General features: G+C 70.8%; 60 protein-coding genes and 1 pseudogene (2 of these 61 running past the window's edge). 45 read left to right on the forward strand and 16 right to left on the reverse strand.

Features of this window, described 5'->3' with window-relative positions:
* The 9 genes from ACWEOE_RS09400 to ACWEOE_RS09440 all read left to right on the forward strand — a co-directional run.
* Window positions 1-875 carry the 3' portion of a Ppx/GppA phosphatase family protein gene (locus ACWEOE_RS09400; protein ID WP_452006239.1) on the forward strand. It extends 109 nt beyond the left edge of the window, so the window shows 875 of its 984 coding nt (coding positions 110-984); its start codon lies beyond the left edge, outside the window; its stop codon occupies window positions 873-875.
* A 151-nt stretch (window positions 876-1026) separates the two neighbouring features.
* A complete protein-coding gene (locus tag ACWEOE_RS09405; RefSeq protein ID WP_452006241.1) occupies window positions 1027-2733 on the forward strand; it encodes a hypothetical protein in 1707 nt (568 codons plus the stop codon).
* A 647-nt stretch (window positions 2734-3380) separates the two neighbouring features.
* On the forward strand, window positions 3381-4196 hold the full coding sequence (locus ACWEOE_RS09410) for a sugar phosphate isomerase/epimerase family protein (protein ID WP_452006243.1): 816 nt from the start codon (window positions 3381-3383) through the stop codon (window positions 4194-4196).
* Window positions 4197-4353: 157 nt separating this feature from the next.
* Complete coding sequence (locus tag ACWEOE_RS09415) at window positions 4354-5184, forward strand: thioesterase family protein (RefSeq protein WP_452006246.1); 831 nt, start codon at window positions 4354-4356, stop codon at window positions 5182-5184.
* A 24-nt stretch (window positions 5185-5208) separates the two neighbouring features.
* The gene (gene proC / locus ACWEOE_RS09420; protein WP_452006248.1) at window positions 5209-6021 is read left to right on the forward strand and encodes a pyrroline-5-carboxylate reductase; all 813 of its coding nucleotides are present in this window, start codon (window positions 5209-5211) and stop codon (window positions 6019-6021) included.
* Between the two features lie 186 nt (window positions 6022-6207).
* A complete protein-coding gene (locus ACWEOE_RS09425; RefSeq protein WP_101436173.1) occupies window positions 6208-6423 on the forward strand; it encodes a helix-turn-helix domain-containing protein in 216 nt (71 codons plus the stop codon).
* Between the two features lie 144 nt (window positions 6424-6567).
* The gene (locus ACWEOE_RS09430) at window positions 6568-6669 is read left to right on the forward strand and encodes a 30S ribosomal protein bS22 (RefSeq protein WP_007030867.1); all 102 of its coding nucleotides are present in this window, start codon (window positions 6568-6570) and stop codon (window positions 6667-6669) included.
* 262 nt (window positions 6670-6931) lie between these two features.
* Entirely contained in the window at window positions 6932-7978 is a 1047-nt protein-coding gene (locus tag ACWEOE_RS09435) for an NAD-dependent epimerase/dehydratase family protein (protein ID WP_452006250.1), read from the forward strand.
* Window positions 7975-8979, forward strand: coding sequence for a lysophospholipid acyltransferase family protein (locus tag ACWEOE_RS09440; protein WP_452006253.1), 1005 nt, complete (start codon window positions 7975-7977; stop codon window positions 8977-8979). Before ACWEOE_RS09435 ends, ACWEOE_RS09440 begins: the two co-directional genes overlap by 4 nt.
* A gap of 6 nt (window positions 8980-8985) precedes the next feature.
* Here the strand turns inward: ACWEOE_RS09440 and ACWEOE_RS09445 are convergent, their stop codons facing one another.
* The 3 genes from ACWEOE_RS09445 to ACWEOE_RS09455 all read right to left on the reverse strand — a co-directional run bounded on the left by ACWEOE_RS09445 (window position 8986) and on the right by ACWEOE_RS09455 (window position 11902).
* Window positions 8986-9894, reverse strand: coding sequence for an HAD family hydrolase (locus ACWEOE_RS09445; RefSeq protein ID WP_452006508.1), 909 nt, complete (start codon window positions 9892-9894; stop codon window positions 8986-8988).
* Window positions 9895-10005: 111 nt separating this feature from the next.
* Window positions 10006-11085 (reverse strand): DUF5667 domain-containing protein, encoded by a 1080-nt coding sequence (locus ACWEOE_RS09450; protein WP_452006256.1) that lies wholly within the window; start codon window positions 11083-11085, stop codon window positions 10006-10008.
* Between the two features lie 112 nt (window positions 11086-11197).
* A complete protein-coding gene (locus ACWEOE_RS09455) occupies window positions 11198-11902 on the reverse strand; it encodes a sigma-70 family RNA polymerase sigma factor (RefSeq protein ID WP_452006258.1) in 705 nt (234 codons plus the stop codon).
* Window positions 11903-12394: 492 nt separating this feature from the next.
* On the opposite strand from ACWEOE_RS09455, the gene ACWEOE_RS09460 reads away from it, so the two are divergent.
* From ACWEOE_RS09460 to ACWEOE_RS09545, 18 genes are all read left to right on the forward strand, one after another.
* Window positions 12395-13114, forward strand: coding sequence for a DUF4241 domain-containing protein (locus ACWEOE_RS09460; protein ID WP_452006261.1), 720 nt, complete (start codon window positions 12395-12397; stop codon window positions 13112-13114).
* Between the two features lie 41 nt (window positions 13115-13155).
* Window positions 13156-14655 (forward strand): AMP-binding protein, encoded by a 1500-nt coding sequence (locus ACWEOE_RS09465; RefSeq protein ID WP_452006264.1) that lies wholly within the window; start codon window positions 13156-13158, stop codon window positions 14653-14655.
* Between the two features lie 32 nt (window positions 14656-14687).
* The gene (locus ACWEOE_RS09470) at window positions 14688-14927 is read left to right on the forward strand and encodes a glutaredoxin family protein (protein ID WP_452006267.1); all 240 of its coding nucleotides are present in this window, start codon (window positions 14688-14690) and stop codon (window positions 14925-14927) included.
* Window positions 14928-15038: 111 nt separating this feature from the next.
* Window positions 15039-16601, forward strand: a complete 1563-nt coding sequence (locus ACWEOE_RS09475; RefSeq protein WP_452006269.1) for a molybdopterin-dependent oxidoreductase — start codon at window positions 15039-15041, stop codon at window positions 16599-16601.
* A gap of 228 nt (window positions 16602-16829) precedes the next feature.
* Complete coding sequence (locus ACWEOE_RS09480; protein ID WP_452006272.1) at window positions 16830-17741, forward strand: redox-sensing transcriptional repressor Rex; 912 nt, start codon at window positions 16830-16832, stop codon at window positions 17739-17741.
* Window positions 17738-19054, forward strand: coding sequence for a glutamyl-tRNA reductase (locus ACWEOE_RS09485; RefSeq protein WP_452006274.1), 1317 nt, complete (start codon window positions 17738-17740; stop codon window positions 19052-19054). Before ACWEOE_RS09480 ends, ACWEOE_RS09485 begins: the two co-directional genes overlap by 4 nt.
* A gap of 3 nt (window positions 19055-19057) precedes the next feature.
* Window positions 19058-20008 (forward strand): hydroxymethylbilane synthase, encoded by a 951-nt coding sequence (gene hemC, locus ACWEOE_RS09490; RefSeq protein ID WP_452006276.1) that lies wholly within the window; start codon window positions 19058-19060, stop codon window positions 20006-20008.
* A 112-nt stretch (window positions 20009-20120) separates the two neighbouring features.
* Window positions 20121-21653, forward strand: coding sequence for a uroporphyrinogen-III synthase (locus ACWEOE_RS09495; protein ID WP_452006279.1), 1533 nt, complete (start codon window positions 20121-20123; stop codon window positions 21651-21653).
* A gap of 67 nt (window positions 21654-21720) precedes the next feature.
* The gene (locus tag ACWEOE_RS09500) at window positions 21721-21951 is read left to right on the forward strand and encodes a type II toxin-antitoxin system CcdA family antitoxin (RefSeq protein ID WP_452006281.1); all 231 of its coding nucleotides are present in this window, start codon (window positions 21721-21723) and stop codon (window positions 21949-21951) included.
* On the forward strand, window positions 21944-22345 hold the full coding sequence (locus ACWEOE_RS09505; protein ID WP_452006283.1) for a type II toxin-antitoxin system VapC family toxin: 402 nt from the start codon (window positions 21944-21946) through the stop codon (window positions 22343-22345). Before ACWEOE_RS09500 ends, ACWEOE_RS09505 begins: the two co-directional genes overlap by 8 nt.
* 115 nt (window positions 22346-22460) lie before the next feature.
* Complete coding sequence (gene hemB, locus ACWEOE_RS09510; protein WP_452006285.1) at window positions 22461-23432, forward strand: porphobilinogen synthase; 972 nt, start codon at window positions 22461-22463, stop codon at window positions 23430-23432.
* Between the two features lie 26 nt (window positions 23433-23458).
* On the forward strand, window positions 23459-24205 hold the full coding sequence (locus ACWEOE_RS09515; RefSeq protein WP_452006288.1) for a hypothetical protein: 747 nt from the start codon (window positions 23459-23461) through the stop codon (window positions 24203-24205).
* Window positions 24205-24648, forward strand: coding sequence for a hypothetical protein (locus ACWEOE_RS09520; RefSeq protein ID WP_452006290.1), 444 nt, complete (start codon window positions 24205-24207; stop codon window positions 24646-24648). Before ACWEOE_RS09515 ends, ACWEOE_RS09520 begins: the two co-directional genes overlap by 1 nt.
* A gap of 32 nt (window positions 24649-24680) precedes the next feature.
* Complete coding sequence (locus ACWEOE_RS09525; RefSeq protein ID WP_452006293.1) at window positions 24681-25016, forward strand: hypothetical protein; 336 nt, start codon at window positions 24681-24683, stop codon at window positions 25014-25016.
* Window positions 25017-25101: 85 nt separating this feature from the next.
* Window positions 25102-26397 carry an efflux RND transporter periplasmic adaptor subunit gene (locus tag ACWEOE_RS09530; RefSeq protein ID WP_452006295.1) on the forward strand — a complete coding sequence of 432 codons (1296 nt, stop codon included), beginning with the start codon at window positions 25102-25104 and terminating at the stop codon, window positions 26395-26397.
* Window positions 26394-27098, forward strand: a complete 705-nt coding sequence (locus tag ACWEOE_RS09535) for an ABC transporter ATP-binding protein (protein WP_452006298.1) — start codon at window positions 26394-26396, stop codon at window positions 27096-27098. The genes ACWEOE_RS09530 and ACWEOE_RS09535 overlap by 4 nt, the downstream gene beginning before the upstream one ends.
* The gene (locus ACWEOE_RS09540; RefSeq protein ID WP_452006301.1) at window positions 27095-28297 is read left to right on the forward strand and encodes an ABC transporter permease; all 1203 of its coding nucleotides are present in this window, start codon (window positions 27095-27097) and stop codon (window positions 28295-28297) included. The genes ACWEOE_RS09535 and ACWEOE_RS09540 overlap by 4 nt, the downstream gene beginning before the upstream one ends.
* 12 nt (window positions 28298-28309) lie before the next feature.
* Complete coding sequence (locus ACWEOE_RS09545; protein ID WP_452006303.1) at window positions 28310-28972, forward strand: DUF5666 domain-containing protein; 663 nt, start codon at window positions 28310-28312, stop codon at window positions 28970-28972.
* Between the two features lie 57 nt (window positions 28973-29029).
* Here ACWEOE_RS09545 and ACWEOE_RS09550 read toward each other — a convergent pair whose 3' ends face one another.
* Window positions 29030-29620: a TetR/AcrR family transcriptional regulator gene (locus ACWEOE_RS09550; RefSeq protein ID WP_452006305.1), complete on the reverse strand. Its 591-nt coding sequence runs from the start codon at window positions 29618-29620 to the stop codon at window positions 29030-29032.
* A gap of 75 nt (window positions 29621-29695) precedes the next feature.
* Between ACWEOE_RS09550 and ACWEOE_RS09555 the strand changes: the two genes are divergently transcribed.
* Window positions 29696-30724 (forward strand): hypothetical protein, encoded by a 1029-nt coding sequence (locus tag ACWEOE_RS09555; RefSeq protein ID WP_452006308.1) that lies wholly within the window; start codon window positions 29696-29698, stop codon window positions 30722-30724.
* A 268-nt stretch (window positions 30725-30992) separates the two neighbouring features.
* Here ACWEOE_RS09555 and ACWEOE_RS09560 read toward each other — a convergent pair whose 3' ends face one another.
* A complete protein-coding gene (locus ACWEOE_RS09560; protein WP_452006310.1) occupies window positions 30993-32273 on the reverse strand; it encodes a nucleotide disphospho-sugar-binding domain-containing protein in 1281 nt (426 codons plus the stop codon).
* A gap of 668 nt (window positions 32274-32941) precedes the next feature.
* Between ACWEOE_RS09560 and ACWEOE_RS09565 the strand changes: the two genes are divergently transcribed.
* A complete protein-coding gene (locus ACWEOE_RS09565) occupies window positions 32942-33469 on the forward strand; it encodes a hypothetical protein (protein WP_452006312.1) in 528 nt (175 codons plus the stop codon).
* Between the two features lie 152 nt (window positions 33470-33621).
* Here the strand turns inward: ACWEOE_RS09565 and ACWEOE_RS09570 are convergent, their stop codons facing one another.
* On the reverse strand, window positions 33622-33783 hold the full coding sequence (locus ACWEOE_RS09570; protein WP_452006521.1) for a hypothetical protein: 162 nt from the start codon (window positions 33781-33783) through the stop codon (window positions 33622-33624).
* A gap of 101 nt (window positions 33784-33884) precedes the next feature.
* Window positions 33885-34049: pseudogene (locus ACWEOE_RS09575) on the reverse strand (recombinase family protein); the annotation flags it as partial.
* Window positions 34050-34139: 90 nt separating this feature from the next.
* Between ACWEOE_RS09575 and ACWEOE_RS09580 the strand changes: the two are divergent.
* The gene (locus ACWEOE_RS09580; RefSeq protein WP_452006314.1) at window positions 34140-34721 is read left to right on the forward strand and encodes an ABC-2 family transporter protein; all 582 of its coding nucleotides are present in this window, start codon (window positions 34140-34142) and stop codon (window positions 34719-34721) included.
* 327 nt (window positions 34722-35048) lie between these two features.
* Entirely contained in the window at window positions 35049-35237 is a 189-nt protein-coding gene (locus ACWEOE_RS09585) for a hypothetical protein (protein ID WP_452006316.1), read from the forward strand.
* Here ACWEOE_RS09585 and ACWEOE_RS09590 read toward each other — a convergent pair.
* Window positions 35234-35713 carry a TspO/MBR family protein gene (locus ACWEOE_RS09590; protein WP_452006318.1) on the reverse strand — a complete coding sequence of 160 codons (480 nt, stop codon included), beginning with the start codon at window positions 35711-35713 and terminating at the stop codon, window positions 35234-35236. The two genes, ACWEOE_RS09585 and ACWEOE_RS09590, sit on opposite strands and share 4 nt — an antisense overlap.
* 130 nt (window positions 35714-35843) lie before the next feature.
* On the opposite strand from ACWEOE_RS09590, the gene hemL reads away from it, so the two are divergent.
* From hemL to ACWEOE_RS09625, 7 genes are all read left to right on the forward strand, one after another.
* Window positions 35844-37148 (forward strand): glutamate-1-semialdehyde 2,1-aminomutase, encoded by a 1305-nt coding sequence (hemL, locus tag ACWEOE_RS09595; protein WP_452006321.1) that lies wholly within the window; start codon window positions 35844-35846, stop codon window positions 37146-37148.
* Entirely contained in the window at window positions 37145-37771 is a 627-nt protein-coding gene (locus ACWEOE_RS09600; protein WP_452006324.1) for a histidine phosphatase family protein, read from the forward strand. Before hemL ends, ACWEOE_RS09600 begins: the two co-directional genes overlap by 4 nt.
* Window positions 37768-38346 (forward strand): TlpA family protein disulfide reductase, encoded by a 579-nt coding sequence (locus tag ACWEOE_RS09605; RefSeq protein ID WP_452006327.1) that lies wholly within the window; start codon window positions 37768-37770, stop codon window positions 38344-38346. The genes ACWEOE_RS09600 and ACWEOE_RS09605 overlap by 4 nt, the downstream gene beginning before the upstream one ends.
* A 126-nt stretch (window positions 38347-38472) precedes the next feature.
* Entirely contained in the window at window positions 38473-39246 is a 774-nt protein-coding gene (locus tag ACWEOE_RS09610) for a cytochrome c biogenesis CcdA family protein (protein WP_452006329.1), read from the forward strand.
* A gap of 5 nt (window positions 39247-39251) precedes the next feature.
* Window positions 39252-40856, forward strand: a complete 1605-nt coding sequence (gene resB / locus ACWEOE_RS09615; RefSeq protein WP_452006511.1) for a cytochrome c biogenesis protein ResB — start codon at window positions 39252-39254, stop codon at window positions 40854-40856.
* A 3-nt stretch (window positions 40857-40859) separates the two neighbouring features.
* The gene (gene ccsB / locus ACWEOE_RS09620) at window positions 40860-41837 is read left to right on the forward strand and encodes a c-type cytochrome biogenesis protein CcsB (RefSeq protein WP_452006332.1); all 978 of its coding nucleotides are present in this window, start codon (window positions 40860-40862) and stop codon (window positions 41835-41837) included.
* 92 nt (window positions 41838-41929) lie between these two features.
* On the forward strand, window positions 41930-43276 hold the full coding sequence (locus ACWEOE_RS09625; protein ID WP_452006334.1) for an AAA family ATPase: 1347 nt from the start codon (window positions 41930-41932) through the stop codon (window positions 43274-43276).
* Between the two features lie 55 nt (window positions 43277-43331).
* Here ACWEOE_RS09625 and ACWEOE_RS09630 read toward each other — a convergent pair whose 3' ends face one another.
* Together ACWEOE_RS09630 and ACWEOE_RS09635 are read right to left on the reverse strand one after the other, a co-directional pair.
* A complete protein-coding gene (locus ACWEOE_RS09630; RefSeq protein WP_452006337.1) occupies window positions 43332-43517 on the reverse strand; it encodes a hypothetical protein in 186 nt (61 codons plus the stop codon).
* A gap of 253 nt (window positions 43518-43770) precedes the next feature.
* Window positions 43771-43983: a BldC family transcriptional regulator gene (locus tag ACWEOE_RS09635; RefSeq protein WP_072474890.1), complete on the reverse strand. Its 213-nt coding sequence runs from the start codon at window positions 43981-43983 to the stop codon at window positions 43771-43773.
* A 362-nt stretch (window positions 43984-44345) separates the two neighbouring features.
* Here ACWEOE_RS09635 and ACWEOE_RS09640 point away from each other — a divergent pair, with 362 nt between their 5' ends.
* From ACWEOE_RS09640 to ACWEOE_RS09650, 3 genes are read left to right on the forward strand one after another with little or no spacing between them, the layout of a single operon-like run.
* On the forward strand, window positions 44346-44819 hold the full coding sequence (locus ACWEOE_RS09640; RefSeq protein WP_452006339.1) for an Lrp/AsnC family transcriptional regulator: 474 nt from the start codon (window positions 44346-44348) through the stop codon (window positions 44817-44819).
* An 11-nt stretch (window positions 44820-44830) separates the two neighbouring features.
* Entirely contained in the window at window positions 44831-45130 is a 300-nt protein-coding gene (locus ACWEOE_RS09645) for a DUF4229 domain-containing protein (RefSeq protein WP_452006342.1), read from the forward strand.
* Window positions 45127-46203, forward strand: coding sequence for a PLP-dependent cysteine synthase family protein (locus ACWEOE_RS09650; protein ID WP_452006344.1), 1077 nt, complete (start codon window positions 45127-45129; stop codon window positions 46201-46203). Before ACWEOE_RS09645 ends, ACWEOE_RS09650 begins: the two co-directional genes overlap by 4 nt.
* 223 nt (window positions 46204-46426) lie before the next feature.
* On the opposite strand, the gene ACWEOE_RS09655 is transcribed toward ACWEOE_RS09650, so the two are convergent.
* The 4 genes from ACWEOE_RS09655 to ACWEOE_RS09670 are packed head-to-tail and all read right to left on the reverse strand — an operon-like array spanning window position 46427 to window position 49604.
* Window positions 46427-47296 carry a 1,4-dihydroxy-2-naphthoate polyprenyltransferase gene (locus ACWEOE_RS09655; RefSeq protein ID WP_452006346.1) on the reverse strand — a complete coding sequence of 290 codons (870 nt, stop codon included), beginning with the start codon at window positions 47294-47296 and terminating at the stop codon, window positions 46427-46429.
* 34 nt (window positions 47297-47330) lie between these two features.
* Window positions 47331-47462, reverse strand: coding sequence for a hypothetical protein (locus tag ACWEOE_RS09660; protein WP_452006349.1), 132 nt, complete (start codon window positions 47460-47462; stop codon window positions 47331-47333).
* Between the two features lie 51 nt (window positions 47463-47513).
* Entirely contained in the window at window positions 47514-48665 is a 1152-nt protein-coding gene (menE, locus tag ACWEOE_RS09665) for an o-succinylbenzoate--CoA ligase (protein WP_452006351.1), read from the reverse strand.
* A 15-nt stretch (window positions 48666-48680) separates the two neighbouring features.
* Window positions 48681-49604, reverse strand: a complete 924-nt coding sequence (locus ACWEOE_RS09670; RefSeq protein ID WP_452006353.1) for a 1,4-dihydroxy-2-naphthoyl-CoA synthase — start codon at window positions 49602-49604, stop codon at window positions 48681-48683.
* Between the two features lie 90 nt (window positions 49605-49694).
* On the opposite strand from ACWEOE_RS09670, the gene menD reads away from it, so the two are divergent.
* Window positions 49695-51371 carry a 2-succinyl-5-enolpyruvyl-6-hydroxy-3-cyclohexene-1-carboxylic-acid synthase gene (menD, locus tag ACWEOE_RS09675; protein WP_452006356.1) on the forward strand — a complete coding sequence of 559 codons (1677 nt, stop codon included), beginning with the start codon at window positions 49695-49697 and terminating at the stop codon, window positions 51369-51371.
* Between the two features lie 31 nt (window positions 51372-51402).
* Here the strand turns inward: menD and ACWEOE_RS09680 are convergent, their stop codons facing one another.
* On the reverse strand, window positions 51403-52152 hold the full coding sequence (locus ACWEOE_RS09680) for a phosphotransferase enzyme family protein (RefSeq protein ID WP_452006359.1): 750 nt from the start codon (window positions 52150-52152) through the stop codon (window positions 51403-51405).
* A 133-nt stretch (window positions 52153-52285) separates the two neighbouring features.
* Between ACWEOE_RS09680 and ACWEOE_RS09685 the strand changes: the two genes are divergently transcribed.
* A complete protein-coding gene (locus tag ACWEOE_RS09685; protein WP_452006362.1) occupies window positions 52286-53797 on the forward strand; it encodes a M1 family metallopeptidase in 1512 nt (503 codons plus the stop codon).
* A gap of 17 nt (window positions 53798-53814) precedes the next feature.
* Window positions 53815-54288, forward strand: coding sequence for a DUF3592 domain-containing protein (locus ACWEOE_RS09690; protein ID WP_452006364.1), 474 nt, complete (start codon window positions 53815-53817; stop codon window positions 54286-54288).
* A 73-nt stretch (window positions 54289-54361) separates the two neighbouring features.
* Here ACWEOE_RS09690 and ACWEOE_RS09695 read toward each other — a convergent pair whose 3' ends face one another.
* Window positions 54362-55201, reverse strand: coding sequence for an inositol monophosphatase family protein (locus tag ACWEOE_RS09695; RefSeq protein ID WP_452006367.1), 840 nt, complete (start codon window positions 55199-55201; stop codon window positions 54362-54364).
* Between the two features lie 177 nt (window positions 55202-55378).
* Here ACWEOE_RS09695 and ACWEOE_RS09700 point away from each other — a divergent pair, with 177 nt between their 5' ends.
* Window positions 55379-56080, forward strand: partial view of a glycosyltransferase family 4 protein gene (locus tag ACWEOE_RS09700; RefSeq protein ID WP_452006369.1) — the 5' portion only. 417 nt of this gene lie beyond the right edge of the window; only the first 702 of its 1119 coding nucleotides appear in the window; its start codon is at window positions 55379-55381; its stop codon lies beyond the right edge, outside the window.

The following is a 56080-nucleotide window of genomic DNA, read 5'->3' on the forward strand; positions in this document are numbered from 1 at the left end:
GCCTCGCCGAGCAGATCACGCGCACCGGTGAGCTGAGCCGCGCGGGCGCCGACCAGCTGGTTCGGGCCGTGGAAGCGGCGCGGGCCTCGGCCGTGCGGCTCGGGTGCGAAGACGTGCTGGCGTTCGCGACGTCGGCCGTGCGCGAAGCCAAGAACTCGGCGAAGGTGCTGGCCAGGGTCGAGGAGGAGACCGGCGTCGAGCTGCGGGTGCTCTCCGGCGTCGACGAGGCCCGGCTCACGTTCCTGGCGGTGCGGCGGTGGTTCGGCTGGTCGGCCGGCCAGCTGCTGGTGCTCGACATCGGCGGCGGCTCGCTCGAGGTCGCGATGGGCCGTGACGAGGAACCCGTGCTCGCGGAGTCGCTGCCGCTGGGAGCCGGGCGCACCACGCGCACCCGCTTCCGCCACGACCCGCCCACGCGTTCGGAGGTCGTGGCGACCTCCGCGTGGCTTGAGGACCAGCTCCGCGGCCTGGCGAAGAAGGTCGCCGGATGGGGTGAACCCGATCGGGTGGTGGCGACGTCGAAGACGTTCCGTTCCCTGGCCAGGCTCGCCGGCGCGGCCCCCTCGGCGGCCGGCCCGCGCGTGCGCCGTACGCTCACCGACACCGCGTTGCGCCAGCTCATCGCCTTCATCTCGCGGATGCCCGCAGCGGACCTCGCTCAGCTCGAAGGGGTCAGTTCGAGCCGGTCGCACCAGCTCGTGGCCGGTGCGCTGGTGGCGCAAGCCGCCATGCGGGCGCTTTCTCTCTCGGAACTCGAGATTTGCCCGTGGGCGCTGCGAGAGGGTGTCATCCTGCGACGGCTGGACCATTCCAACGGTGCGGACGAAACTGGGGCCGCCCTCACCGGCGTTTCGGCGAACGGGGAGGACCGGTGACAGCAGCGGACTGGACTTCCGTGAAGGAAAACAGGCACGGTGAAGAGGTGACGGACATGCACAGCACGGTGTTCAGCGCGCGCGGTGCCTTCTGCGTCCGGCCGCCGGCACGTGCCGTGGCCAACCCCGAGCGCGCTTTGGACAGCACGGTATGACCGACGAGAACGGCGCCCCGCCCCAGAAGACCGTGGCCGAACTGCTCGCCCAGCACGGGCAGCAGGTCGAGGGTTCACGGCGGCGCAGGCGTCGCGCAACCGAAGACGACGAAACCCCGGAGCAGCCGCCGGAGACCGGCCGCCGCGCCGCGCCGGGCGTGAGCGACACCGCTCCGCAGGCGATCATCGACCGCGTGACCGGCGACGGGGGTACTCCGCCGCCGCCTTCGCGTTCGGCGGGTGGGCGTCGTCGTTCGGACGGGCCTGCCACCCCCGCACCGCGGGCGGTGCCGCAGGAATCGGGGCCGTTGCCGCGTCCTCCGGCTCCCCCCGCTGCCGGTCCTGGTGGTCCGGTCGGCCCGCCGACGCGCGCCGTGCGGCCGGTGAACGGCCAGCAGGATTCCGGGTTCGTGCGTCCTCCGGCGCCGCCGCAGGAATCGGGTCAGTTCGTGCGTCCGCCCGCGCCCCCGCAGGAATCCGGCCAGTTCGCGCGACCGCAGGAGACGGGCTACACGCGTCCGCCGGAGAACTTCGGCCGCCCGCCGCAGGAAAGCGGCCAGATGCCGGTGCCGCCTTCGCCCGAGGCCGGCCAGTTCGTCCGCCCGCCCGCGCCGCCGCAGGAGAGCGGCCAGATGCCGGTGCCGCCGCGCGGCCGGCCCACACGCCAGCAGCCCGTGCCCCCGGCCGGCGACGAGACCCGCGGCCAGGTGCCGCCCGTCCGCCGTCGCCCCGGCCCTCCGCCGGGCGGCACGCTCGCGTCACGCCTCGACGGCCTCGACGGCACCCCCGACGCCGACGTGCCCGACCCGCCCATGGCGAGCGGCGCGTTCCCGACGGGGGCGCCGCAGCGTCCGCGCCGGGCTCCGGCCCGCCGTCCCGCGCCGCAGCAGGACCCGCACACCGAACAGTTCGACGCCGTGGCCGGCGTCGAGCCCGAAGCGCCTGGGGCTCCCGCCGCTCCTCCCGGTGCGCCGGGCGCCCCTCCCGCTCAGCCCCCGGGCCTCGCGGGGTGGCGCAAACGCCGCCAGCAGGAACAACTCGAGGACACCGAGATCGGCGTGATGCCGGTCGTGCCGGGCGCCCCCGCCGACGGCTACGCCGACGAGGATTACGCGGCCGACGACGGCTACGCCGAGCCCTACGCCCCCGAAGACGACTACGACGGCGGCCCGCCCACCATGGCCGCCCCCGCCGACTTCGACGCCGGCCCGCCCACCGCGGGCTACCCCGCGCCCATGCCCTTCGCCCCCTCCGGCGGCGGCACCCCGGTCGACGACCTGTCCGAATACGAGCGCGAGTTCGACCAACCGGGCTCCCCGGACTTCGACGACCGCGACTACGGCTACGACCAGCACGCCGACTACGAGGACGACTACGACGACGAGCCCACCCCCGAACCCGCCGCTGCAGCCCCCGCCGCCGAACCGGCCCCCGAAGCCTCCCCGGGCAAACAATGGCTCACCCTCGCGGGCCAACTGGCCCTAGGCGTCGTCGGCGGCGCCGCAGTGTGGCTCGGCTTCAACTGGCTCTGGGTCAACCTCGCCCCGGCCGCCCTGATCGGCGCCCTCTTGGTGATCGTGGCGCTGGTGTGGATCGTCCGCAAGATCCGCCGCGCGGAAGATCTCCAGACCACCCTGCTGGCCATCCTGGTCGGCCTGGTGGTCACCGTTTCCCCCGCAGCACTACTGCTGGTCGGACGCTAGCGGCTCACTCGGGAACTCCCGGTCTCGCCTCGGAGACCGGGAGTTCTTGCATTTCCGGGCCATTACCGGACTCTGGTCCGTTTCCCGCCGGAGACACACCACGCACACAAGTCGAGGAACACCCCTCCCCAAGGCGAGGGACCACCCCGTCCCAACGCGAGACGCCACCCCGTCCCGAGGCGAGACGCCACCCCGTCCCGAGGCGAGACACCACCCCGTCCCGAGGCGAGACACCACCCCGTCCCGAGGCGAGACACCACCCCGTCCCAAGGTGGGGGACTACCAACTGACCAACGCTACGGGCCGTACCAACGTAGGTCCGTATGAACCCAGGCCTTCTCCGGCACCCCGATCCGAAGCCTTCTTGCGGCCGCCGAGCCGTTGTCAAGGCATGCTTTCCCGCCTTGACAACGGCTCAGCGGCCGTCGACACGATCCAGCTTCGGGGTGCACGCCCAACGCAAGTCGCCCCGCGAGGTCAACAACACCGAAACAAACCGCAAGTCGCCCCGCGAGGCCAACACCACCGACCCACCCGAAGCCGCCCTGCGAGGACCGCCTCACTCAACCCCCCGCCGCCCTGCGAGGACCGCCCCACTCAACCCACCCCGCCCTGCAACCACACCCCCCTGACCACCACAAGGCAGGATGTCCCCCGTGACATCGCCTCAAAACCCCATCCCCGTGGGCTTGAGCACCGCATCCGTCTGGCCCCTCCGCGCCGGAGCCGCCTTCGAACTGGCCGCCGAACTCGGTTACGACGGCGTGGAAGTCATGGTCTGGGCCGACCCCATCTCCCAAGACGTCGCCGCGATCGAACGCTGGTCCAAGCGAACGAACATCCCCATCCTCTCCATCCACTCCCCCTCCCTCCTGATCACCCAGCGCATCTGGTCCCCGGACCCCGAAATCCGACTCCGCAAGTCCGTCCAAGCAGCCCAGGACTTGAACGCCAGGACCGTCGTCGTCCACCCCCCGTTCCGCTGGCAACGCCGTTACGGTGACGCCTTCGCCGACCTGGTCGAAGAACTCGAAGGCACCTCCGGCGTCGAAATCGCTGTCGAAAACATGTTCAAGGTCCGCCCCCCGGGCGGCTCGAAGAACTCGCGAGTCTCCGCCTTCCGCCCCTCGATCGACCCCACCGACGTCGGCTTCCGCCACTACACGCTCGACCTCTCCCACAGCGCCGCCGCCCGCATGGACGCGTTGCAGCTGGCCGACCGCATGGGCGAGGGCCTCAGCCACGTCCACCTCGCCGACGGCACCGGCATCCCGAAGGACGAGCACCTCATCCCCGGCCACGGCAACCAGCCGTGCGCGGAGCTGCTCGAAAAGCTCGTCGCCGACGACTTCGAAGGCCAGGTCGTGCTGGAGGTGAACACGCGCCACGCCATCACCACCGCCGAGCGGGCGAGGGCGCTGGCGGAGGCGCTGCTGTTCGCCCGGTTGCACCTGGGACAGTGACCCGGACAGTGACCTGCCCGTTAGCATGATCGGCTGTCCGGGCGGTCCCGGGCCCGCCGACACCCTCTTCCGGCTCATCGGCCCGTAAAGTGCCGACCGTGAACTCGTTGCGATCGTTGACTTTCTTCGCCACACGCACCACCGTGGCCGGCCGTTCGTGAGCCGGGCCGAACACACGGAGACGGCGTTCGACGCGGCCACCGCGGTCCGTTCCCTCGGGGACGGGACCTTCACGGCCACGCTGAGAACGGAATGGGCGATCGCGAACCACCCCCACGGCGGGTTCCTCCTGGCCCTGCTCGCGAAGGCCGCCACGGCCGTGCTCGCCGAACGGGGCGAACCCACCGCCGAGCCCCTCGTGGTCAGCGCGGAGTTCCTGCACGCCCCGGCGCTGGGGCCGGTGCTGCTGCGCACCGACGTGCGCAAGGTCGGCCGCCGCGCGTCGGTGGTGGCGGTGCGGCTGGAGCAGCGGGGACGAAGCTGCGTGGAGGCGCGCGTGACGACCGGGCGGCTGCCGATGCGCCGGCCGGAGTGGAGCGACGTGCCGCAGCTGCCGGCCGAACCACCTTCGGGGGCGGTGCCACTGGGCGCCGAGACGTCCGAAGGTGTGTTCAACCTCTCGATGAGCTGCGAAGTGCGGGTGGACCCGGCCACGGCGGGCTACCTCGCCGGGCGCACCGGCGATCCGCCGCGGCTGAAGTTGTGGGCGCGGCCGAGAGACGGCGTGGGCGACGTCTACTTCGCACTCCTCGCGGGTGACCTCAACCCGCCGGTGGTGGCCAACCTCGGCCGCGTCGGGTGGGCGCCCACGGTGCAGCTCACGGCGTTCCTGCGCACCCGCCCGGCCCCCGGCTGGCTGCGCATCATGGTCGAATCGCGTTCGGTGCACGAGGCCTGGTTCGACTCGGACGCGACCGTGATCGACTCCCAGGGCCGCCTCGTCGCGCAGGCGCGGCAGCTGGCGCTCGCCCCGGCACCGGGAGCCTGACGGCCGTTTGGCACGCTGGTCGGCATGAGTGTGATTGCGGTGCTGGGCGCGGGGAAGATCGGCGAAGCCCTCCTTTCGGGGCTCCTGCACGGGGGCCACGCGCCGGGCGACCTGCTCTTCACCGAGCGCTACGAGGGCCGCGTCCGCGAGCTCGAGGAGCGCTACCCGGGCCTGCGCGCGGCCACGGTCGCCGACGCCGCCAAGCGAGCCGACGTGCTCGTGGTCGCCGTGAAGCCGCAGGACATCGACCCGGTGCTGGTCGAGCTGGCGCCGCTGCTCGGGCCGGCTTCGCTGGTCGTGTCGCTGTGCGCGGGGCTGCCGACGGCGCTGTACGAGCGCCGCCTGGCCGAGGGCGTGCCCGTGGTCCGCGTGATGCCGAACACGCCGATGCTGGTCGGCGAGGCCATGAGCGCGATGTCGGCCGGTCGCCACGCCACCGCCGAACACCTCGCCACGGTCCACGAGTTGCTCTCGCACGTCGGCCAGGTGGTGGAAGTGCCCGAATCGCAGCAGGACGCCGTCACGGCCCTCTCAGGGTCGGGACCGGCCTACTTCTTCTACCTGGTCGAGGCCATGATCGACGCCGGCATCCTGCTCGGCCTGCCGCGGGCGCTCGCGGGGCAGCTGATCATCCAGTCGGCCGTGGGCGCCGCGAAGATGCTCGCCGAGGGCACCGACCACCCCGTGCTGCTGCGCGAGGCCGTCACGTCACCCGCCGGCACCACGATCAACGCCATCCGCGAGCTCGAGAAGCACGGCGTCCGGGCGGCTCTGCTCGACGCGATCGAGGCCGCGCGCGACCGTTCGCTGGAGCTCGGCCGCGCCCACGAGGACTGACAAAACCGGCAAACCAGACCAGAGCGGGTCATCCGCGCGGCGAAAACCCGCTGGTAGGGGCCCATCCGCGTGACAGGCGTCGCACGAGTCCCACCAGTCCCGCTACCCTCTGGTAGAGCACGTGCGTGTCGATACCACAGGTGGGGAAGCCTCGTGGCGCGACACGTGTCGAAGGACGCGGTAATCATGTCGCCGAACAAGAAGGAGGATTTGCCCTCGGTGGGGCAGGTCCAGTTTCTCACGGTCGCCGAGGTGGCGACGCTGATGCGGGTCTCGAAGATGACCGTGTACCGGTTGGTGCACTCGGGTGAGCTCCCCGCTGTGAGAGTGGGGAAGTCGTTCCGGGTTCCCGAAAAGGCCGTGCACGAGTACCTGCAGGGTGCCTACTTCGACGTGGGCTGATAGGTCGCCGGGCATGTGCTCACCCATGCCCGCCGACCGGCCCGCGTCGGCACGCGGGTAACCTGGTACTTCGCTCGTGCCTGTGCGCTCCACCCGTTGGACGCTGCGCCGGGCAGCGTGACCGACGACAACTGAGGAGCGCCCATGGGTTCCGTGATCAAGAAGCGCCGCAAGCGCATGTCCAAGAAGAAGCACCGCAAGCTGCTTCGCCGCACGCGAGTGCAGCGTCGCAAGGCCGGTAAGTGATCCGGCTCGAAGCCTGAACCGACCGTGGCCCGTCCAGTCTCTGGACGGGCCACGTCCATGTCGTGGGTTATCTCCCCCGATCGAGTGAGGCGTGCGCCGCAATTCCCTGGCCAGTCTGTTAATTGGACGTAAGACCTGGTCAGAAGGCCGCCCGACGCCGGTAGCATCGGTGGGGCGCCGGCGCGGTGCGCTCGACGAATGCCGGCTCTTGCACTCCGGGTGACCGCTCACCCCCTCACGCCAAGACTGCCCAGGGAGTCCCATGCCGTCGAACATCGTGCTCGTCACCGGGGTCGCCGGGGACCTGGGCGGGAAGCTGCTCGCCCGCCTCGGCACCAGCGCGGCCGTGGAGCGCGTGATCGGCGTCGACACCGCGCCGCCCGCGAAGGACGTGCTGCACAACATGGGCCGCGCGGAGTTCGTGCGCGCCGACATCCGCAACCCGCTGATCGCCAAGGTCATCAGCAGCGCCGACGTCGACACGGTGGTGCACGCGGCGTGCCTGACCCACCCGGCCGGCCCGGGCCGGCGCGCGGCCGTCAAGGAACTGAACGTGATCGGCACCATGCGGCTGCTGGCGGCGTGCCAGCGGTCGCCGAAGGTGCGCAAGCTCGTGGTCAAGTCCACCGCGGCCGTGTACGGCGCGGGGGCGCGCTCGCAGGCCGTGTTCACGGAGGACTCGGAGCTGATCCCGGCGTCGTCGAGCGGGTACGCGAAGGACGCGGTGGAGGTGGAGGGTTACGTGCGTGGCCTGGCCCGCCGCCGACCCGACATCACCGTCACGCTCGCGCGCTTCGCCGACATCATCGGCCCCGACGTCGACACGGTGCTCTCGCGCTACTTCGCGCTGCCGGTCGTGCCCACCGTCTTCGGCTACGACGCGCGCCTGCAGCTGCTGCACGTGGCCGACGCCCTGGGCGTGCTGGAGCAGGCCGTGGCGCAGGAGAGACCGGGGGTGTTCAACGTCGCGTCGGAGGGGGTGCTCGGGCTTTCGCAGGCGATCCGCCGCGCGGGGCGCGTGGGGCTGCCGATGCCGGGCGCCGTGGTGCCGTCGGTGGGCAGGGTGCTGCGGGGCGCGCGCGTGGTCGACTTCTCGGCCGAGCGGGTCCGGCTGCTGAACTTCGGCCGGGTCGTGGACATCACGAAGCTCAAGAACGAGTTCGGCTACCAGCCTCGCTTCACCACCCGAGAGGCGTTCGACGACTACATCGCGGGCCGCGGCCTGCGCCCGGTCTTCGACGGCGCCCGGCTGGCCTCGCTGGCCGGCAAGGTGCTCGTCGCCGCCGCGACCGGGCAGGCCGGCCGATGAGCCCCACGATCGGAAGCGAGGCGAAGACCGTGAACACAGCCGAGGCGCAGGTCATCCCGCTGCACGGGCGGGTTTCGCCGGCCGCGGCACCGGCCGCTCCGGTCGCGCCCGAAGCACCGGTGGTGGCCTTCCCGGCCGCCCCGGCCGTGCCTTCGGAGGCGGAGCCGTTGCCGAAGGATGTGCTCTCGGCGCTGACGTTCCTGCGCCACCGCCTCACGGGCGACTACACCGTCGACGAGTTCGGCTTCGACGCCGAGCTCACCGAGACCCTCGTGCTCCCGCCCCTGCGCGCGCTGTACGAGAAGTGGTTCCGCGTCGACACCTTCGGCGTCGAGAACCTCCCGGCGACCGGCGGCGCGCTGCTCGTGTCCAACCACTCGGGCACCTTGCCGCTCGACGCGCTGATGACCGCCGTCGCCGTCCACGACGAGACGGGCGGGCGCCACCTGCGCGGCCTCGGCGCGGACCTGGTGTTCAAGCTGCCGCTGGTGGGCTCGTTCGCCCGCAAGTCGGGCCAGACCCTGGCCTGCAACGCCGACGCCGAACGCCTGCTGACCGGCGGCGAGCTCGTGGGCGTGTGGCCCGAGGGCTTCAAGGGCATCGGCAAACCGTTCTCCGCCCGCTACAAGCTCCAGCGCTTCGGCCGCGGCGGCTTCGTCTCCGCCGCGATGCGCGCGGGCGTGCCGATCATCCCCGTCTCGGTCGTCGGCGCGGAGGAGACCTACCCGAAGCTCGGCGACATCCGCGTGCTCGCGCGCGTGCTGGGCCTGCCGTACTTCCCGGTCACCCCGTTCTTCCCGCTGCTGGGTGCGCTGGGTGCCGTGCCGCTGCCCACGAAGTGGACCATCGAGTTCGGCGCTCCCATCCGCACCGACGAGTACACCGCGGACGCCGTCGACGACCCGATGCTGGTGTTCACCCTCACCGACCAGGTGCGCGAGTCGATTCAGCAGTCGTTGTACCGGCGGCTGGCTCAGCGGAAGAGCATTTTCCGGGGTTAGGTCCCGTCAGCGGCGGCGGTAGGCCAGCCCCGCCGCCACCGCACCCGCCAACGCTCCGGCGCCCAGCACTGAGGGCACGCCGATCTTCGCCGCTTTGCGGCCCGTGCGGAAGTCGCGGATCTCCCAGCCGCGGGCGCGGGCCACGTCGCGCAGGGCGGAGTCCGGGTTGACGGCCACGGCGGTGCCGACGGCGGACAGCATGGGAACGTCGTTCTGCGAATCCGAGTACGCGGTGCAGCGCTTGAGGTTCAGACCTTCGCGTGAGGCCAGCGCGCGCACGGCGTGGGCCTTCGCGCGGCCGTGCAGCAGGTCGCCCATCAAGCGCCCGGTGTAGACGCCGTCCTTGGTTTCGGCGACGGTGCCCAGGGCGCCGGTGAGGCCGAGCCGCCGGGAGATGATGGCGGCGAGCTCGATGGGTGTGGCGGTGACGAGCCACACGCGCTGGCCCGCGTCGAGGTGCATCTGGGCCAGGGCGCGGGTGCCGGACCAGATCTTGTCGGCCATGAGCTCGTCGTAGATCTCTTCGCTGATGCTGGTGAGTTCCTCGACGGTACGTCCGGCCACAAAGGACAGTGCACGCTCGCGGTGGGACTTGATGTCTTCCTTGTTCTCGCGCCCGCCGAGACGGAATTTCACCTGCTGCCAAACGAAACCGGCGAGGTCGGCGGACGTGAAGAACTTGCGCGCCGCGAGGCCGCGGGCGAAGTAGAAGATCGACGCGCCCATCATCATCGTGTTGTCCACGTCGAAGAAGGCGGCCGCGGTCAGGTCCGGCGGGGCCGGGGGCACGGCCGGCTGGGCGTTCGCGGTGATGGTGGCGGCCTCGGCCGACGCCTCGCCCGCGATCGTGGCGAGCCGTTCGAGCTCCTGACTCTTATCCTTGCCACGCCAAGCTGACACGCACACCGCCTCCACGTTCGGGCACGTCCCGGCGGCCGGGAACGGCCGGGTCCTGACGCACAGCGTAGCGACCACGCGACTCACCCGTTGGAGGTGTGGCGACGGCCTCGGAAGAGACGCCGGTGATCACCCGATGACGATCGGCGGCAGCCCCGGCAGCAGTGGTGGGATCGAGATCAACGGCGGCGGCGGGCTGGTCGTCGGCAGCCGCGGCGAGGTCGGCGAGGTGATCGGTGGCTCGAACACCGGCGGCGGCTCGGTCGCGCTGCCGCCGGACGCCGGGGCCGGCGTGCTCGAGCCGGCCAGGTCCGGCGGCGACGACGTCCCGGTCGTCGGCGGGACCCCGCTTTCGGTGGGGGTGGGCGTCGGAGTGGGGGAAGGGCTAGCCGGCGGGGCACTGCCCGGGCGCGCGGGCTGCTGCGTGCACGCGCCGCGCGCCGGGATGAGGCCGAGCTCGTCGGAGCTACCCGTGGTGATCTCGTAGCAGTTCAGTCGCGACACCAGCGCCGTCGTGCGCGCCTGCACGCGCGTGAGCAGCTCCCGCGCGTCTGTCAGCTCTGCCCGCGCGGCAGTCGGGATCCGCGGCTGCTCGGCCGCCAGCAGGCGCGTCTGCTCCTTCGTCCACGAGTCGAGGTCCGCGAGCTGCGTCCGGCCGCTGCCGCCGGTCGCCAGCGCGGTGAGCGCCGTGACGCCCGCGCGGACGTCGTGGGCGAAGTCGCCGAGCGCCGTGCGGTAGGCTGCCGGCGAAGCGTCCGTCATCAGCGCCAGCTCGGCCACGCGGTTCGCCGCGAACTCCAGGTGCTTGTGCGCCTTGGCCTCGTCGCCGAACGTCAGCCCCAGCGACGTCTCCTCGCCGGCGCGCTTCACGTGGTACAGCGGGTCGCCGGGCATGGCGTTGCGGGAAAGCAGCAGCGTCAGCCCCGTCAGGCCCAGCACGAGCGCGATGCCCGCCGCCACGAGATCGGCCATCCGCGGCTTCCACCGCCGACGGGCGACGGGTTCGCCGAGCCGCCCCGCGATCTCCGCCCGGATGCGCTCGCGCGTCTCCACGTCCGGCGCGCCCGCCTCGCCCAGCGAACGCAGGGCGGCGACCACGGCCAGCTCGTCGGCGAACTCGTCGTCGCGCCGGACCGGCGACGGGTCGAGCGCGTGATCGAACCGCTCGCTCTCGGCTCGATCCCGTGAAAACCACCTGGGCACGCCCACGGTGCTGCTCCGTCTCCGCAAACCTCTTCGAGACCGGCCCTGACCGCCGGTCCGGTGGGGAAACGATTAAGAAGACGAAGAAGTTACGGCTCGCGCCAGGACGTGAAAAAAGTCAGCGCAACCCGGTCGGCAGCAGCTGGGCCAACCGGCGTACCGCGCGGTGCTGCAGCGCCTTGATCGCGCCTTCGTTGCGCCGCATGATCTGGGCCGTCTCCGCGACGGACAACCCCTGCAGGAACCGCAGCACGATGCACTCGCGCTGGTCCTCGCCCAGCTCGGCGACGCACCGCAGCAGCTCCGCGCGGGTGGCGCCCGCGATGGCCTGCTGCTCAGGCCCGGCCTGCGTGGCGGGGCCGACCGCCGAAACCGGCGCCGCGCGCGGCTCGCTGACCTCGTCGGTCACGACCTCGAGCCGGAAGCGGCTCGACTTCACGTGGTCGAGGATCAGGTTGCGGGCGATCGTGACGAACCAGGCGCCGACGTCGCGCCCCTGGTAGCTCACGGACGTGATCCGGCGCAGCGCGCGCAGGAACGTCTCGCTGGTGACGTCCTCGGCCAGCTGGCGGTCGCCGAGGCGGAACAGCGCGTAGCGGTAGACGACGTCGACGTACCGGTCGTACAGCTTCCCGAACGCCGACGAGTCGCCTTCCTGCGCCGCGCGCACGAGCTCCCACGCCTCGGCCTTCGCGGCTTCGGCGGGATCGGCCGGGGGCGCCGCCTCGGTCGCGCGAGTCAGCGGGACCGAGGCGGGCCGGCCGAACGCGCGTTCGGCGAACATCACGACGGGGCCGCGGTTCGCGGCGGTCGGCAGGGTCACCGGCTGGCACCTCCCGCGCTCTGACGGCCGGGCGAGCGGCTGTTCCCGACCTGAGCAGGAGTGCGCCGCGCTGCGTGTCCCACGGCCGCGTGGACCAGCACGTTCGTCACGGTGGCTCCCTCTCTCGTGTCGCCCGGCAGTGATCAACGCCACCCGGCGACGCAGTGCAGCATACGTGTAGTTACCGCGAAGTAGGTAGTGGCTCCGCGGTGCTGGAGGGGAGACGGTGTCGCGGTGTCACCGTTACGGGTGAGTGGGTGACGAAAGGGCAGCGGGCAGGTTTCGCGGGAGATGATGCGGGGGAGATGCGCCGAGATCCGAGGCCGGCATCCCTACGCGAGACACCACCCCGTCCCAGGGTGAGCGACCACCACCTCACCAACGCTGCGGGCCGTACCAACGTAGGTCCGTATGAACCCAGGCCTTCTCCGGCACCCCGATCCGAAGCCTCCTTGCGGCCGCCGAGCCGTTGTCAAGGCATGCTTTCCCGCCTTGACAACGGCTCAGCAGCCGTCGACACGATCCAGCTTCGGGGTGCACGCCCAACGCAAGTCGCCCCGCGAGGCCAACAACACCGAAACAAAGGACGTCGTGACGGTGCGGTTGTGGCAGGAGGCGTCCCTGTGGCTGCCGACCGGGCGGGTCGTCGCGGTGGAGCCGTTCCTGCCGGAGAACCGCGATGCGTTCGCGCAGACCGTGGCGCCCGGGGTGTACCCGGTGGTGCTGGCGGTCGCCGAGTTCGGAGAGCCGGGTGAGCAGAGCGGGCTGGACACGGTGGCGGCGGCGAAACTGGTGATCCGGGACGAGCCGGTCGTCTCGTGGGAGATGGCGGTGAGCGAGGAGCAGGACCTGGCCGAGCTGGAGTCCGACGACTCCTACTTCGGCTACCCGGTCGACGGTGCGACCGGCAGCTTCCTCGACGCGGCCTTCGCCGAGAACTACACCGAGGACTTCGTCGACCAGCTCCTGGACCTGCTCATCGCCAGCCGGATGGAGGGGCGCTACGCCGCGACCTACACCGACGGCGAGGGCCGGCCCGTCGTGGTGGCGTTCCCCACCGGCGACGGCGACGGCTCGTACCCGACCTGGGTCGGCCGCACGGCCGGCGGCGAGGTCGCGTGCTTCGTCACCGACTTCTTCGTGCTGACCTACCCCGAGGACGTTTCGGCCGACTTCGCCCAGGATCAGGACCCGAGCCCGGTGACCTCGTAGGCTGGCCGGATGCGAAGGGTTACAGCAGGAAGGGGGCCCGCGTGAAGGGTGTCGCTCAGCTGCTCACCGACGCCGCGGCCAGGTGGGCCGACGATCCGGCCGTCACCGAGACCGGCACGGGCGCCACGTTCACCTGGCGTGAGCTCGACGCGGCGGCCCACGCGCAGGCCCGGCACCTGGTCGACGCCGGCGTCGGACCCGGTGAGCGGGTCGTGCTGCGCTTGCCGACGTCGGCCGACTTCGCGGTCGCCCTCTACGGCGTGCTGCGCGCCGGCGCGGTCGCCGTGCCGCTGTCGCCGCAGGCGCCCGCCCCGGAGCTGGAGCACCTGATCGGGCACTGCGAAGCCGGGTACGTGATCCAACGCGGGGACGACGAGCTTCCCGACGGCTGCACCGCCCTCTCGCCGCGCGGCGGAGACCCCGGAGACCCCGGAGACCCCGGAGACCCCGTGGACCTCGGCCGCGGGGGTGAGGACATCGCGGTGATCTCCTACACCTCCGGCACCTCCGGTCCCCCGCGCGGCGTGCTGCTGTCGCACCGCGCGCTGCTGGCGAACCTCGAGCAGCTCAGCCACGTCGAGGGCGTGCTGGTGCACGAGGACCGCGTGCTCGTGTCGATCCCGCTGTTCCACGTCTACGGCCTCGGGCCAGGCCTGCTGCAGGCCACGTCCGTGGGCGCCACGCTGGTCCTGTCGGAGCGCTTCGAGCCGGCGCGGACGCTGGAGGACTGCGCGGAGCACCGCGTGACGTCGATCGTCGGCGTGCCCACGATGTACACCGAGTTCGCCGCGCTCGGCGCCGAGGAGCTGGCGCGCGGCCTGGCGACCGTGCGCATGATGACCTCGGGCGCCGCACCGCTGCACCCGCGCGTGCTGGCGGCGATCCGCGAGGCCACCGGCCACGACGTCTACGAGGGCTACGGCCTCACCGAATGCGCGCCCGTGGTCACGTCCACGCTGGTCACGGGCTACCCGAAGCCCGGTTCGGTCGGGCGTCCGCTGCCCGGCGTCGAGCTGCGGCTGGTGGACAGCGACGGCACCGAGGAGGGCGTGCCGCTCGACCCGGACGACGTCGCCGACGTCTTCGAGTCCGGCGGCGACACCGGCCTGGTGTCGATCCGCGGCGCCAACCTGTTCTCCGGCTACTGGCCCGACGGCGACCACGGCCCCGACGCCGAGGGCTGGTTCCGCACCGGCGACGTCGGCTACCTCGACCTCGACGGCGACCTGCACCTGGTCGACCGCGCCAACGACCTGATCATCGTCAACGGCTTCAACGTCTTCCCGCACGAGGTGGAGGACGTGATCGCGCAGCTGCCGGGCGTGGCCGAGGTCGCCGTGGTCGGTGTGGTCGACGAGCGCAGCGGCGAGGCCGTGAAGGCGGTGGTCGTGCCGGCCGAGGGGGCGGCGCTGTCGGAGCAGCAGGTGAGCGACCAGTGCGCGGCGAACCTGGCCGGGTACAAGGTGCCGCACCTCGTGGAGTTCGTCTCCACGTTGCCGCATTCGGCGACCGGGAAGCTTCGGCGGCTCAAGCTGCGCTGAGGCTCTGGGGCTGCGGCGGGTCCTAGACTGCGGTGGTGCATCAGGTGACGGTGATGACCCGCGCCGGTTGCCACCTCTGCGAGGTGGCCGAGGCCGAGGTCGCGCGCATTTGCGGGGAGCTCGACGTGCCGTGGGAGCTCGCCGACGTCGACAGCAGGTCCGAGTGGCAGGCCGAGTACGGCGACCAGGTGCCGGTGATCCTCATCGACGGTGCGGAACACGGCTACTGGCGCGTGGAGGAAGAGCGGTTCCGTCGCGCGCTGGCCGGCTGAGCGGCTTTCCGCGGTTTCCGTCACACGCCGGTGCCCGGATCGTCCGGTGCGGTAATCAAGCTGTAAGGCTCGGCGGCGGCATCCACGCCCGGGGCCGCCGAAGATGGTGGGGTGAGCGCGTTGAAGGAAGCCCCGCAGGTCGTGAAACCCTCTGAGCCACGGCGGTTGTCGTTGCTTGTCGCTTCGGTGATCGGGCTGGCGGCCCTCGTCACCGCGCTCGGCGTGGGGCACCTCATCGCGGGGTTCGTGGGGTACAACGCTTCGCCGTTCGTGGCGGTCGCCGACTTCGTGATCGCGCACAGCCCGCACGCCGTGGTGGTGTGGGCCGAGCAGACGCTGGGCACGGCGGACAAGACCGTGCTGAAGATCGGCCTCGCCGTGGTGCTGGTGCTGTTCGCGGTGCTCGCCGGGCAGGTTTCGCGCCGGAACCCGCGTGGTGGCCAGATCGTGGTGGTGCTGCTCGGCATCGCGGGCGTCGCGGCCGTCTACGAGCGCACCGACGTCGGCCAGCTGGCCCTGCTCGCGCCCGTGGTGTCGCTGGCGGCTTCGGCGTTCGTGTTCACCTGGCTGCACCACTACGCGCTGCCGGCGGCGTTCGACGAGATCCGCCCGCCGCAGGGTCCGTCGCGGCGGCAGGTGCTCTCACGCGGCCTCGGTGTGGCCGCGGGCGCGGGCGTCGCGGCCGTCGCCGGGCAGGCCATCTCCAGCACGGGCAGCGCCGATTCCTCGCGGACGGCGGTGGGACCGCTCGTCGCCGCGCGCAAGGCCCCGCCCCTGCCTCCCGACGCCGATTTCGCCAAGCTGGGGTCGCCGCCGTTCATCACGCCGAACGCGGACTTCTACCGCATCGACACGGCGTTCGTGGTGCCACAGGTGCGCACCGAGGAGTGGAGCCTGAAGATCCACGGCCTCGTGAACCGTGAGGTCTCGTTCTCCTACAACGACATCCGCTCGCGGCCGCTGGTGGAGCGTGAAGTGACGTTGACGTGCGTCTCCAACGAGGTCGGCGGGAACCTGATCTCCACGGCCAAGTTCATCGGCGTCGACCTCGTGGACCTGCTGGACGCGGCGGGCGTGCAACCCGGCGCCGAACAGATGTACGCGACCAGCATCGACGGCTTCACCTGCAGCACCCCGGCGAACGTCGCCCTCGACCCGACCCGCGGCGCCATGCTCGCCATCGGCATGAACGGCGAACCCCTGCCCGTCGAACACGGCTTCCCCGCGCGCATCGTCATCCCCGGCCTCTACGGCTACGTCTCCGCGACCAAGTGGGTCACCGACCTCGAGTTCGCCAAGTGGGACGACCGCCAGTCCTACTGGCTGCAACGCGGCTGGGCCGAGCAGGCTCCCATCAAGACCGAGTCGCGCATCGACACCGCCAAGATGGCCTCCGGCAAGCTGCGCGTCGCCGGCACGGCCTGGGCCCAGCACATCGGCATCGCGAAGGTCGAGGTGCGCGTGGACCAGGGCCCGTGGCAGCCGGCCGCCCTGTCGACGGAGGTCAACAAGGACACGTGGCGCATGTGGTGGACCGACCTGGTGGTGGCGCCGGGCAGCCACACGGTGACCGTGCGGGCCACGGACCAGTCCGGGTACACGCAGACCGAGCAGGCGGCGGATCCGGTGCCCGACGGGGCGTCGGGGTGGCACTCGGTGATGGTCAACGCCTGACGGGTCCGGCCCCGGCACCACTCGCCCCCTCGCCCGAACCCCGCTCCACCCGCCCGCAAGTCACCTGATCGGGCGCAGGTGTGCGCCGCGTCATGTCGATGACCAGTGACTTTGTGCGTGCGTTCACAAGTGGACTACCGTAGGGAGCCGTCCCGCGAAAGACCGGCATTGAACCGGACCGCGGTGGCGAGGTCAAGGGAAACTGCCAAATCTTGAGGGGTGGCCGGCGTGGTGACACAGCGGGGGAGGCGCAGCGGTGCCGAACCGCCCGCTGACCCACCCCGCCGGGCCGCGAAGGCCAACGGCCGCGCGCGCCGGGCGGCGCCGGATGCCGACAACGCGCCCACGGCCGAGATGCCGGCGGTCGACGCCGCGGTGGAGACGGCCGTGCGGGCCAAGCAGATCCCGGAGGCGGCGGTCGCGCGCCTGGCCGTGTACCTGAGGGTGCTGTCGGCGCTCGCGGAGCAGGGTGCGACCACCGTGTCGAGCGAAGAGCTCTCCGCGTCCGCCGGCGTGAACTCCGCGAAGCTGCGCAAGGACCTGTCCTACCTCGGCTCGTACGGCACGCGGGGTGTCGGCTACGAGGTGCAGGTGCTGGTCAGCCAGATCGAGCGCATCCTCGGCCTCACCCGGCAGCACCGGGTCGCCGTGGTCGGGATCGGTAATCTCGGTCACGCGCTGGCCAACTACGGCGGGTTCCCCGGCCGCGGGTTCCCCGTGGAGGCGCTGTTCGACCTCGACCCCGACCTCATCGGGGTTCCCGTAGGGGGACTGCCGGTCTCGCACCTCGAAGAAATCCCCCGCGTGTGCGCCGAACGCGAGATTTCCATCGGGATCATCGCCACACCTCCTACCGCCGCGCAGTCCGTGTGCGACAGGCTGGTGGCGGGCGGCGTCCAGTGCATACTGAACTTCGCGCCGGTGGTGCTCCAAGTGCCGGCGCACATCGAGGTCCGCAAGGTCGACCTGGCGGTCGAACTGCAGATCCTCTCGTTCCACGTGGCTCGCCGTGCCGATGACGCCCTGGCAATTCAGGGGAATACCGGGTTACCCGACGCCGGCCTGCCGATCGACAATGGCAGTAGCGGCAACGGCAACGGACAGGCCGACGGCGGTCTTGGAATGGTGGTGCGCGGATGAGCGTGTTGGCGGTCGGGCTCTCCCACCGAAGTGCGGAGCTGACCACGCTCGAACGGGCCGCGGTGCCCGCCGAAGAGGTCACCAAGGTCCTGCACGAACTGCAGCAGGCCGAGCACGTGAGCGAGGCCATGCTGGTCTCCACGTGCAACCGCATCGAGGTCTACGCGGTGGTCGAGACGTTCCACGGCGGCGTCAACGACGTCTCCGACGTGCTCGCCCGCCAGGCCGGTATGGAGCCGGCGGAGCTCTACGACAACCTCTACGTGCACTACGCCGGCGCGGCCGTCGAGCACCTGTTCTCCGTGTCCTCGGGCCTCGACTCGATGGTCGTCGGCGAGACGCAGATCCTCGGCCAGGTCCGCTCCGCCTACGCCACCGCGCGTGAGGCCGGCACCGTCGGGCGCACGCTGCACGAGCTGATCCAGACGACGTTGCGCGTCGGCAAGCGCGTGCACTCCGAAACGGGCCTCGACCAGCTGGGCGCGTCCGTGGTGTCCGAGGCGCTGGCCGCCGCGGGAGACCTGCAGGGCAAGCACGCCCTGATCGTCGGCGCCGGGTCGATGGGTGCGCTCAGCGCTTCGCACCTGCGCAAGGCCGGCATCGGCGAGATCACCGTGGCCAACCGCACCGAGGCCAAGGCCGCGCGCCTGGCCGAGAAGACGGTGGCCGAGGGTGTGCCCGCGCGCGCCGTGCCGCTCTCGGAGCTGTCCGACGCCGTGGCGAAGGCCGACATCGTGGTGTCGTGCACCGGCGCGCAGGACGCCGTGTTCCTGCCCGAGCACGTGCCCGCCCGCGCGGGCCGCCCGCTCGTGGTGTGCGACCTCGGCCTGCCGAAGGACGTCGACCCGGGCGTGGCCGACCTGGTCGACGTGACCGTCGTCGACCTCGAGACCATCCAGCGCCGCATGCGCGACGCCGGCGCCCCGACCACCGAACGCCAGACGATCAAGGCCAACGGCATCGTGCTCGACGAGGTGCGCGACTACCTCGCCGGGCAGCGCAGCGCCGAGGTCACGCCCACCGTCACCGCGCTGCGCCGCCGCGCGGCCGAGGTGGTCGACGCCGAGCTGCTTCGTCTGGACAACCGCCTCCCGGACCTCGACACCCAGGTCCGCGAAGAAGTCGGCCGCACGGTCCGCCGTGTGGTCGACAAACTCCTGCACGCGCCCACCGTGCGGGTGAAGCAGCTGGCCGCCGAGACGGCCGACACCGACTACGCCAACGCGTTGCGCGAGCTGTTCTGCCTCGACCCGCAGGCCCCCGCGGCTGTGGCGAGCCCCACTGCCGTGCCGCCAGAGATCGAGAAGAAGTAAGCAGTGAACAGAGTGATTCGCATCGGGACGCGGGGCAGCAAGCTCGCCGTCGCGCAGACCGAGACCGTGGCCGACAAGATCCGCGCCACCGGCGCCGAGGTCGAGATCGTCCGGGTCGTCACGCCCGGCGACACCTCCAGCGCGCCGATCCCGCAGATCGGCGTCGGCGTCTTCACCTCCGCGTTGCGGGAAGCCCTGCTGCGCAAGGAAATCGACGTCATCGTGCACTCGTACAAGGACCTGCCCACGGCGCCGGCCGAAGGCATCGTGCTGGCCGCCGTGCCGCCGCGCGAGGACCCGCGCGACGCGCTGATCGCCCGCGACGGCCTCACCCTGGGTGAGCTGCCGCCGGGTTCGAAGGTCGGCACGGGCGCGCCCCGGCGCACCACGCAGCTGCTCGCGCTGGGGCTCGGTTTGGAAATCGTGCCGATCCGGGGCAATATCGATACGCGCATGCGCAAGGTCACCGACGGCGAGCTCGATGCCGTGGTGCTCGCGCGTGCCGGACTGGCCCGGATCGGCCTGGTGGGGGAGATCACCGAGACCCTCGACCCGATCCAGATGCTGCCCGCTCCCGCGCAGGGGGCGCTGGCGGTGGAGTGCCGGGCCGAAGACGTGGACGTGGAGCACCTGCTCGCGTCCAGTTTGGACGACGAGGGCACGCGGGCCGCGGTGACGGCCGAGCGTTCCCTGCTGGCCGCGCTCGAGGCGGGGTGCAGCGCGCCCGTGGGCGCGCTCGCCGAGATCGTCGAGGACCTCGACTCCGAGGGCGCGGTCGTGGAACGGATCTCGCTGCGCGGCACCGCGGCCGTGACGGGCGAGAACGGTTCGGTCGACATGCTGCGGGCCTCCGCGCTCGCCGACTTCGCCGAAGCGGAGCAGCTCGGTCGCACACTGGCCGCCGAGCTCCTCGACCTGGGAGCCGGCGCGCTGCTGTCCGGCCCCGCCCAGTGACGCCCGCGTCGCTGAACACAACGAACTGCCCGAACGTCTGTGCCTCACAGATGAGCACCACCCACTTGTGGCCGATGCCGTATCCGGCCGCCTGACAGGAGAAACGCCAGAGATGACCCCCGCTCGCAAGACCGCTGGGCGCGTCGCCTTCGTGGGCTCGGGCCCCGGTGACGCCGGGCTGCTCACCGTCCGCGCCCAGGAGCTGCTCGCCAAGGCCGAGGTCGTGGTGACCGATCCCGACGTGCCGGCCGCCGTGCTCGCCTTCGCCGCCCCCGGCGCCGAGGTCCGGCCCGCCGTCGGTGAGCCCGCCGACGTGTCCAAGGACCTGACCACCGAGGCCAAGGCCGGGCGGCTCGTGCTGCGCCTGGTCGCCGGCGACCCGCTGACCACCCCCGCCGTGGTGAACGAGGTGCAGGCCGTGGCCCGCACGTCCGCCGTGTTCGAGGTGATCCCGGGCGTTTCCCCCGGCGCCGCCGTGCCGGCGTACGCCGGTGTCGCCCTGGGCGGCACCCACACCGAGGTCGACGTGCGCGGCGAGGTCGACTGGGCGGCGCTGGCCGCGCAGCCCGGCCCGCTCGTGCTGCACGCCACCTCGGCGCACCTCGCCGAGGCCGCGAGCCGGCTCACGGAGAAGGGCATGCCGGCGGCCACGCCGGTCGCGGTGACCGCCAACGGCACCATCAACACCCAGCGCACCCTCGACTCCACGCTCGCCACGCTCGGCAACGACGCGGGTGAGCTCGTCGGCCCGCTGATCGTCACCATCGGTCAGGCGGCCGGGCACCGCTCGAAGCTGTCGTGGTGGGAGTCGCGCGCGCTGTACGGCTGGAAGGTCCTGGTGCCCCGCACCAAGGAGCAGGCCGGCGAGATGGCCGACCGCCTGCGCAGCCACGGCGCGACCTCGCACGAGGTCCCGACGATCTCCGTCGAGCCGCCCCGCAGCCCCGCGCAGATGGAGCGCTCCGTGAAGGGCCTCGTCGACGGTCGGTACCAGTGGATCGTCTTCACCTCCACCAACGCGGTTCGCGCGGTGTGGGAGAAGTTCGAGGAGTTCGGCCTCGACGCCCGCGCGTTCTCCGGGGTGAAGATCGCCTGCGTCGGCGCCTCGACGGCCGCCAAGGTCCGCTCGTTCGGCATCATCCCCGAGCTGATCCCGTCGGGCGAGCAGTCGTCCGAAGGCCTGCTCGCCGAGTTCCCGCCGTACGACGACGTGCTCGACCCGGTGGACCGTGTGCTGCTCCCGCGCGCCGACATCGCCACCGAGACCCTGTCGGCCGGCCTGCGCGACCGCGGCTGGGAAATCGACGACGTCACGGCCTACCGCACGGTCCGCGCCGCCCCGCCGCCCGCCGAGACCCGCGAGATGATCAAGACCGGCGGCTTCGACGCGGTCTGCTTCACCTCGTCCTCGACGGTGCGCAACCTGGTCGGCATCGCCGGCAAGCCGCACACGCGCACCCTGGTCGCGTGCATCGGCCCGAAGACCGCGGAGACCGCCGTGGAGTTCGGCCTGCGCGTCGACGTCCAGCCGGAGAAGGCCGATGTGCCGCACCTGGTGGACGCCCTGGCCGAGCACGCCGCCCGGCTTCGCGCGGAGGGCGCGCTGCCGCCGCCGCGCAAGGCGAAGCGGGCTCGTCGCTCCTGACGGGTTTCGGTTCCACAAGGCCCCTTCCCACTTCGGCGGGAAGGGGCCTTGTGTGTATAGTGTGTGTATGGCGCGTGTGAACGTCTACATCCCCGATGATCTGGCCGAGCGGGTGAAGGCGGCGGACCTCAACGTGAGTGCTCTCGTGCAGGCGGCACTTGGCGATGCGTTGCAGCGTCAGGCCACCGACACGTGGCTGGACGCGATGCCGGCGCCGCGCGGCAAGGTCTCGCACGACGCCGTGCTCACCGCGCTCGACGCCGCCCGGGCTGAGCTGGGCGACGCCTCGGATGCCTGATTCACCGGCGGAAATCGCGGTTCTCGATGCGTCCGTTCTCGTCGATCTCCTTGCGGGCACCAGCTACGCCGATTCGGCGAGGTCGCGTTTGCGTGGCACCGTGTTGCACGCGCCGGCCCACTTGGATGCCGAAGTCCTCTCGGCCCTGGGGCGGCTGCAGCGAGCAGGAGAACTGACGACCGAGGATGTGGACGTCGCTCTGGGTGCGCTTGCGAGCTTTCCGGTCACTCGCCACCCGGTGGTCGAACTTGTTTCCGGCGCTTGGGCTCGGCGCGCCGACCTCCGGTTCACTGACGCGCTCTACATCGAGCTTGCCGCCCGATTGCGGACGGCAGTACTCACGACCGACCACCGGCTCGCCCGCGCGAGCAAACTCGCTGAAGCGATCCTCTGATGCCGTGATCCGGAAACCTGCCGATCTGCGCGGGTTTCCAGACACCTTGTCAGAACGTGCTTTTTCCCGAGGGCACGCGAAATGCTCCCTGAACAGCCGGAGTACCGTTGAAGGCGTGTTCCCCGAGCATCGACCCCGCAGGCTCCGTACCACGCCGGCCATGCGCAGGCTGGTCGGTGAAACGACGCTTCGCCCGCGTCAGCTGATTCTGCCCATGTTCGTGGCCGAGGGCATCGACGCGCCGCGGCCGATTTCGAGCATGCCGGGGGTTGTGCAGCACACCCGGGACACGCTGCGGAAGGCCGCGGTGGACGCGGTGAACGCCGGCGTGGGTGGGCTGATGCTGTTCGGTGTTCCCGCCAAGCGGGACGCCGAGGGGTCCGGCGCCGTCGACGAGAACGGGATTCTGAACGTCGCGCTGCGGGACCTGCGCCACGAGCTGGGGGACGCGACGGTCCTCATGGCTGACACCTGCCTCGACGAGTTCACCGACCACGGGCATTGCGGGGTGCTCGACGCCGACGGCGCGGTGGACAACGACGCGACCCTGCGCATCTACGCGGAAATGGCCGTGGCGCAGGCGGAAGCGGGCGCCCACGTGCTCGGCCCGAGCGGCATGATGGACGGGCAGGTCGGCGTGATCCGCCGGGCGCTCGACGAGGTGGGCCACAGCGACAAGGCGATCCTCGCGTATGCGGCGAAGTTCGCGAGCGCGTTCTACGGGCCGTTCCGCGAAGCCGTCGACTCGCAGCTCAAGGGTGACCGCAAGACCTACCAGCAGGATCCGGGCAACGTGCGCGAAGCGCTGCGGGAGATCGAGCTGGACCTCGGCGAAGGCGCCGACATGATCATGGTCAAGCCGGCACTGTCCTATTTGGACGTCCTCAAGGCGGCGGCGGACATCTCGCCGGTGCCGGTGGCGGCCTACAACATCTCCGGCGAGTACGCGATGGTCGAGGCCGCCGCGGCCAACGGGTGGATCGAGCGCGAGCGCACGATCCTGGAGGTGCTCACGTCGATCCGCCGCGCGGGCGCCGACCTGATACTCACGTACTGGGCCACCGAAGCCGCCGCCTGGCTCGACTGAGCGCGGCACTGGGCTAGAGTCGGCGAGTGGCCGAGAAGGACGACAACACCGCCGAGACCAGCGACGACCTCGGCAAGCCGAACGCGGACGAACCGGAGACCGGCGGGGTCACCGCGTCGCCGAGCGGGGCCGGCGAACCAGTGCAGGCTGAACCCCCACGGGGTGCACCCACATCCGGTGAACCCGCACAGCCCGAACACCCGCAGCCCGAACCCACCCCGCCCGCAGCGCCGCAGTCCGAAGGCGCGCAGCCGCAATCACAGCCTGAACCCGTCAGGATCCCGCCGATCGATTATCCGCCCGCGCCGCCCGTGCCCGGGTGCCCGGAGCAGGAGGACGGCAAGGCGCCGGGGCCGGTGAAGGCCGCGTTCATCCTCACCATCGTCGCGTCCGTGGTGCTGCTCATCGGCCAGGTCGTCACGATCGTGTTCAAGCACCAGCTCGTGGACCAGGCCGTGAAGGCCACCCCGCCGGGCCGCAAGCTCGACATGGCGCAGCTCGAGTCCAACGCGAACCTTCTGGTGTGGGCGTTGTTCGTCGGCGCGCTCTGCTACGGCGTGATCATGGTGCTGTTCGCCTACAAGGCCCGCGAGGGCACCCGCTCGGCCCGCACCGTGGTCACGATGCTGGCGCTGCTGGGCCTGGTGTTCCAGCTCGGGCTCGTGCGCAGCGTGTTCTCGCTGGTGTCGTCGCTGCTGCTGGTGATCGTGGTGGTGCTGCTGTACCTGCCGAGCACGAGGGACTACTTCCCCAAGGTCGGCAAACAGCTGTAATGGACCGCACGCTCTACTCCGAACCCGGCGTCGGCTGGAAGTCGCTGATCTGGGGACCGCTGTTCGCGGTGCTCGGCGCATTGGCGGAGCTGGCGACGGGCGGCCCGGTGCACTGGATCCCGTGGCTGCTGATCGCGGTCGCCCTGTGCGGGATCACCCTGCCCTGGGTCTACGCGCGCCGCCGGTTCCTCTCGCTCGAAGTGACCCTGGCGGAGTTCCGCCAAGGCCGCGAAAGCGTCGAGGCGAAGCGGATCGCGGGCGTGACCGACGTCGGCGCCCCCGCCGGCGCGCGGGTGCTCGGCGGTGGCTGGAGCGTGCCGAACAAGTACGACGAGCTGCCCGTGGAACTCGACGACGGCACGGTCGTGCTCGCGTGGGCCCGGGACGTCGAGGCGCTCAAGGCGGCGCTGCAGCGGCTCGTCGAGAGGAACGAGACGAAATGACGTCCGGCCCGCAACCTGAGAGGCTTGACCCCGTGATCGACCTTCCCCAGCCGACCGGCGCCGACCTGTGGCCCGGCGATTCGGCCCAGGCGGCGCGGCTCAACCAGCCGTGGCGCGCGTTCGTGGCGCTCGGCGAGGTGGTCGTCGCGGCGGCCGCGCTGTGGCTGGCGTTCGTGCTCTGGCACGCGGGGGTCGTCACGGTCGTCACCACCGCCGGAGACGGCGCGCAGCTGGCGTCGCAGCGGTACTTCGGCGGGCACCTCGCGGGCGCGCTCGCGCTCGGTGCGCTGTGCGCTGTGCTCGTGGTGGACGCGCTTCGTCAGCTGTCGCTCGCGGTGCGTGCGCGCCACCGAACCAAGAAGCGCTGAGTTCGCAACTCGAGCCGCCACATCCACAGCTGGCCCACAGGGAACCAACAGCTGACTGCTAAGCAGCGCCACCAGTCTTGCGGCCATGACGCGGCTGCGTACCCGGACATGGGTCATCAACGGGGTGCTGGTCGTACTGCTCGGCGGTGCGGCTTTCGGGATCTACCAAGCATTCACGCCGGGAGGCAACACCGCCCAGGCACAGACCCGCACCACCCCGGTGCGCCGCGGCGACGTGACCGAAACGGTCTCCGCCGCGGGCACCCTCACGAGCGGCTACACCGGCGCCGCGAACTTCACCACCTCCGGCAAGGTCACGAGTATCGACGTGAAGGTCGGCGACGTGGTGAGCGCGGGCCAGAAGCTCGCCACCGTCGACTCCACGCAGGCCGAGAAACAGCTGCAGGTGGCCAAAGCCAACCTCGCGGTGGCCGAGGAGAACCTCGACGACGCCGACGACGCCGCGACCTCGACCACCGGCTCGGGCGCCGGCCAGGGTCCGGGACAAGGCCAGGGGCAGAGCCAGCAGGAGTCGACGACCTCGTTGCAGGCCAAAGTGGACCAGGCGCAGCTCGACGTCGACACGGCCCAGGCGGCCGTGGACGCGACCGTGCTCACCGCGCCGGGCGCCGGCACCGTCACGGCGATCAACGGCACCGTCGGGCAGCAGGCCGGCAGCGGCTCCGGGAGCTCCGGCGGCACCGGCTCCTCGGGCGGCAACGGTGGAAATGGTGGCAACGGCGGCGGCAACGGGGGCAACAGCCAGAGCAGTTCCGCCGGCAGCTCGTCGGCCAGTGGGTTCGTGCAGATCACCGACCTGACGAACCTGCTCGTGAACACCTCGGTCGCCGAGATCGACGTGAGCAAGGTCAAGGCGGGCCAGAAGGCCACCGTCACGCTCAACGCCACGCCCGACCAGCCGATCCAGGCGACGGTGTCGAAGGTCGACCTCACACCCACGACCAGCGGCAGCGTCGTGTCCTACGGTGCGCAGCTCACGCTCACCAACCCGCCGACGGGCCTGCGGCCCGGGCAGTCGGCGAGCGTCGTGATCACCGTGGCCGAGGCCGACAACGTGCTGAGCGTGCCGGCCGCCGCGGTCACCACCACGGGCAATACGAACGTCGTCACGGTGCAGCAGAACGGCCGCAACGTGCCGGAGCAGGTGCAGATCGGCGTGCGTGGCGAGTCCACTGTGGAGATCAAGTCGGGGCTCAACGAGGGTGACAGCGTGGTGCTCACGGCCGCTTCACCGACCGCGACCACGGGCGGCACCGGTGGCGCGGGCGGCCAGCGAGGCGGGTTCGGGGGCTTCGGTGGCGCCGGCGGCGGCTTCCGCGGTGGCCAGGGTGGCTTCGGCGGCGGCGGTGGCCGCGGATGAAACCCGTGATCGCGGTCTCCGGGCTGCGCAAGACCTACGGCGCCGGCGAGACGGCCGTGCACGCGCTGCGCGGGGTCGACCTCCTCGTGCGGCCCGGTGAGTACGTCGCCATCATGGGCGCGTCGGGCTCCGGTAAGTCGACGCTGCTGAACATGCTGGGCTGCCTCGACGTGCCGAGCTCGGGCAAGTACCTGCTCGACGGCTTCAGCGTCGCCGACCTCAACGAACGCCAGCTCGCCCTGCTGCGCAACCGAAAGATCGGCTTCATCTTCCAGTCGTTCAACCTTGTGCCGCGCACGAGTGCACTGTCCAATGTGGAACTTCCACTCGTCTACAGTGGACTGCGCCGGGCCGCGCGCCGCACGCGGGCACTGGCCGCGCTGGAGATGGTGGGGCTCACCGAGCGGGCCAAGCACCTGCCGAGTGAGCTCTCGGGTGGGCAGCAGCAGCGCGTCGCCGTGGCGCGGGCGCTGGTGACCGGGCCCGCGCTGCTGCTGGCGGACGAACCGACCGGCAACCTCGACCGCGCCAGCACCGAAGACGTGCTGGGTGTGTTCGACCGGCTCAACGCCCTCGGCCGCACCATCGTGGTGATCACGCACGAGGACGAGGTCGCCGAGCACGCGCACCGCGTGGTGCGGGTCAGCGACGGGCGGATCGTGGCCGACGAGGTCAACCGCAGCGTCGGAGTGGTCGCGTGAACCTGTTCGAGGTGCTGCGCTTCGCCGTGCGCGGCCTCACCGCCAACAAGCTGCGCTCCACGCTCACCACGCTCGGCATCACCATCGGGGTCGCGTCGGTGATCCTGCTGGTGGCGGTGGGCAACGGCGCTTCGGCCGCGATCGCCGCCAGCATCCAGGGTCTGGGCACGGATGTGGTCAACGTGTCGCCCTCGCGCGGCGGCGGGCAGGGCAGCGAGGCCCGGCCGCTGACCGTGCAGGACGCCCACGCGCTCGTGGACCCGGTCGGCGCGCCCGACGTGAAGGCCGCTTCGCCGGTGGTCAACACCAACGCGACGGCCACCTACGGGCAGACGTCGTACGACATCTCGTCCGTCGCGGGCACCGAACCGGCCTACTTCGCCACCACCAACCGCCAGATCGCCGACGGCGCGCTGTTCACCAGCGAGGACGTGAAGCAGGCCCGCAAGGTCGTGGTCCTCGGCCCGACCACCGCGCAGTCGATCTTCGGCACCGCCGAACCGGTGGGCAAGAACGTGCTGCTCAACAGCATCCAGTTCACCGTGGTCGGCGTGCTGCAGGCCAAGGGCAGCACCGGGCTGACGAACGCCGACGACGTCGCCATCGCCCCGATCAGCGCGGTGCAGAACTCGCTCGCCGGCTACGGCAGCCTCAGCCAGATCGCCGTGCAGGCCACGTCGGCCGACTCCGTGTCGCTCGCGCAGGCCGAGATCACCGCGATCCTCAACGCCCGCCACGGCATCCGCCTCGGCGGCACGCCCGACTACCAGATCCAGAACTCCGAGCAGCTGCTCGCGACGCGCACTTCGGCCACGCAGACGTTCACCGTGCTGCTCGGCGCGGTCGCGGCGATCTCACTGCTGGTGGGCGGGATCGGCGTCACGAACATCATGCTGGTGACCGTGACCGAGCGGATCCGCGAGATCGGCATCCGCAAGGCGATCGGCGCGCCGCGCTCGGCGATCCTCGGCCAGTTCCTCGCCGAGGCCACGATGCTGAGCCTCTTCGGCGGGTTCCTCGGTGTGGTGATCGGTGTGGTCGGCAGCCAGTTCAGCTTCGCGGGCATCACCCCGGTAGTGGTCCCGTCGTCGATCGTGCTGGCCTTCGCGGTGTCGGCGCTGATCGGCCTCTTCTTCGGCAGTTTCCCGGCGAACCGGGCCTCGCGCCTGCGCCCGATCGACGCCCTCCGGCACGAGTAGGAGCCCCCGCACATGTCTTCGTCCACGCAGTCGCCCCGCCACGGGGCGACCCCCGACGAGCCGACGACCGAGTTCGCACCGGTCACGGCGCCCCTGGCCACCGGGTCGCCGACGCCCGAGGAGATCGTCGCCGCCCCCGCGGTCGAGGGTGACCTGAACCAGGAGATGAAACGGGTCGCCAAGCCGGTTGGCAAACCGACCCTCGTGCTGGCCGGCGTGCTCGTGATCGCCCTGGCCTTCGCCGGCGGCGCCTGGACGCACGCCGCGTTCGGCTCGGGCTCCGGAGGCGGCGGTGGCGGTGCCGCCGCGGCCCGCACCGGCGGCCAGCAGGGTGGCGCCCGCGGTGGGTTCGGCGGCCGCCAGCAGGGGACCGGCCAGGAAGGCGCGGGCCAGGGCGCGGGCCAGCAGGGCGCGGGTGGCTTCGCCGGCGCTCGCGGCGGCGCCGGCCGCGGCACCGTCGGCACGGTCGAGAAGGTCGACGGCACCACCGTCACCCTGAAAACCCCGCAGGGCAACGACGTCACCGTGTCCACTTCGGACTCGACCACCGTCGGCCTCACCCAGCCCGGCAAGCTCTCCGACCTCAAACCGGGCGCCACCGTGACGGTCCAGGGCCGCCCCGGCTCCGACGGCACGGTCGCGGCGCAGGCGATCGTGCAGCAGCCGGCGCGCTGAGCCGGCCACGACTGCCGAGTGTGAGCACTCGGCCGGGCACATCGAGGTCGAGGAGTACTACCGAGCGGCGTGAGCCAACGCCGGCACCAGCGGGGCGAGCGCCGCCCGCAGCTGGTCCGGCAGCGAACCCGACACGACGACCAGCCCCGAACCCACCGGCTGAGCCCACTGTTCGAGCGCGATCCGCACCGCGGCGGCGACCGCGGCCGCCAGCACGCGGGCGGTGGGCCCGTCGGGCACGCGCTCGGCGAGTGCCGAGGTCAACGGCGGTTCCAGCGCGGTGGCGGAGCGGGCGTACGCGGTGCGCAGCGCAGGGCTGGTGGTGATGAGGAGCAGCGCTTCACGGGCGTCCTCGGCCGGCTCCGTGTACTGGGTGACCACGGCTTCCACCACCGCGTCGGGCAGGGCGCGGGCGGATGCGCGGACAGCGGCGGCCACGCGTTCTTCGCGGTCGGTGGTCACCGCGAAGACGATCGCGTCCTCGCGGCTGGCGAAGTAGTTGTTGTAGGTGCGCGGTGAAACGCCCGCAGCGTCGGCGATGTCGTCAACGCGGACGTTGTCCGGGCCGCGCTCCAGGGCCAGTCGCAGCGCCGCCTCGCTCAGCGCCGTGCGGGTGGCTTGTTTCTTGCGTTCGCGCAGACCGGTCACGCAGTTCAGTAAACCCGGAAAGGTGCGTGAAGGCAAACTTGCGTGCACGCACGTTTCACGGCTAACCTCGCCGCCATGAGAGCCAACGGCATCGCCTATGACACGGGTTTCGTCAAGAACGGCGGGACTTCCTGGGACGACTTCGACGCCGGCACCGTTCGGCGCGAGCTCACGATCATCCGCGACGACCTGCACTGCACCGCCGTCCAGCTCGTCGGCGGCGACCCCGAGCGGCTGGAGGTCGCGGGCCGGCTCGCGGCCGAGCTGGGGCTGGAGGTGTGGTTCTCGCCGTACCCGCTCGACCTCGGCGTCGACGAGCTGCGGGCGCTGTTCGCCGACTGCGCCGAGCGTGCCGAGCGGATCCGCCGCACCGGCGCGGAGGTGGTGTTCGTCTCCGGGGCCGAGCTGTCGGTGATGGTGCGCGGGTTCGCCGACGGCGACACGCTCGAACAACGCCTCGGCTGGCTGCTCGGCGACCCCGCGCAGCGGCCCGCGCGGATGGCTCGGGTGAGCGAGCGGCTCAACGCCTTCTTCCGCGAAGCCGTGCCCGCGATCCGCGGCGCCTTCGGCGGCAAGGTCACCTACGCGGCCATCCAGTTCGAGCGCGTCGACTGGGACCTGTTCGACTTCACGACCATCGAGCTGATCCGCTCGGCCGCCGTCGCCGACGTGTTCCGCGAAGGTGTGCGGACGTTGACACAGCAGGACAAACCCGTGGTGATCACGGGGTTCGGCACCGCCACCTGGCGCGGCTCGGGTGACGTCGCGCCCCGCAGCATGGAGATCGTCGAGTACGACGAGAGCGGTCGGCCGGTCCGGCTCGACGGTGTCTACGAACGCGACGAACCCGGACAGGCCCGGTACCTGACCGAACTGCTGGACATCTTCGCCGAGGAAGGCGTCGACAGCGCCTTCGTGTACCTCTTCGCGCTGCGCACGCACCCGCACCGCCCGGACGGCGACCCGCGGGACGACCTCGACCTCGCCGGCGGTGGTCTCGTCAAGGTGCTCGAAGACCGCTCGGGCACGACGTACCCGGGCCTGCCGTGGGAACCCAAGGCGGCGTTCCACGCGGTCGCCGAGCGTTACCGCATCCGTTCGTAGCTGCCCGGTTCCGTGTCCGAACGGGCACGCATCCCACCTCTGACGGTGGTAATCCCCCCCGGTCTTCCTTGCTCGCGGTGCGCAACGCGTGGATCACTGGAAGCACGACGGTGTCGTGAGGGGGAGTGGGGAACGAGGAATTTCCGGGTCGAGGAAAGGCAAATTGTTTCTGACAGTGCCGCGGCGGGAGCGCCGCGGCACTCGCACGATGGGGCGGATCAGGCGACTCACCGGGCCGGGGAGCCGCCTGATCCGGCAGGGGCTGGTGTCAGGCCGTAACCTCGCTGATGGCCTTCTCGATCTCTTCCAGGGCGTTGAGCTTGGCGTATTCTGCGGCCAGGCGTTGGGCATTGGCCCTGTAGGAGTCGGTGTTCAGCACGGTGTCGACCGCTTGGCGGACGTCGTCGGCTGTGGGACGGTTGGTGGCCAGGTCGACGGCCGCCCCGGTGGCAGCAAGGCGGACGTTGTTCTCCTGCTTCTCCTCCGACAGGCCGGCGGTCACCATGGGAACCCCGTGCCTCAGGGCCTGCTGTACCGCCCCGAATCCCCCGTTGGTCACGAACACGTCCGTGTGCGGCAGAAGGTCACCGAACGGGATGAACTCTGCAATCCGTGCGTTCGCCGGTACACCTCGCACCTCACCGGCACGGCCGGTAGCGGCGACGACAAGCGCGGGGAAATCAGCCAGCGCCTGGAGCGTCGGCTCGATCAGGTCAGCGAAGTCCTGGTTGGCGATCGTTCCCTGCGTCACCACGACGACCTTCCCGGCGCCGGTGACCTCCGGCCACCAGGCGGGAAGATCGCTGCTGGCTGTGGCGGGCGGCAGTGTACCGACGAACTTGACGTGCGCCGGAGTGTCGCTGCGTTTGTAGCTGAGCTCCTCGACCGACAGCTGCAGGAAGCGATCCGCCTTCAAGACAGTGGAGTCGAGGAAGAACGGCACGGGCCCCTCCGGCACCCCAAGCTCTGCGAGGATCTGCTCGAACAGCTCCTGAGCCGGGCCCATGACCTGGCCCATCGCCGCGTAGGCCGCCTGGTTGCGGGCACGGCCCTCCTCACTGCTGTCCGGGGGCAGCCCCATCCCGAACGGAGCCGTGTCCGCACTCGCGAGTGCGAAGGACACTGGCCCGAGCCCCACAGCAGCCACAGGCCGCGGCCCGGGAGCCCCCATCAAAACGGGCACCGCACCGAAGAGTCCTGTCTCATGAATCAGTACAACCGGCTCATCGCCGGCTTCTTCGATGCAGCGCTGGATGTCACGGTGCTGACCTGCGACCGCCTTCACGAAGACGTTGCGCATGTCCCATGCGAACTGTGCAGGGCCCTCCGGTATCGCCAACCGCTCCGGCGACTTGATCGACGCCTCTACATCGACGTCGGCTTCGCCCGTGAAAGCCCGGAAGCTCACTCCCGAACCGACCGAACCGCCGAAGTTTTTGTGACTCAGGAGAGTCACATCATGGCCCCGCCTGCTCAAATACTCGGCAACCACCTTCAAGGGCGCAAAGTGCCCATAGGCTGGAGAGCTGGCCACGAGGATCTTGGTCATGCCTGGTCTTCCCCTTCTCCGTTGGACAGGGAGACCCAAGCCCAGACCTGAGATACCCCATCACCTGCGACGGCCACACTCCCGGAAAAGTTCAGCATTCAATCAGCGAAACTCGCAGGTTTCTCCGTCGGGACAACGGTCGCAGCACGTATGGCCGACCTCGTTGCTCAGGCCGTGGTTGGTGTGCTTCGAGCAGCCGTAGTGCTGGCAGGCCCAAGATCCAACGAGTGTCATCGCGCGGTCTTCTGTGAGTGCGGGCTCGGCTGACCCACTCGCGCGTGCTGGCTCAGGCCACTGTCCAGTTTCACCGGGAACGGGTCACTACCAGTCCATGAGGCCTCGAACCCGAACCGCCTCAGCGTGCGCCGCGGCCGTGGCCGCGCAGCCACGGTGCACGGTCACCTCGCCAGTCACACCTCGATCGTCGCCCCTGGATCCGGGGGGTGCGTCGCCGACCGCGCAGCCGGTCCCGGGCAGCCAGAAGTCGCTCACCCAGGCCGGGTGGAAGGGCGCCGTGATCACTCGGGCACCGATGCAGCTGTCCGGTGAGCCCTATCCCGACGGGTTCACCATCGCCGTCGGTTGCTCCGCCAGCAGCATCACGACCGCCTTCGAAGCGAAGTCGGAGTCGCTGGGAAAATCGGGGGATGGCGGAGAACCCTTTCGGTATGGACCCCGAGCAGCGGCATCGCCTGAATGCGTTGCTCGGTGTCGTCCAGTCCGAGCTCGTCGCGGCCGGGCTACCGGTGGTGCCCGAAGCGAATCCAGCCGGAACGGCCGGCGCGATCGTCTATGTTGACGTGCCTGATCTGCGGGGTGTGCTGGTCGACTGGCACGTCGGCAACCTTCTCGTCGACGCGGCGCAGGAAGCGTGGTTTGACGATCCGCACCGCGAAGGCGAGGAGGTTGCCGCGTTCTCGCGGTTGACGTCCGCGATCGGCGAGGCGATGGGGGCGGCGATGCACGCGATCCTGACGGCAGCCGGGCTGAAGGTCGAAAGGACCGCCAACGACTACGCGCCGGACGAGCTCCTGGTCACCGGCCGCCTGGCGCCGTCGCCGTGGCGCGCCCGGCGCGACGCCCAGTTCTTGGCGCGGCACGAAAAGATGGTGACGGCCCACAACGAGCGCCACGCGGCCGAATGCCCGAATCCCGACTGCCAGGTCCGCGATCAGATTGCCCGTGGTGAACAGTGAGATGGTGAGCGGCCAGGACGCCGTGGGTGCGGTACGGCCGTGGTGTCGGTTGTCGCGGGGTGGGGATTCGACACCTGGCTCCCGTTGGACCGCAGGGCACCGCTACACCTCTGCTCGACGCCCGCGGCCCGCTGGCGTCGGGGTGGCGCTGGTCAGGCCGACGTGGCCGTCGCCGGCGCGGTGTCGAGGGCCTTGCCCAGGAAACGGTAGATGGTGGGTCGGGTGACGCCGAACTCGGCGGCGATCTGGGGGACGGTGTAGCGGCGTTTGCCGTCGTCGCCGCGCTCGTCGTACATCTGCCGGGCCAGTTGCACCTGGCGGGACCCCAGCTTCGGCTTCTGCCGCCGGTGCGGACGCGGGCCCGAGCGGCGGCCGGGCCATCCATCGTCCGCTCGGACATCAGGGCGTGCTCGAACTCCGCAATCGAGCCAAGAATCTGGAAGAACATCCGCCCCACCGCGGTGGAGGTGTCGATGCCCTGGTCGAGCACCACCAGGGCCACACCTTTTGCCTGCAGCTGCTTGGGCAGCTCGATCAGATGCTCTAGGGAGCGGCCGAGCCGGTTGAGCTTGGTCACCACTGTTCCTCGACCTGGTTTCCCTGCTGCGGCCCCGAATTTTCGTCGAGGCCGGCGCGTTCGAAGCCGCAACTTCGCCGCAGGAACTCGGCGATGGTCACGCGCTCTGTCACCGGGGCGCCGGTGCCGGCGTCGGACCGGGCGGCGCACCGGCGTCGCGGACCTCTTCGACAGCGCCGCCGGCATCACGGGGGTGCAGGCCGCGGTGATCAACCCGTGGGGGTTCGTCGGGTTCCAGCTCGGGGAGGGCCTGCTCATCGACCTGCAGTGCTACCGCCCGGCGCGCGAAGCCGTGGTGCTCGACGGCGAAGAGGTCAAGCTCCCGTCGTACTACGCGCCCGCGCTGCCGGAAAGCACCTGGCGCCGCGGCAGGACGAGCCACGTGCACCTCGACGAAGGCACCGGGCACTGGCGGGTGGGCACCGATGTGAACGAGTGGCGCGGCACGTTCACCGGTCGCGACGGCATCCACTCCCGAGCTTGCCCGCGGCGTGGCAGCCGGTGGCTTCGCTGCTGCCGATCCACGCCATGCTGGGCCTGCCGGCCGCGATCGCGTCGGGCACTTCTTCCGCTTCGGGCGTGGCTCTTCAGGCCGGCTGGTGCGTGGTGTTCACGGTGGCCGCCGTGGTCGTCTGGCGGTCCGGGGTGCGCCGCTACACGGCGGTGGGCGCGTGAAGCTGCTCCGGTTGTTCGGCACGAGCTTCTCGCTGTCGCTGCGGCAAGCGCTGGCGTTCCGCGCGAACCTCGTGTTCGACGTGGTGCTCTCCCTGGTCGTGGCCTCGACGATCGCCACGGTGCTGGTCATCTTCACGCGCACCACGACCCTCGCCGGCTTCCCGACCCGCGGCGTGCGCGAAGGCCGCCTCGACCACCACCTGTTGCAGCCGGTGCCGAGCATGTTCCTCGTCAGCTTCGCCACGGCTGCGCAGATCTTGCTCGGGCTCGGCGTGGTGGTCGCCGGAGCGGTCGCGCTGCCCGCACTTCCCGGGCGCCGGAGCGTTTGTGGCGTGGGCGGTGCTGGTGGTGGCCGCGACCGCGACGACGTGGGCGGTGGGCATGATCTTCGCGAGCCTCGCGTTCTGGGCGCCGAAGCTGGATCTGCACAGCCTGTTCGGCAACGTCGTCGCGGTGCTGGTCGCGCTGCTCGTGTGGCGCACCGGCCTGCGCCGCTACACGGGGGCGAGCAGCTAACCGTTCAACGCGATGATCGCCACGTTCAGCGCCGTCGCGTAGGCGATCCAGAAGAAGTACGGCAGCAAGAGCACCGCGGCCAGGCGGGAGCGGCGGTAGAACAGGCCGATCGTCATCAGCACGGTGAAGTCGAGCAGGATGATGTCCACGCAGGCCACGCGCGTGGAGCCGCCGGCGAAGAACAGTGGTGTCCACAGCAGGTTGAACAGCAGGCTGACGCCGTACATGGCGAAGCCCTGCGTCTCGCCGTCGGTGCGCCAGTAGAGCCAGCCGCAGAGGGCGATCAGCACGTACAGCACTGTCCACACAGGACCGAAAAGCGAGGCGGGTGGTGCCCAGTCCGGCAGGATCAGCCGCGCGTAGGTCTCGGGCGCCGACGTGGCCGCGAGCGAGCCCACGAGGGCGACCACGGCGACCAGCGCGAAGAACACCACGAGCACGACCCAGGGGTTGCGCCTGTGCGTGGGCGTGGTCACGTTCCCTCCCCGTCACCCCGGCTGGGCGGCACCTGGCTGAACCGCCCGTAGACGGCATTTTAGGAGCACCACAGTCCGCGCGCCCGACGTCGGCCGCCGGTCGGGCCGGGGGATTTGCGAGACTGGACGGGTGAGCACTGGCACCGAGCAGTCCAAGGTTTGGTTCGAACGCGCGAAGACGGTCGTCCCGGGCGGGGTGAACTCGCCGGTGCGGGCGTTCAACTCGGTCGGCGGCACCCCGCGGTTCATGGTCCGCGGCGAGGGTCCCCACCTGTGGGACGCCGACGGCAACCGCTACGTCGACCTCGTCTCGTCCTGGGGCCCGATGATCCTCGGGCACGCGCACCCGCAGGTGGTCGAGGCCGCGCGCGCGGCCGCCACGAGCGGGCTCTCCTTCGGCACGCCGACCATCGGCGAGGTCGAGCTGGCCGAGGAGATCATCGGCCGCGTCGAGCCCGTCGAGCAGGTGCGCCTGGTCAACTCCGGCACCGAGGCGACGATGAGCGCCATCCGCCTCGCCCGCGGCTTCACGGGCCGGGCGAAGGTCGTGAAGTTCGCCGGGTGTTACCACGGTCACGTCGACGCGCTGCTGGCCCAGGCCGGCTCCGGCGTCGCGACGCTGGGGCTGCCGACCTCGCCGGGCGTCACGGGCGCGCAGGCCGCCGACACCATCGTGCTGCCGTACAACGACCTCGACGCGGTGCGGAAGTCCTTTGTGGAAAACGAAGGGCAGATCGCCGCGGTGATCACCGAGGCGGCCGCGGGCAACATGGGCGCGGTCGCCCCCGATGCCGGGTTCAACGCGGGCCTCGCGGAGATCACCCGCGAGCAGGGCGCGCTGCTGATCATGGACGAGGTCATGACGGGCTTCCGCGTCTCGCGCGCCGGCTGGTACGGCCTCGAAGGCGTGGCCGGCGACCTCTACACCTTCGGCAAGGTCATGTCGGGCGGGCTGCCGGCCGCCGCGTTCGGTGGGCGCGCCGACGTGATGGCGAAGCTGGCTCCAGGCGGTCCGGTCTACCAAGCCGGCACGCTCTCGGGGAACCCCGTGGCCGTCGCCACGGGCCTCGCGACGCTGCGCGCGGCCGACGATGCCGTGTACGCGGCCCTCGACGCCAACGCGAAGCGCCTCGGCGACCTGTTCGACTCCGCGCTGACCGGAGCGGGCGTCGCGCACAACGTGCAGTACGCGGGCAACCTGGTGAGCGTCTTCTTCGGCGAGGGCGAGGTCCGCAACTACGCCGAAGCGCAGGCCACCGAGACCTGGCGTTTCCCGGCCTTCTTCCACGCACTGCTCGACGCCGGCGTGTACGCGCCACCGAGCGCGTACGAGGCGTGGTTCGTGAACGCCGCGATGGACGACGAAGCGTTCGGCGTGATCGAAGCGGCCCTCCCGGCCGCCGCCCGCGCCGCCGCCGAGGCGGTGCAGAAGTGACCACGGTCGTCCACCTCCTGCGCCACGGCGAAGTGCACAACCCCGACAAGATCCTCTACGGCCGCCTGCCGAACTTCCGGCTGTCCGACCGCGGACAGCGCCAGGCCCTCACCGTCGCGGAAGCCGTGGCGGGTCACGACCTCGCGCACGTCGTCGCCTCGCCGCTGCAGCGCGCCCAGGAGACCGCGGCGCCGATCGCCGCCGCCCACCGCCTCGACATCGCCACCGACGCGGGTCTGATCGAAGCCGGCAACGTGTTCGAGGGCCAGCGCGTGGCCGTCGGCGACGGCGCGCTGCGCCAGCCCAAGGCGTGGCCGCACCTGCTCAACCCGTTCCGCCCGTCGTGGGGCGAGCCGTACGTGGAGATCGCGCACCGGATGCTCGGTGCCGTGTACCGCGCCCGCGAGCAGGCCGAGGGACGCGAGGCGCTGTGCGTGTCGCACCAGCTGCCGATCTGGACGCTGCGCCGGTTCCTCGAAGCCAAGCGCCTGTGGCACGACCCGCGCAACCGCCAGTGCTCGCTCGCGTCGCTGACGTCGCTGGTGTTCGACGGCGAGGCCCTGGTGGACATCATCTACAGCGAGCCCGCGGGCACCACCGACCCGAAGGTGACGGGCGCATGAAACGCGCGATCGGCGCTCTGCTGGCCGCCGCGCTGCTGGTGGCCGGCTGCTCCACGGGCAAGGACGCCGTCGTCTCCGGCGGCACCTTCAGCTTCGTGTCGCCGGGCGGCCAGGTCGACATCAAGTACCCGGTCGCGCAACGCCAGACCGCGCCCACGCTCGCCGGCGACGACCTGATGAACGAGGGCAAACAGCTCTCCATCGCCGACTTCCCCGGCCAGGTCGTGGTGATCAACCTGTGGGGCCAGTGGTGCGGCCCGTGCCGCGCGGAGGCCCCGGAGCTCGAGACCGCCAGCAAGGAGATGGCCCCGCTCGGCGCCAAGCTCATCGGCCTCGACGTCCGCGACCCGGCCCGCTCGGTCGCCCAGGACTTCGTGCGCGACCGCGGCATCACGTACCCGTCCATCTGGGACGCTTCGGGCCGCGTGCTGCTGAGCCTCGAGGGCTACCCCCGCAACCTGATCCCGTCGACGATCGTGCTGGACAAGCAGCACCGGGTCGCCGCGATCTTCCTGCGGCCGGTCCTGGCGGCGGACCTGATGCCGACGGTGAAGGGCCTGCTGGCCGAGAAGTAGCAGGCCCTTGAACCGTCCGGCAGCACCGGTCTCGAGTGGGACCTTGGTCCCGTTCGGGCGGTGGCGTACGTCCTGTGAGCTGCCCCCGCCCGGCTCACGCGAAGCTCACTGCCTACTCTCAAGTGCGTGAACTCCGTGTCCGAGCTGGCGATCTCCGGACCGCTGCTGCTCGCGGCGGGCGTGGCGCTGGTGGCGGGCGCGATCTCGTTCGCCTCGCCCTGCGTGGTGCCACTCGTGCCCGGGTACCTGGCGTACCTGGCGGCGCTGGTGGGTGCCGACGCGCCGGCGGTGAGCGTCGACGAGGAACGCAAGAAGGGCCGCTACGCCGTGCTCGGCGCGGCGGGCCTGTTCGTGCTCGGGTTCACCGTCGTTTTCGTCGCCACGCTCGGCACGCTCGTGTGGCTCGCCGACACCCTGCTGATCAACCAGGACCTGCTGCAGCGCATCGGCGGCGTGCTCACGATCGCGATGGCGCTCGTGTTCCTCGGCTGGATCCCCGGCCTGCAGCGAGAGGTCCGCTCGCACCGCGTGCCGGGTGGCGGGATCTGGGGCGCGCCCTTGCTGGGTGCGGTCTTCGGCCTCGGCTGGACGCCGTGCATCGGGCCGACGCTCTCGGCCGTCACGAGCCTCGCGAGCGCCACGGGCGGCGCGGCGGCGCGCGGGTACCTGCTGGTGCTCGTCTACTGCCTGGGCCTCGGCCTGCCGTTCCTGCTGATCGCGCTCGGCGCCCGCTGGGCCGTGCGCGCCACCGACTGGCTGCGCCGCAACGGCCGCCGCGTGCAGCTCATCGGCGGCGGCCTGCTGATGGTCGTCGGCATCCTGCTCGTCACCGGACTCTGGGGAGACGTCATGGGCTGGCTCCGCAACTCCGTTGCCTCGAACCTGGTGCTGCCACTGTGACCACTGTGCCCCCCATCGAGGCCCCGCCGACCAACCCACAGCGCCCGTACAAGCCGTCCGCGGGCAAGCAGGTGCTCGCCTTCCTGCGCAACACCTGGCGCGGTCTCACGTCGATGCGCACCGCGCTCGTGCTGCTGTTCCTGCTGGCGCTCGCCGCCCTGCCCGGTGCCCTGCTGCCGCAGAACCGGCTCAACGCGGCCAAGGTCGACGAGTACATCTCCGCCCACGGCTGGTGGGGCAGCCTGCTCGACAAGCTGCAGTTCTACGACGTCTACTCCAGCGTCTGGTTCTCCGCGATCTACCTGCTGCTGATGATCTCGCTCGTCGGCTGCCTCACCCCGCGCAGCTGGGACTACGTGCGGCAGATGCGCGCACAGCCCGTGCTCACGCCGCGCAACCTCGCGCGCATGCCGCACCACCGCATCGCCCGCACGTCACGCACGCCGGAGTCGGTGCGCGACGACGTGCGCAAGCAGCTGAGCGGCTGGCGCAAGATCGAGCGTGACGAAGAAGGTGGGTTCTCCATCTCCGCCGAACGCGGTTACCTGCGCGAGACGGGCAACCTGTTCTTCCACTTCGGCATGCTCGGCCTGATCATCTTCTTCGCCCTCGGCAAGCTCTACAGCTACGAGGGCCAGGTGATCGTGCAGGCCGACGGCAGCCAGTTCTGCAATTCGGGCATCTACAACTACGACTCGTTCGAAGCCGGTCTGCGCATCGACGGCACCGACCTCGACGCGTTCTGCGTGAAGGTCAACGACTTCACCGCGAACTACACGCCCGCGGGCGAGGCCGACTACTACCACTCGAACATCCAGTACCAGTCGGGCGACGACCTCAAGACCAATACCTGGCGGCCGTTCAACCTGCAGGTCAACGACCCGCTGCGCACCGTCGGCGACCGCGTCTACCTGCTCGGCAACGGCTACTCGCCCCAGTTCACCGTGACGTTCCCCAACGGCGAGACGCGCACGCAGAACACGCAGTGGCGGCCCACGGACACCACCACGATGCTGTCGCAGGGCGCCACGAAGTTCGACCAGCCCGGCGTCACCGACGAGATCCAGCGCCGCACCAAGCAGCTCGCGATCACCGGGGTGCTGGCGCCGACGTCGTTCGTCCACGAGGGAATCCTCACGTCCACCGCGCCCGAGCTGAACAAGCCGATGGTGGCCGTCGACGTGCTGCGCGGAGACCTGGGGCTCGACGCGGGTCGCGGGCAGTCGGTGTTCGAGGTCGACCAAGGTCTCGTGGCCGATGGCCGGCTCAAGCGCGTCGCGCGGCAGAACCTCGCCGTCGGTCAGTCGGTGACGCTCGACGACGGCACGAAGGTGCGCTTCGACGGGGTGAACAAGTGGGTCAACCTCCAGGTCTCCCACGACCCCACGCAGGTGTACGTGCTGGGCTTCGCGATCGTGATGTTCGTGGGCCTGGGCGGATCGCTGCTGGTCAAGCGGCGGCGGGTGTGGGTGCGGGTGCGCCCGGGTGACGACGGACACGCGGGTACCGTGATCGAGGTCGCCGGGCTGGCGCGCACCGACCAGGCAGGGTACGGCGAAGAGTTCCAGCGGATCAGCGAACGGCTGGTCACGGGCCGGAAAGGCAGCTGAGGCATGCAGATCAACGAGACGTTGTCGCAGTACAGCGACTGGTTCTACACCACCACGGTGGCGATCTACGTCCTCGCGCTCCTGCTCTCGCTCTTCGAGCAGGCCTTCGGCGCCAAGGGCCGCCTGGCCCACCAGCGCAGCGCGCAGAAGTCGCTGGTCGGCGCCGGCGGGCCGGTGATCGAGGACGTCGACAAGCCCGCCGAGGCCGAAGCTCCCCGCGAGGTCGGCCGCCCCGAGCGCGTCGGGCGCATGGGCGCCTCGCTGCTGGTGCTGGGCGCGCTGCTGCAGCTCACCGCGATCGTGCTGCGCGGCCTGGCCGTGCACCGCGCGCCGTGGGGCAACATGTACGAGTACGGCATGGCGGTCACCTTCATCACGGTGGTCGCGTGGCTGATCGTGATCCGGAAGTTCCCGGTGCGCCACCTCACCGGTTTCCTGCTGCTGCCCGTCGTGATCCTGATGTTCATCAACGGCACGCTGCTCTACACGGTGGCCGCGCCGGTCGTGCCCGCGCTGCAGTCCTACTGGCTCTACATCCACGTGTCGGCCGCGATCATCGGCTCGGGCGTTTTCCTGGTGCCCGGTGTGGCGAGTGTGCTGTACCTGTTCCGCACGGCCTACGACCGCGACCCGGCCAAGTTCTCCGGCTTCGGCCCGAAGCTGCCGGCCGCCGACGTGCTCGACCGCATCGCCTACCGCGCCACGATCGTGGCGTTCCCGATCTTCACCTTCGGCGTGCTCTGCGGCGCGGTGTGGGCCGAGGCCGCGTGGGGCCGGTTCTGGGGCTGGGACCCGAAGGAGACCGTCGCGTTCATCGCGTGGGTCGTCTACGCCGCCTACCTGCACTCCCGCGCCACCGCGGGCTGGCGGGGCACGCGGGCGGCCGTGATCAACATCGTCGGGTTCGCGGTGACGATCTTCAACCTGTTCTTCGTGAACCTGGTCACCGCCGGGCTGCACTCCTACGCAGGGGTGAACTGAGCGGGGCCCCACGCGGTTCGTAACGCACCACCCGACTACCGTCGATACCTGAGCGTTCCAGCACGCAGATTCGACGCGGGAGGTTGGCAGCGGTGACCGGACCCAGTGAAGAGGCGGCCACCCGGGCGGAGGCCGGCGGTGATCCGGCGCAGCCCGAGCAGGCAGCGGCCGAGCAGGCCCAAGCCGAGCTGTTCTCCGAAGAACGCACCGACTCGACACCGCACCCGGACGCGTATGCCGCGCAGCCGACGCAGGTCGTGGCTTCGCCCAACCCGAACTCGGGCCCGCACGCGGTACCGGCGGCTCAGCCTGCTCCCCAGCAGGGTGTCGCCCAACCGGGTACGGCCCAGCCGGGTCAGGTTCCCGCGGGCTACGCGCAGCAGCAGTACGACCAGAACCTGCCGCCGTTGCAGCCGGCCCAGCAGCAGTACCCGCCCGCGGGTTACCCCCAGCAGCAGCCGCCGTCTCAGCAGCAGCCTTCGGGCCTGCCGCAGCCGGGCGGCCGGCACTCGGTGCCCGACGACCTGACCACCGCGCACCTGGTGAAGCAGCAGAAGCGCACCCCGCAGTCGGGCTGGCGCAAGGCGCTGTGGCTGGGCTCCGGCAAGCTCATCAACCCCGGCGAAAGCCCGGCCGACACCCGTCGGCGGGAGCTGATCGCGCGCGTGAACCAGCCGCTGCGCGGGTGCTACAAGATCGCGATGCTGTCGCTCAAGGGCGGAGTGGGCAAGACCACCACCACGACCACGCTGGGCTCCACCTTCGCCTCGCTGCGCGGTGACCGCGTGGTGGCCGTGGACGCGAACCCCGACCGCGGCACGCTGTCGCAGAAGATCGCCATCGAGACCACGGCGACCGTGCGCCACCTGCTGCGCGACGCCGAGAAGATCACCCGCTACAGCGACGTCCGCTCGTACACCTCACAGGGTTCGAGCCGGCTGGAGATCCTCGCCAGTGAGCAAGACCCGGCCGTGTCGGAGGCGTTCTCCGAGACCGACTACCGGCGCACGGTCAACCTGCTGGAGCACTTCTACAACATCGTGCTCACCGACTGCGGCACCGGCTTGATGCACTCGGCGATGAAGGGTGTCCTCGACGTCGCCGACTCGCTCGTCGTGGTCTCGTCGGGCTCCGTCGACGGCGCCCGCAGCGCCTCGGCCACCCTCGACTGGCTCGAGGCCCACGGCTACGGCGACCTGGTGAAACGCTCGGTGGTCGTGATCAACTCCGTGCGCCCCAAGGGCAGCTCCGTCGACCTCGACAAGCTCTCGGCCCACTTCGGTGCCAAGGTTCGCGCCGTCTGCCGCATCCCGTTCGACCCGCACCTGGAGGAAGGCGCGGAGATCGAGCTGGAACGCCTGGGCGGCGACACGCGCCTCGCCCTGCTCGATCTGGCCGCCACCGTGGCCGACGGCTTCGGGGCGCAGCAGTACCGCTGACGTTCGCCGTGTGAAGGGCGCCCCGGGCGTGGGGCGCTTCTTTACATTCGGGCGGTTACGCGTCCGGGTCGTCGGTCGGCCGCTTGCGCTGCTGTTCGCCGAGCTTGCGCAAGAAGTCGGGGTCGTCGTCCGGGGCCAGGGTGGGACGGCGCTGGGGGACGCCGATGCGTTGCGCGCCGAACGCCCGCCACAACAGAACGGCGATGGTGATGGCGCCCACCGCTGCGAGCAGAGCGATCATGCCCGGTCCTTCCGTCGTGCAGGCCTTGCCAGTCACCCACGTTACCAATCCGGCCGGAAGAAGGCGGGCACGAAACTGGACGCCGCAGCGTGTGGCGACCCTTCCCGCCGTGGCTGTGGTCGGATTGGCAATCAACGGCACAGTAGCCGCAAGGCCGTGAAGCGGCCCGGACCCGGGCACGACGAAGGGTCGTGACCGGTAAGAGGTGCGCGATGTCACCTCTTACCACTCACGACCCTCGCGTCTCGGTGGTTCAGGCCTTGCGGGCCGGTTCGCTCGCGTCGGTGGTGAGCTCGGCGAGGAGCTCGTTCACCTCGGACTCGCGGAACCGACGGTGCCCGCCGGGGGTCCGGATCGAGCCGATCCGGCCGGCCGTGGCCCACCGGGTGACCGTCTTCGGGTCCACGCGGAACAAGGCGGCCACCTCTCCCGGGGTGAGCAACCTTCCGCCCATCGTCGCGGTCATTTTCCGCCTCCTTAACGACCTACTTGCTATACCGGAGGCATCGGGTCTTTCGCCCGTCGCGCCGGGGTAGCCAACGCGGCAATCGTGGCACTTCACCCGTCGGGTACTCGAACGGTTGTCCTTGAGTAAAGAGCCCTTAAAGTGCAAAAGGGACATAACCTCTGACGTGACTCCGCGTGTGAAGTCCTTGTAGAAATGGCTCTGACCTGGAGCTTTTCTTCTGCCGCGCGGCGTCCTCAGGTAAAGACGTGCCAAAGGGGCATCGCGGACCATAGCGACCAACGGCGACGTTGTGACGCAGTAGACACTCCGGTCATTACCTTCCCTGCGGCCGCCGAGACGCGCGCAGCATAATGAGGCCCGTGGATCAGCTGGACCGGAAGATCATCGCGGCGTTGCGGGTCAACGGCCGGGCCACCTACGCCGACCTCGGCCGCTCCGTCGGGCTCTCGGCTTCGTCGGTGCACGAACGAGTGGGCAAGCTCGAGGCCGCGGGGGTGATCACCGGCTACCACGCGATGGTGGACCCGGGCACCGTCGGCCTGGGTGTCACGGCGCTGGTGGGCATCCACCCGACCGACACCGCCACCGACGAGGACGTGGCCAACGCGCTCGGCGAGCTCCCCGAGGTCGAGAGCTGCTACGCCGTGGCCGGCGACGAGGCGTTCGTCGTGAAGGTGCGGGTCTCGACCGTCGACGAGCTGGAGCACACGCTCGGGCGCCTGCGCCGCATCCCCGGCGTCGGGCGCACCAACACGACCGTGGTGCTCTCGACGCGCTTCGAAGGCCGCCCGAACAACGCGGGCCTTGAGGAAGAAGCCGGGAACAAGGCGTAGCCTGCCTCGATGTGAGCGAATCGCCGGAACCCGCATCGCCGGACCACCTGCCCCGTGACCTCACCCTGTACCTGGTCGCGCGCTTCGCGCTGGTGGCCGTGGTCGCCTGGGTCCTGTCGCTGGTCGGGGTGCCGCTGCTGGTGGCCCTCCTCATCGGCCTCGTCGTGGGCCTGCCCCTCGGGCTGCTGCTCTTCCGCGGGCTCAACGCACGCGTGACGGCCGGGCTGGCCAAGCGCAACGAGTCCCGCGCCCGCGCCCGCGCGGCCCTGCGCGCCCAGCTGCGCGGCGACCTCTCGTCCGAAGACTCATGAGCCGGCTGCACAACCGGGCCTGGGTGCGCGAGGCCGTGCGCATCATCGAGGCCGACGCGAACCGCAGTGCCGACACGCACCTGCACGTCTTTCCGCTGCCTCCGGAGTGGGGCGTTGACCTGTATCTGAAGGACGAGTCCGTGCACCCCACGGGCTCGCTCAAGCACCGGCTCGCGCGGTCGTTGTTGCTTTACGGCCTGGTGAACGGGCAGATCGGGCCTGACACCACGCTCATCGAGGCGTCCAGTGGGTCGACGGCGGTGTCCGAGGCGTACTTCGCGCGGATGCTCGGGCTGAAGTTCGTCACGGTGGTGCCGCGGAGCACGAGCAAGGAGAAGGTCGCCCTCATCGAGTTCTACGGTGGGGAGTGTCATTTCGTCGATCGGGCGCCGGACATGTACCCGGAGGCGGAGCGGCTCGCGGCGGAGTGCGGGGGGCACTACCTCGACCAGTTCACGTATGCGGAGCGTGCGACGGACTGGCGGGGGAACAACAACATCGCGGAGTCGGTGTTCGCGCAGATGCGCGCGGAGCGGCATCCGGTGCCGTCGTGGATCGTGGTGGGTGCCGGGACCGGTGGGACCAGCGCGACCTTCGGGCGGTATGTGCGGTACAAGCGGCACACGACGAAGATCGCGGTGGTGGATCCGGAGAATTCTTCGTTCTACGGGGCTTGGGAATCCGGAGCGCTCGATTACTCGACGGGGATGCCGTCGCGGATCGAGGGCATCGGGCGGCCGCGGGTGGAGCCGTCGTTCGTGCCCGGGGTGATCGATGAGATGTTCTCGGTGCCGGATGCCGGGTCGTTGGCGGCGATTCGGTTGTTGAGGGATCACACGGGGCACTGGGCCGGTGGGTCCACGGGGACGAACCTGTATGGGGCGTTCGTGTTGATCTCGCGGATGGTGGCCGAGGGGCAGGCTGGGTCTGTCGTCACGTTGTTGTGCGATGGTGGGGATCGGTATGCGAATACGTACTACTCGGATGAGTGGTTGGGGGAGCAGGGGATTGATATCGGGGTTTATCGGGGGAAGTTTGATGAGTTCATGGTGACGGGGCGGTTTGAGGGGTAGGTCCTGGCGGGGTCACGGGTGTTGTCCTCGCAGGGCGGCGTGCGTTGGGTCAGCACCCCGAAGCTTGATTGTGTCGCGAGGAGGCTTCGGATCGGGGTGCCGGGGAGGGCCTGGGTCCACGCGTCCCTCCGTTGGTTCGGCCCCATGCTTTGTCGGGTGGTGATCCCTCACGTTGGTGAAGTGGGGTGGGGGGCGCTCGCGTCGTGAGGCGGTGAGTGTGTGGTCAGAAAGCCAGCGCGACCGCGCTCAGCACCGACCACGCCAGCATCGCCAGGCCCGTGTCGCGCAGGGCCGGGATGAGTTCGCGGCCCACCTTGCCGCCGCCGACGGCACGGACGGACTTGAGCAGCATGGGTGCCGTGACCAGGGCGATGAGCTGCAGGGGGTGCCAGATGCCGAGCACGACGGTCAGCACGTACGGCACGGCCACCAGGACCAGGTAGAGCCGGCGGGTGCCGCCGTCGCCGAGGCGGGTGGCGAGGGTGCGTTTGCCGGATTCGATGTCGGTGGGGATGTCGCGGAGGTTGTTGGCCGTGAGGACCGCGGTGGAGAAGCTGCCGACGGCCACGGCGCAGGCCAGGCCGGCCCAGCTGATGCGGCCGGCCTGCACGTACACGGTGCCGAGTACGGCGGCGAGACCGAAGAAGACGAACACGGCGATCTCGCCGAAGCCGTAGTAGCCGTAGGGCTTCTTGCCGCCCGTGTAGAACCACGCGCCGAGGATGCAGACGGCGCCCATGATCAGCAGCCACCAGAAGCCGGTGAGGACCACGAGCACCAGGCCCAGCACGCCGGCCAAGCCGAGGCACGCCAGAGCCGCCGCGAGAACGGCCTTCGGGGCGGCCGTGCCGGAGCCCACGAGGCGCAGGGGGCCGACGCGGTTCTCGTCGGTGCCGCGGACGCCGTCGGAGTAGTCGTTGGCGAAGTTCACGCCGATGATCAGCGAGAGCGCGACCAGCAGCGCGAGCGCGGAACGCCACCACGAGAACGCGTCCAGCGCGATCGCCGCCCCGATGCCCGCGACCACCGGCGCGATCGCGTTGGGCAGCGTCCGCGGGCGGGCGCCTTCGATCCACTCACTCACTGTCGCCATGGACTTCATTCAAGCCCATGGGATCTTCACCCGATCAGGAACCCGTGACCTGCCAGGTCAGTGTTCCGCTCGTCGCCGGCTCGTCGGCCGACGCGGCACCCGTGCCGATGAGCAACCCGACCGCCAGTGCCGCGACCGCGACGGCCGCCTTCGTCCACCTCGTCATACCCCGAGGCAACCGTGATCACTGGCACCCTGTCAACGATCCGGCGGGATTTCACGCCGTCCGGAGGTCGAACAGGGCCTTGACGGCTGCCCGGTCGATCTTCCCGGGGCCCCGCAGCGGCAGCTCGTCGGCGAACTCGACCCGCTTCGGCGCGGCCGCGGCGCCCAGCTCTTCGCGGGCGACGGCCTTGATCGTCTCGGGTGCGACCGGTCCGTCCGCGACGACCAGCGCGACCACCATGTCGCCCCACTGCGGGTCCGGGACGCCGACGACACACACGTCGCGCACGCCCGCAATCCCGCTGAGCACCTTCTCCACCGACGCCGCCGACACCTTCACGCCGCCGGTGTTGATCACGTCGTCGGCGCGACCGAGCACCTCGACACGGCCGTCGTCGAGCAGGCGGCCGCGGTCGGACGTGCGGAACCAGCCGTCGCGGAACGACTCCTCGGTCAGGGCGGGCTGGAGCCGGTAGCCGTGGGCCAGCACCGGGCCGGAGATGCGCAGCCGCTCGTCGGCGTCGGGCTCCACCCGAACGCCGTCGAGGGGCACGCCGTCGTAGACGCAGCCGCTGGCCGTCTCGCTCATGCCGTACGCGGGCATGATCCGCACGCCCGCCTCACCGGCCCGCGTACGCAGCTTCGCCGACGTCGCGGCGGCCCCGAGCACGATCCCGTCGAACGCACGGGCCGCGGCCAGCCCGGCGCCGTCGTCGTCGAGCAGCCGGACGAGCTGCGTGGGCACCAGGGCGGTGTAGCGCGGCCCGTGCTCGGCCAGCAGGGGCGCGGCGGCCGCGGCGAAGTCGTCGGGCCGGAAGCCCGCGCCCGTGAGGAAAGCCGGTTTGGTTCCCGCCAGCCGCGCGCGCACGAGCACCTGGAGGCCGCCGATGTAGTGCGCCGGCGTGGCCAGCAGCCAGTGGCCCGGACCGCCCAGCCGGGCGTGGGTGGCGGTGGCCGAAGCCGTGAGTGCTCCTGGCGAGAGCAGCACGCCCTTGGGCGCGCCGGTCGACCCCGACGTGGCGATGATCACGCCCGTGTCCGGCTCCACGGGCTCGTCGGGCGCCATCGCCTCCAGCACGCCGGGCGCCGCGGGGTCCGCGCTGGAGAGCGGCAGCACGGCCTCGCCACCGTCGAGCGCGGCCGCCACCGCCGTGTCCAGGGTGGACACCGCTTCGGCGCTCCCGTCGAGCCACACCACACGCACGAGGTCTCCCGGTGATCAGTAGTAGTACGGGACGTCGGACCAGTCCGGGTCCCGCTTCTGCAGGAACGCGTCGCGGCCTTCCACGGCTTCGTCCTGCATGTACGCCAGGCGCGTGGTCTCGCCGGCGAAGAGCTGCTGGCCGACGAGGCCGTCGTCGATCGCGTTGAACGCGTACTTCAGCATGCGCTGCGCCGTCGGCGACTTGCCGACGATGGTCCAGCCCCATTCGAGCGCGACTTTTTCAAGGTCGGCGTGGGGCACGACCTCGTTGACCGCGCCCATGTGGTGCATCTGCTCGGCGGTGTAGTCGCGGCCGAGGAAGAAGATCTCGCGCGCGAACTTCTGCCCCACCTGGCGGGCGAGGTAGGCCGAGCCGTAGCCGGCGTCGAAAGAGCCGACGTCGGCGTCGGTCTGCTTGAACCGGGCGTGCTCGGCCGAGGCGAGCGTGAGATCGCACACCACGTGCAGCGAGTGCCCGCCGCCCGCGGCCCAGCCCGGCACGACCGCGACCACGGGTTTCGGCATGAACCGGATCAACCGCTGCACCTCGAGGATGTGCAGCCGGCCGGCGCGCGCGGGGTCGACCGTGTCGGAGGTCTCCCCGCTCGCGTACTGATACCCGGACCGTCCGCGAATACGCTGGTCACCGCCGGAACAGAACGCCCAGCCACCGTCCTTGGGCGACGGCCCGTTGCCGGTGAGCAGGACGCAGCCGACGTCGGAGCTCATCCGGGCGTGGTCGAGGGCGCGGTAGAGCTCGTCGACCGTGTGCGGGCGGAAGGCGTTGCGGACCTCGGGACGGTCGAACGCGACGCGGACCACCCGTTTGCCGGAGCGGCTCTCCGCGGAGCGGTGGTAGGTGATGTCGGTGAAGGCGAAACCTTCGACCTCGGTCCACGCGGCCGGATCGAACAGCTCGGAAACTCGGGCGTCATCCACGTTTGGGAGAATAGGACCTGTGGACACTTGTGCTGTGCCTGATGCCGCCTCCGCGGGAGAGAGTGCGTCGGCGGGGTCGGGAGCCTGCCGGTGAACCCCTCCACCGCGCAGGCCAGGGTCATCGTCGACGAACTGGTCCGCAACACCGTGTCGCACGTCGTCCTGTGCCCCGGTTCACGCAACGCACCGCTGTCGATCGCGCTGTATGACGCCGCCGCGGCCGGGCGCCTGAAGCTGCACGTCCGCATCGACGAGCGCGGCGCCGCCTTCCTCGCGCTGGGTATCGCCGCGCGCACGGGCCGTCCGTCGGCGGTGGTCTGCACCTCCGGCACGGCGGCCGCGAACTTCCACCCGGCCGTGCTCGAAGCCGACCGCGCGGGCGTGCCCCTGATCGTGCTCACCGCCGACCGGCCGCCCGAGCTGCGATCCGCGGGCGCCAGCCAGGTGATCGACCAGTACCAGCTCTACGGAAACGCCGTGCGCTACTTCGACGAGCTCGCCGTCGCCGAACGGCGCGCCGGCCAGAACTCGTACTGGCGCAGCCAGATCTGCCGCGCCTGGAACGCCGCGTACGGCGAGTGGCGCAGCGGTCCGGTCCACCTGAACATCCCGTTCCGCGACCCGCTCGTGCCCGACCTCGACGACGACGGTTCGTGGTACGAGTCGACGGAGGGCCGCGCCGACGGGGAACGCTGGACGGAGCTGCCCGACTTCGGCGCCCTGCCCTCCTTCGTGGTCCCCTCGGCCCGCCACGGCCTGGTCATCGCGTGCGACACCGGCGTGCAGGCCGCCAGCGAATGGGCCGAACAACACGGCTGGCCCGTGGTTTCCGAAACCGGCGGCCTCGGCCTGTCCGGCACCACGGCCATCTCGTCGGGCGCCTGGCTGCTCGGCGTGGAGGAGTTCATCTCCGCCCACAAACCCGAACAGGTCCTCTGCCTCGGCCGCCCCACGGTGTTCCGGCAGGTTCAGAAGGTGCTCTCCGACCCGGCCGTCGAGGTGCTGCTCGTGCGCCCGGACTCCGACTGGCCGGCGCCCGCGCACAACGTCCGCCAGGTCGGCCAGTGGTTCGCCGAACCCACCAAACCCGCCGACCCGGACTGGCTCGCCGGCTGGCAACGCGCCGACGCGGCCGCCTCCGCCGCGGTCGCGGCGGCTCTTGCTTCGGAGCCGTGGCCGAGCGGCTTGAGCGTCGCGTCCGAACTGGTCTCTGCCCTGCCCGAAGGCGCGTTGCTGGTGGTGGGCTCCTCCAACCCGACCCGCGACGTCGCCCTCGCCGGCTCCCTGCGCCCCGACGTGCTGGTCCACCGCAACCGCGGCGTCGCCGGCATCGACGGCACCGTGTCCACGGCCATCGGCGCGGCCACCGTGCACCGCGCGCCGTCGTACGCGCTGCTGGGCGACCTGACCTTCCTGCACGACGCCTCGGGCTTGCTGACGGGCCCGACGGAGCAACGCCCGGACCTGACCATCGTGGTGCTGAACGACGACGGGGGCGGGATCTTCTCCCTGCTGGAGCAGGGGGCGCCGGAGCACTCGGCCAGCTTCGAGCGGGTGTTCGGGACGCCACACGGGGCGGATCTGGGGGCGTTGTGCGCGGGGTACCGGGTGCCGCATGTTTTGGCCACTTCGGTGTCGGAGTTCCGCGAGGCGCTGAAGCCCGCGCCGGGGCTGCGGGTGGTCGAGGTGCGGGTGGATCGGTCCGGGCACCGGGATCTGCATGCTCGGCTTCGGAAGGCGGTGGCGTCGGCGGTGGGGAACGGGTGAGCGGGGTTCGCTGACCTGGGTCTGGTCGGGCTCAGTCAAGGGCCGTTCGCCATGCGCCTTCGTGCGCTTCGAGGTATTCGGCGGTCGCTCGCCAATACGGCCCGTCCTCGGTCCAGATGCGGGACCACGGCTGGATGTCGGCGTTCGCACGCAGGAACTCGTGCATCGCGCGGGCGCGGCGGCCCAGGGCGGCGGGGAGTTCGGCGCGCTGGCGGTCGTCGAGACCGTAGCCGTCGGTGAAGGCGCGCAGACGGGCTGCGGATTCCGCGACGTGCCGCTCGGCGCGCAGCCCCGCGGTGGTCTGCGCCGCGTAGGCCATGTCCCATGCTCGCGATGCCGGGGCAGTGCAGTCCCAATCGATCAGTGCCCAGCCGCGGTCGTTGCGGACCAGGTTCCAGGGTGCGACGTCGTTGTGGCACACCAGCTCTTCGCGGTCCGGCGGGATGAGCCGGTGCCACACGGCGCCTGGCGGCGGCGTGAACTCGGCGAGCGCGTCGTGCAGCCGGCGCAGCATCCGGCCGAGTTCGCGCAGTTCGGCGGGCACGTAGAGCCCTTTCTCGGCTCCGGTGCTGCCCGGCACGAACTCGAGCACCTGCCGGCCGCGCTCGTCGCGTCCGAGGGGCCGTGGCGCGGCGTCGAAGCCGACCGAGTGCAGGTGCGCCAGCACCGCGTCCACCGCCTCGGTCCACGGTCCTGCCGGGCGCCGCACGGTGTCGCCGACGCGGACGATGCCGCTCGTCACGTTGCCGGCCAGCGGCTCTTCCTTCACACGACCGAGCATCACCAACTCGTCAAGTGATTACCTCCCCGTGTTCCAGCCGGTAAGAACCTCCCAACGGACGTACCTCGCGACCGCAACCCTGGCTACGTTCGAGCGCGTTGATCACCGTCTGGGAGGACTGGGAGGAACCGCCATGCGTGTCAGAAGTCGGGCCGGGCTGGGGATGGTCGCGGCGGGAGTGGTGTCGGTGCTGGTCGCCGGGGTGGCGTCCGCCGCGGCGGAGCCCGGGGCGGCCGGGGTGGGGGATCCGTACTACCCGAACGCCGGCAACGGCGGCACCGACGTGCTCCACTACGACATCCGCCTGACCTACCAGCCGGACACCGACCGGCTGTCGGGCACGACGACCTTGCTGCTCACGGCCACGCAGGACCTGTCGCGGTTCGATCTGGACTTCGCGTTGAAAGCCAAGAGCGTGCTGGTCGGCAACGAGGCCGCGAAGTTCACCAACCAGAACGGCGACGGCGAGCTCGTGATCACGCCGAAGCACGCGCTGGCGAAGGGTCAGACCACCACCGTCGTCGTGGCGTACGACGACACGCCGTCGGCCGAGGCGGTCGACGGGTTGCACGGGTGGAAGCACGGGGCGTTCGGGGCGCTGGGCGTCGACGAGCCGCAGAGCGCGCAGTGGTGGTTCCCCTCCAATGACCACCCGACCGACAAAGCGACCTACGACGTCAGCATCGAGGCTCCCGACGGAAACGCGGCCATCACGAACGGGACCCTCGTGCGCAAGACCCAGTCACGTGCCGGGTGGACGCGGTGGAGCTGGCGCAGCACGAAGCCGCAGGCCACGTACCTGACGTCGTTCGTGGTGGGGAAGTACGAGGTCAACCAGTCGACGACGCCGGACGGCAAGCCGTTCATCACCGCGTACGGCGCCGACCTCGGTGACTCGCTGTACGCGGCCAAGGCGAGCGTGGAGCGGACGCCGGAGATCGACGCGTTCCTGGCCACGCAGTTCGGGCCGTTCCCGTTCGAGGCCGAGGGCGGCGTGGTCACGAGCGGCATCACGTTCTCCCTCGAGAACCAGACGCGCCCGACGTACGGGTTGAAAAACTTCCTCGCCGGCTCCAACACCACGCTCATCGCCCACGAGAACGCCCACCAGTGGTTCGGCGACAACGTCTCGCTCGGCAAGTGGAGCGACATCTGGCTCAACGAGGGCTTCGCGTCCTACGCCGAGTACCTGTGGTCCGAGCACGAGGGCGAGGGCACCACGGCGGAGCTCGCCCAGTACGCCTACGACTCCTACGCCGCTGACGACGCCTTCTGGCAGGTGCTGCCCGGCGACCCGGGCGAGGAGAACCAGTTCGACGGCGCCGTCTACGACCGCGGCGCCATGGCCCTGCAGGCCCTGCGCACGGCCGTCGGCGACGACGCGTTCTTCGCGATCCTCAAGAAGTGGCAGGTCGTGAAGGGCGGTGGCCACGCGGTGATCCCGGAGTTCAAGGCGCTGGCTGAGCAGGTGTCGGGCAAGCCGCTGCAGGCGTTGTTCCAGACGTGGCTGTACACGTTGGGCAAGCCCGCCGTCGGTCCGAACGGGACCGCCGCATTCAGGACGGCCCACGCGCTGGTGAAGCCGAAGTCCTACGACCAGATCCGGGCCAACCACCGCATGCTCGCCGCCGCGGGTGAACGGTGAGGCACTAAACTCGCGGCGTGACGGTCAGGCGTGAACGGGCGAGGCGCATCGGGTGGTTCGCCGTCCTCGGTGTCGCCTCGCTCCTCACCGTGATGTGCGTGAGCTTGCTCTTCGCGGCGATCCGCAACGACAACGCGATCGAATCCCACCTCGGCACGGCCACGGCGACCGTCGAATCCGTGGCGTTCGACCGCACGATCATCCAGTTCGCCAGTCCGGACGGCATCATCCACAGCCCGACGAACGGCGTCCTCTACCCCTCGGGCCTCGCCGCGGGCCAGCTCGTGGCCATCGAGTACGACACCACGAACCCCGACCGCGCTGCCCGCGTCGCCGGCCGCACCGCGACGCTCACGCTCCTGCCGCTGGGTCTGACGGTCCTGATCACCTGGCTGATCGCGGGCCCGTCGATGTGGTGGCTGCGCCGGCTGATCAAACGTGACCGGGCCGCCCGTGAGGCGGATGCGGTGCCGGAGGTTCCGGTCGCCTGAGCGGGATTGCTCGCGACTGATCGACCTTGAACGGCGGTTGGCCGAGTTCGGTCAGCCGCTGGCAACCCAGCGATCAGCTGGCCACCGTAGCCGTCTCCTGCCACCAGCTCAGGACCTCGTCCGCGACCCCCGGTGCCGCCACCAGCAACCCGTCCGTGGGCAACGTCGTGTCCTCACCGTGTTTGTCCAGCACCACCGCACCGGCCTCGATGGCCATCGCGACGGAGCCCGCGACGTCCCACTCGTGGTAGCTGTGCAGCACGGCCGCGGCGGCATGGCCCAGGGCGACCTGCGCGATCGACAGCGCCGCCGACCCCAGCACCCGCACCCCGGCGTGGGCAGCGGCCGCCCGTTCGATGAACCCGCCCATCCCGGGCCACGGGCCCCTGCGGGCGAGCTCCGTGCACACGATCGCCCCCGCCGTCACGCGGCGGTCCACCAGCTGGATCGGCTTGCCATTGGCCCGAGCCCCGCGCCCGCGGGCCGCGGCGTAGATCTGTGCGCGGTACGGGTCCGCCACCACGCCCACCACCGGCCCGGACGAGTCGATCAAGGCGAGGCTGTACGCGCACCAAGGCACACCCGCGACGTAGTTGGCGGTGCCGTCGACCGAATCGACGACCCAGCGGTACTGCGCCACGTCAGCGCCGTGGTCGGCGCCGAACTCGTGGCCCACCACGGGGATGCCGGGGAACTCGGCCGTCAGGACCCGGCGGGTGTGGCGTTCGAGGATGCGGTCGGTGTCGGTGACCCAGTCGAACGGGGAATCCAGGGTCGAGGGGTGGGCGCCGCGGCCTGCCGTCGCGGTGATCACGTCGGTGGCGTCGTTGGCCAGCCGGCCGGCCACCTCGAGAGCCCTCGAGAGCAGCCCCGGCTCCACGGGCTGCGACGGCCTGGAGGACAAGAGGGTCATGCCTGCTTAGTCTGGGCCGTCCTGGTTTCCGGGACACGACCTTGAGATGACATGTCGTGGCGAATTTGTCGACGGACTGTGTCCGGGAAAACACCAACCGCGAGTGTTCGAACACCGTTGGTCCACCGGTCACGAAGGATTGGTCCGGTTCGCGCACGTCGGTGCGACAGTGACCGGGTGCGAGTCGCCATAGTCACCGAAAGTTTCCTGCCCCAGGTGAACGGCGTGACGAACTCCGTGCTGCGGGTCGTCGAGCACCTGGTCGACCGGGCCCACGACGTGCTCGTGGTCGCGCCCGGGCCGGGGCCCGAGTCCTACCGCGGCGCACCGGTCGTGCGCATTCCCGCGCTGGACGTGCCCGGTGTGCACTCCCTGCCGATCGGGTTGCCCACGCGCACCGTGCTCACCGCGCTCAGCAACTTCCGCCCGGACGTGGTGCACCTGGCGTCACCCTTCGTGGTCGGCGCGCGCGGCCTGGCCGCGGCGCGGCGCCTGCGGGTGCCGTCGGTCGCGGTCTACCAGACCGACATCGCGGGCTTCGCCACCTCCTACGGCTTCGGCATCGGCGCGCGCGCCGCGTGGCGCTGGGTGCGCCGCGTGCACTCGCGGGCCGACCGGACGCTCGCGCCGTCGTCCGACTCCGTCGCTCAGCTGGAGCTGCACGGCGTGCCCCGCGTGCACCGCTGGGCCCGCGGCGTGGACATCGACCGCTTCTCGCCGACGCACGCCGACCCCGCGCTGCGGGCCGAGTTGGCACCCGACGGCGAGCTGCTCGTGGGCTTCGTCGGACGGCTCGCACCCGAGAAGGAGGTCGACCGGCTCGTGGCGCTGGCCGACGTGCCCGGCATCCGCGTGGTCGTGGTCGGCGACGGCCCCGAG

This window comes from Amycolatopsis sp. NPDC004368 (assembly GCF_053602515.1).

Bases quoted from the DNA above. Each gene is read 5' to 3' on its own strand.
- ACWEOE_RS09630 (WP_452006337.1), bottom strand. From the start codon at position 43,517: ATGATCGCTCTGCTCGCAGCGGTGGGCGCCATCACCATCGCCGTTCTG.
- ACWEOE_RS09430 (WP_007030867.1), top strand. From the start codon at position 6,568: ATGGGTTCCGTGATCAAGAAGCGCCGCAAGCGCATGTCCAAGAAGAAG.
- ACWEOE_RS09505 (WP_452006283.1), top strand. From the start codon at position 21,944: ATGCCTGATTCACCGGCGGAAATCGCGGTTCTCGATGCGTCCGTTCTC.
- ACWEOE_RS09655 (WP_452006346.1), bottom strand. From the start codon at position 47,296: ATGGCGACAGTGAGTGAGTGGATCGAAGGCGCCCGCCCGCGGACGCTG.
- ccsB (WP_452006332.1), top strand. From the start codon at position 40,860: ATGCAGATCAACGAGACGTTGTCGCAGTACAGCGACTGGTTCTACACC.
- ACWEOE_RS09580 (WP_452006314.1), top strand. From the start codon at position 34,140: ATGGTCACGCGCTCTGTCACCGGGGCGCCGGTGCCGGCGTCGGACCGG.
- ACWEOE_RS09485 (WP_452006274.1), top strand. From the start codon at position 17,738: ATGAGCGTGTTGGCGGTCGGGCTCTCCCACCGAAGTGCGGAGCTGACC.
- ACWEOE_RS09440 (WP_452006253.1), top strand. From the start codon at position 7,975: ATGAGCCCCACGATCGGAAGCGAGGCGAAGACCGTGAACACAGCCGAG.
- ACWEOE_RS09635 (WP_072474890.1), bottom strand. From the start codon at position 43,983: ATGACCGCGACGATGGGCGGAAGGTTGCTCACCCCGGGAGAGGTGGCC.
- ACWEOE_RS09405 (WP_452006241.1), top strand. From the start codon at position 1,027: ATGACCGACGAGAACGGCGCCCCGCCCCAGAAGACCGTGGCCGAACTG.
- ACWEOE_RS09560 (WP_452006310.1), bottom strand. From the start codon at position 32,273: ATGACCAAGATCCTCGTGGCCAGCTCTCCAGCCTATGGGCACTTTGCG.
- ACWEOE_RS09555 (WP_452006308.1), top strand. From the start codon at position 29,696: ATGAGAGCCAACGGCATCGCCTATGACACGGGTTTCGTCAAGAACGGC.
- ACWEOE_RS09605 (WP_452006327.1), top strand. From the start codon at position 37,768: ATGAAACGCGCGATCGGCGCTCTGCTGGCCGCCGCGCTGCTGGTGGCC.
- ACWEOE_RS09545 (WP_452006303.1), top strand. From the start codon at position 28,310: ATGTCTTCGTCCACGCAGTCGCCCCGCCACGGGGCGACCCCCGACGAG.
- ACWEOE_RS09435 (WP_452006250.1), top strand. From the start codon at position 6,932: ATGCCGTCGAACATCGTGCTCGTCACCGGGGTCGCCGGGGACCTGGGC.
- ACWEOE_RS09660 (WP_452006349.1), bottom strand. From the start codon at position 47,462: ATGACGAGGTGGACGAAGGCGGCCGTCGCGGTCGCGGCACTGGCGGTC.
- ACWEOE_RS09425 (WP_101436173.1), top strand. From the start codon at position 6,208: ATGTCGCCGAACAAGAAGGAGGATTTGCCCTCGGTGGGGCAGGTCCAG.
- ACWEOE_RS09530 (WP_452006295.1), top strand. From the start codon at position 25,102: ATGACGCGGCTGCGTACCCGGACATGGGTCATCAACGGGGTGCTGGTC.
- ACWEOE_RS09500 (WP_452006281.1), top strand. From the start codon at position 21,721: ATGGCGCGTGTGAACGTCTACATCCCCGATGATCTGGCCGAGCGGGTG.
- ACWEOE_RS09680 (WP_452006359.1), bottom strand. From the start codon at position 52,152: ATGCTCGGTCGTGTGAAGGAAGAGCCGCTGGCCGGCAACGTGACGAGC.
- proC (WP_452006248.1), top strand. From the start codon at position 5,209: ATGAGTGTGATTGCGGTGCTGGGCGCGGGGAAGATCGGCGAAGCCCTC.
- ACWEOE_RS09495 (WP_452006279.1), top strand. From the start codon at position 20,121: ATGACCCCCGCTCGCAAGACCGCTGGGCGCGTCGCCTTCGTGGGCTCG.
- ACWEOE_RS09535 (WP_452006298.1), top strand. From the start codon at position 26,394: ATGAAACCCGTGATCGCGGTCTCCGGGCTGCGCAAGACCTACGGCGCC.
- ACWEOE_RS09410 (WP_452006243.1), top strand. From the start codon at position 3,381: ATGTCCCCCGTGACATCGCCTCAAAACCCCATCCCCGTGGGCTTGAGC.
- ACWEOE_RS09685 (WP_452006362.1), top strand. From the start codon at position 52,286: ATGCGTGTCAGAAGTCGGGCCGGGCTGGGGATGGTCGCGGCGGGAGTG.
- ACWEOE_RS09695 (WP_452006367.1), bottom strand. From the start codon at position 55,201: ATGACCCTCTTGTCCTCCAGGCCGTCGCAGCCCGTGGAGCCGGGGCTG.
- ACWEOE_RS09650 (WP_452006344.1), top strand. From the start codon at position 45,127: ATGAGCCGGCTGCACAACCGGGCCTGGGTGCGCGAGGCCGTGCGCATC.
- ACWEOE_RS09565 (WP_452006312.1), top strand. From the start codon at position 32,942: ATGGACCCCGAGCAGCGGCATCGCCTGAATGCGTTGCTCGGTGTCGTC.
- ACWEOE_RS09520 (WP_452006290.1), top strand. From the start codon at position 24,205: ATGGACCGCACGCTCTACTCCGAACCCGGCGTCGGCTGGAAGTCGCTG.